Raw genomic sequence first — 57,671 nt, 5'->3', positions numbered from 1 at the left:
TTCCCAACGAAGCATGCTATTGGTTTAAAAGCGAACAATGGATTAGAAATACTTATTCATGTTGGTATAGATACAGTAAAGTTAAATGGGGAAGGATTTAAAGCGCTTGTTCAGGAAGGGCAGCATATAACGAAAGAAACACCGCTGTTAGAAATTGATTTAGAGTATGTAAAAAAGCATGCCCCTTCTATTACAACGCCAATTATCTTCACAAACTTATCAGAAGGTAAAGAAATAAAACTTAATAAGTCTGGTTATCAGAAGCAAGGTACTCCTGAAGTTATTAAGTTCTAAACTATTAACTTAATATTAAAGAAAAGAGGCATAAACCTTTACAAGAAAATAAGGGTTTATGTCTTTTTTTCATTTTTATAAGGATAATCAGACTAGATAGAGTATATGCTGGTATTATAATAATTGACTTTTCTTCCCAAAATGTTTTACAATTATCTCGAATTAAAGATAATTTACTTTGAGCTATAAGTTTATATTAAAGGAAATAGATCACTTTAACTAAAGAGGAGTGAAAGAAGATGAACTTAACAGGGTTACATCATGTTTCAATTTTAACAGGAAAAGCAGAAAAAAATTATCTTTTTTATACGAAGATTCTTGGAATGCGTCTTATTAAAAAGACGGTCAATCAAGATAATACAGAGTCTTATCATTTATTCTATGGAGATGCTAAGGGAAACCCTGGAACTGAATTAACGTTCTTTGATATTCCTCATCTTGGTAGAACACATAAAGGAGCGAGTAGTATTTCTTCAACGTCTCTAAGAGTGCCGAGTACTGACTCACTCCATTATTGGGCTAAGCGTTTTGAAAAATTAGGTGTTCATTATGAGGGAATTAAAAAAAGAGCTGGGCGTGATACATTAGCTTTTGAAGATTTTGAAGGAACAAAGCTTATTCTTGTTGCAGATAACAATGAAAAAGGGGTAGCTCCAGGAGAAGCATGGGATGGAAGTGATGTTCCGAAAGAGCATGGTATTCTTGGTCTTGGAGCTGTTACGCTCACTGTTGCAGATGCAAAACCAACAGTGCGAGTATTAAAAGAGTTATTAGGTTTTTATTATGTAGGTTCTTACCCATCCCTTGATGGGGATTATCCAGATGTTGAAGTATATGCAACAGGAGAAGGGGGAGTAGGAGCTGAAGTACATGTTGCCACAAGATCTGATTTACCAAGGGAGCGTTTAGGAAGAGGTGGCGTTCATCATGTAGCATTTCGGGTTCCAAATGAAGAGGAATATAACGAGTGGGCAAAACGCATTAATCAAGCTGGTTTTGTGAACTCTGGAAAAGTAGATCGATTTTACTTTAGAGCTCTTTATTTTAGAGAACCAAATAATATATTATTTGAACTATCTACAGATACGCCAGGATTTGCTCAAGATGAATCAGTAGAAACGTTAGGTGAACGACTTTCATTACCACCGTTTTTAGAACCGAAAAGAGAGGAGATTGAATTACGTCTTCGTCCATTAGAATTTGAGGAAAGTAAATAAAGACCTGCTCTTTTCACGTAGGAAAGGTTTCAATGGAATAAATAGAAAAAAGAGGCGATAATTCGCCTCTTTTTTAGTTTGCCTTTGCAAGTCCAAGGAATACGGCGCCAATAATAATTAACGCACTCCCAATCACAATTCCAATCATTTGACGCTTAGTTTTCTTTTCTCCCAGAATTAAGATTCCACCGAATGTAGAAATGATAATTCCCATTTGTGAAAGAGAAAAACTCGTCGCAACGCCAACTTTTGGTTGTGAGAGGAATAAAAATAAGTTCCCAACAGCCCAAACAACACCAGGAATGATGTTCTTTAAGGCATATTTATTAAATGGTTTATGTTTATATGTAAGCAGCACGCCACCAATTACCATCCCTATAGCTTGAGGGAATAGTGCAGACCAACCGTCAACTCCAGTTAACTGAGCAATTACAACATATACTAAATAACCAATCGTTGAAACTATTAAAATTCCAATTCCTTTTTTTAGTTCTCCAGGCTTCTCTTCTACTGTATTGTCTTTTAATGAAGTTAATACAATTCCGACAATAATACATACAAGAGCAAGACAACCGAATAAGATGCTTACAGCAGTTGACCATTCTCCAAAAACAATCATACCAAATAGTGCAGTTGAAACTAACTGCATTCCTGTTGAAATTGGCATTGTTTTCGATACGCCCATATGTTCAATACTTTTAAGTTGGTTTCTTTGACCAAGTGTCCAGAAAAGACCTGAAATGACTCCGATTACAAAAATCTTTGTATCGATTTCTGGTTGGACAAACAGAAAAATAACCGCAGAAAAAATTAACGCTCCTAGTGTAGTACCAAGTGTTTGGCTATAAGGACCACCACCTAGTTTGACGTTAAATAGAACTAAGCTCCCCCAACACAAAGCAGGGATAAGAGCTAACAGGATGTCCATCTTGATGAAAGCTCCTCTCTTTATTTAGTTTTGCTTAGGCTTTCATAGTTGTATAAAGTAACCTAAAAAATTCACATAACAATGATAATAACACGAGTAAATAAGCTTGTCCATCTTTCTGAAACGTGCATTTTTCCCTTGGCACGCCTAGATTTATGGCAGATATGAGATGTTAACGCTACCATCATTTTTCAAATAAAAGTTTAAGAAGAAAAGTATTCTTAAGTTTTGTCATTTCTCTCATGCCAAACTTTTAAGATGTCTTTGTATAAAGTAATAGGAAAGATTGCTAATTAATCCTCTTATTTTATAATGTATTATCTTTAATAAATTGAGAAAAAGTTACGCTTACAATTAATATTGTATTAAGTGCATAGGGGAGGAAGTGGGGAGACTTCTGTAAAGTTTAACACGTATTCTAATGCCAGAAACTAAGGAGAGTGCTTGATAAAGGAAAGGAGCTTTCTATCAATAAAAGACGAGTACAGGAAATTACTCTTTGATAATTTCCTGTACTCGTCCAACTTGTCCGTCTTCTAGTCTTACCTTAATTCCATGAGGATGAAAGCTAGAATTAGTTAAAATATCTTTTACAATACCTTCTGTTAACTTTCCAGTGCGCTGATCTTTTTTTAGTACAATTTTAACTGAAAGGCCTGGATAGATATTTGCTCGAGATTGCCTATTCATATGTGAAAAACCTCCACTTTTTACTTTTAAACAAACGTTTAATTAATAAATAACCATTTCAACAGTATAGCTTTCAAAGGAAAGGAAAAGCAAGCTTATATAAAAAGGAAAGCTCTAAAGAGAGAGTTTTCCTTTTTGTAAAAGATGTTCAAGATGGTCAATCCATTGATCTTGATTCATCCTTTTTAAAACAAGCGATGGTGGTTCATTTATATCTTCATTTTCGTTGTATACAACCCAAAGCCGCTTATGAATAGGCAGAATAAGATGAGCTTCTTGAATTTGTGAATATTCTTTTAGAGAAATTAACGATTCTGAAATGTTGGCAAAACGACGACCATAATCGTTAAAATCTGAGAGGAATATTTTTAACATTTCTTGATGGTGATGGATATGGAAAGATTCACAAAGAAAGGCTAGCTCATCCTCTGTCTTAGTCTCCTCAACAAGTCTATTAAAAAGTTCTTCTGTTAGGGGAATGTGAGCAGTTTCTATCTCACCCCACGCAAGTACTTTTAAAAAGGAAGTAATTGCAGGCTGAATTTCACTTTCTTTCAAAATAGAAAATTCGTGAACGACATCATGTTTTACTTCATGCTTCAAACTTTCGTCACCAGGCAGGCGGTGGAGCATCAAAACTTCCTCAGCTCCATTTGCTTCTTTATTACAACGAATCATTTTGGTTGATTGAACAAAAAGATCCATCATTTGTTTGAAGATAGGGTGAAGAGATTCCGCTAAGTTTTCTTCATTAATACTGAGCAGAAGTTCTTTTGAAAGCAAGCTATGTGATGCAGTTTCGAACACAACTTGTAAGTCGTTTTCAGATTTTTCCCCAAGTCCAGATTTTAGAACACCTGCTGCAACTTCATCATATCCGCATAAGACAAGGGAAAGGGCAAGTTCTTCTGTGCTTAGACTAATCTTTGGTTGTTGACTCATATTTAATACCTCACTTTATATCCGTTAATGGAGCAATCCTGAGACCCATTTAGAGCCTTGGCTGAAGAATTCTTTACCTTTGTCGACAGCCTTGGAGACTTGTTCTTTACCTTTATCAATTGCTGAACTTACACCTTCTTTAATGTTGCTGTATGTTTTATTAATGGTGTCTGAGTGCTTACGAATAAAGTTTTCTGCTTTGCCGGCAACAAAGTCTCCAACATATGTACCAACAACCCCACCGATGAAGGCCCCAGCAACAGCTCCAGGGGGACCCAAGAGTCCACCGACTGCTCCGCCAAGAACAGATCCACCATAAGCTGCAGCAGATTTAATAGCGACATTGGAAGCAGAGACCACTCCATCTGTTGCAGTAAATTTCCCTTGTTTAATTTTATCAATAGTTTTAACGCCTTCTTCAGCTACGTTTGACATAACACTAATAGGAAAGATTTTCTTAGCAATAGAGCCTGTTACTTTTTTCAATCCAACTCTTGTATGATTATCACCAATACCCATAAAGTGGTACTTCGTCCAACCGTTAAAAGTACGATATTTATCCATGCCTACTTTGTTTTTTAAGAACTTGATAGCAGAGTTTGTATGGTTCTTCTGCATAAATGCTGTAGTACGACGGGCGAAGTTCCGAAAAACAGAGGCTTTTCCTTTTCCTTGCATCCATTTTGCGGTACTTATACTAACAACATTTGTGCGAGCGTTCCGCATTGTAATATTAATAGATTTTGTTGCAAGAAGGGAGAGAGCAACAGCTCCATGAGTTGTAATAAGGATTTTATCTAAGTTACCTTTAATATCAAAATATTGACTTCCGAGAGAAGGAAGATTAAGGAGAGCGGCAAGAACACTATCTTGCGCTGCCATAGCGCTTGCTGTTTCACTTGCGATATTGTGTAAAGAATTAATGCCCGTATTAATGGAATTAAAAGAAACAGACAAAGAAACTCCTTTAATTCCTTGTAAACAGTTATTTACTCTTTGATCAACAGAAGAAATCTCATTTCCGATAGAAGAGACTTTTGAAGCGAGCTGTTTCACAATATCAGGGTTAATTTCAATTGTAGACATATTGCTTAGTCCTTTCTTTATAAGATCAGGCTTTTTCTTGCTTAAGTTTTTCTTTTGCTTGGGCGAGACGTACTTGCTCAGCAAGATTTTCTAGATAAGTGCTCTTATCATTTATTTCGTCAGTTTTATTGTCAATTGTCTTAAGGAGGGTTTGTGAGGTCTCATTAAATTCTTTTCTTGATGACGTTTTCCAGCTATGATCTTGATCCAAAAGAGTTTTGAGATCCTGTCGTAAATTTTGTAGTGAAGAAGCTTCTTTTTTTAATATGCTAGCAGCACTTTCTAATTCACTAGGATTCAAAGAAAGTAAATTCATGATTCATATCACCCCAAAAATCGTTCTTTTTATCTATAACAAAAAAATAGCATTAATTATAAAATTTAAATAGATATAATTTGTAAAAGAGAAGAAAAATAGTAAAAAATATCTATAAGAAAGTGATTAATTTATAAAATAATTAAGGGGAGGATAAGGAAATGGTATCAATATGCTACAGAAGAAAGATTGCTCTTTTAAAGTTGTTAGCAGCACTTTTGTTCGTTATTGCCGGCATATGGCTTATTTATATGATTCCTACTGCAGGGTTTATACGACAAATACTAACGGTTATTGCGATTATTTTAGCTTTTGGATTTTTTGGTCAATATTTATTTCTTTTTATCTATTTCTTATTTAAGCCGTCCACAGAAATACTTAAATATGATCGTGATAATATTTATTATAAAGATCAAGTAATTTCGTTCAAAGAAATTGAAAAAACAGTAAATGGATACATACCTCGAAAAACCTTACCAGGCGGTGTGCCGGGTTTCCGTTTTAAATTAAAAAATGGGGAATTATTTGAAGTCCCAACATATCATCTTTTTATGGTGGAAGAGTTTGCTGAGTATGATGAAAAGTTAGAGAAGCTGGTTTTAAAAAATAACTAGTCTTATATATTCAAAAGTAGGTAGTTGAAAAATCCTAAAAGATACGCTATATTATTAAATCGAATAGAATAATTAATCTGTGTGTATAACCTCAATAATATGGTTTGAGGGTCTCTACCAGGAACCGATAAATCCTGATTACAACAAATGTCACTTTCATTTTTGTAATCAGGATTTTTTTGTCTTGGCATCGAAATGAAAGAGGGCCCATAAAGGTGCGGGTAAAATTCTTGTTTTTATACAAGAGTGGAAGTGACGACAGAATAAGGAGGAATTCAAATGAATTTAAAAGTTTGGGTCCTTGCTGCTTCTACTATTTCAGTTGGATTAGTAGAACTTATCGTCGGTGGGATCTTACCAGTTATGGCAGATGATTTGAACATATCAGTTGGTACAGCAGGTCAGCTTATTACCATTTTTGCGCTTGTGTATGCTGTAGCGGGTCCGTTACTGTTATCAATCACAGCGCATATAGAACGAAAACGTTTGTATCTTATGGCTCTTTTTGTCTTTTTTATCGGAAATTTAATGACGTTTTTTAGTTCAGCCTTTTCATTTATTATCATCGCAAGGATTATTACAGCAGGGAGTACAGCGTTAATTGTTGTGCTATCTTTAACAATTGCGCCTAAAATTGTTGCCCCTACTCATAGAGCAAAAGCTGTAGGGGTTATTTATATGGGAATTAGTTCTTCTCTTGTTTTAGGTGTACCAATTGGCATTCTTGTGACAAATGCTTTTGGCTGGCGGACTGTTTTTCTAGGTATTGCGTTTCTTTCGATTTTGTCTCTTGTTTTAATTTCGGTTTTCTTAGAACGCATTCCAGTTGATAAAATAGTTCCGATTAGCAAACAAATCAAATCTCTTAAAAGCGGGAAGATTATTGGCGCCCATCTTGCTACACTGTTTATGTTAGCTGGTCACTATACAATTTATGCCTACTTTACTCCTTTTTTAGAAGAAGTTTTAAACTTAAATCAGCAGTGGATCAGTCTTTGTTATTTCCTATTTGGCATTGCTGCTGTGTTTGGTGGAGGGCTAGGAGGGACGCTCTCGGATAAAATTGGCGCTCCTAAAAGTATTTTAATTGTCATTGGTGCTTTTGCCCTTATGCTGTTTGTGCTTCCGTATACAACGTTTTCCTTTCCACTCTTTTTAATTGTGATGATGATATGGGGAGCATTAAGTTGGAGTCTTTCACCACCTCAGCAAAGTTACCTTATTCAAATTGATCCTGTTACATCTGATATTCAGCAAAGCTTTAATAACTCAGCATTGCAAGTTGGCATTTCACTAGGCTCTGCTGTTGGGGGAGCTGTGATGGAGAAAACTGATTCAGTAGCTCATACAGCAACGATCGGTGGATGTATTGTAGTGATAGCCATGATATGTGCCATATTTTCTTTAATAAAACCTGCTCAAATAAATAGAACAGAAGTGCAAAAATAAGAAAAACCAGCCCTTACAATACGGGGCTGGTTTTTTCTATATATAAGCTTTCGGGTGGGTGATTTTTAGACAATTGGAGTTGCTCAACGGCAAATTCTCTGTATAAATCATGAGAAGCCAGTAATTCATTATGTGTGCCTTGTCCCGTAATTTTGCCATTTTCCATAAATAAAATTTTATCGGCGTCTATTACTGTAGAGAGTCGATGTGCAATGACGAGCGTAGTCCGACCATTCATTAAGTTTTTTAATGCTTTTTGTACATAAATTTCTGATTTACTATCAAGGCTTGATGTTGCTTCATCAAGCATAAGAATTTGAGGATTTCTAAGTAAAGCCCTTGCAATTCCAATTCGCTGTCTTTGCCCACCAGATAGTTTAATACCGCGCTCTCCAACTTCTGTTTCATATCCGTTTGGAAACTGGAGAATAAATTGATGAGCATATGCTAACTTAGCAGCATGATGCAACTCTTCTTCTGAAATTTTACCTTGAAGACCATAGCAAATATTTTCTCGTATCGTTCCAGAAACTAGAGGGCTTTCTTGAGAAACATAGCCGATCTGACTTCTCCATGAAGACAAGGAGAATGAACAAATGGAAAGGTCACCAAGCCTTATTTCTCCGTGTGATGGTCTGTAATAACGTTCCAATAGAGAAAATAGCGTCGTTTTTCCGCCGCCGCTTGGGCCTACAATTGCTGTTATTTTCCCTCCATCTGCTGTGAAATTTAGTTGCTGTAAGACTAGTTTATTTTCTTCATAAGAGAATGTTAAGTCTTTAATAATAAGAGGCTTAGTAGCTTTATTTAGAATAGTACCTGATTGATGGTTTTCCTCTTTAGAATGTAGAGCATTAATGATTCTTTCTGTTGCTCCTTTTGCTTTTTGGAGCTGAGTGAAAAAGGTAGAGAATTGAGCCATTGGCATAATAATTTGGATAAGATACAGAATAAAGGCAACTAATTCTCCAGCTGATAGAGCTCCAGAAGAAACGCGCATTCCCCCGTATCCAATAATAACAACTAGGAGAGCCATCATAATTAATGAAATTAAAGGGGAGGTCAAGGCTTGTATTTTTCCTTCCTTGACACCAAGTTGAAAAAGGTTTTGAATCCCTTTTGTTCCATTTTGGTATTCAAGAGGCTCAGCATTTGATGATTTAACAAGACGAATTTCCGATAGAACTTGCGTAACTTTTGCAGAAAATTGAGCTGTTTCATCTTGTGTACCTCTAGAAACTTGAACCATTTTTTTTCCCAGTGGAAGAAGGATGCAAAGTGAAAGAGGAACGGTACAAAGCATTATCATTGTCATCTTCCAGTCTATGATAAGTAAAATAACAATTGATCCTGTAATAGAGATAACCCCTGTAGCAAAACTTGTCAAATGATTAGAAATCAAGTTTTTAACAATTGCTGTATCATTGATAATACGACTTGTCATTTCTCCTGTTTGGTGGTTGTCAAAGTAAGCGATAGGAAAGTGAAGAAACTTAGCCAATAATCGCTCTCTCATGTTTGCTACTACTTCTTGTCCTACATAATTAAGCAAGTAAATAGAGAAACCACCTGCTATAGCTTGAGCGAGAAAAGCAATAACCAAAATCATGACTGTATTTTGATTAAATGAATGTATAGAGAAATGATCCACAAGATTTTTTGTAAACAAAGGAATGAACAACCCTACAATTGTCATTATTGTACTCATAAAAATAGCACAGCTTAGCTTTGATTTAGAGGGATTCGTTTCTTTAATAAGATAAATAAATGAAGATAAGTCTCCATCAGTTTGTTTTTTCAACATTCTTTTATCTCCTATATATGTAATCGTTATATAAATGAAAGAGTAACTAGTGAAAAAGCGTTTCTCAGAAAGAGAAACGCCCTTTATGGAGCACGATATGTAGTGTTCCATTGCTCAAAAGATTAAACATTACCATTGCCGTTATTAACGCTACCATTACCGATGTTGATAAGTTGGCTTAAAAGATTGTTTAAAATATCAAGGTTCATATCATCACACCTCCTTATGTATAAATTTTGAATATAAACCAATATAAGGTTATATCCATTGCATCTATTACTATACACTCACTATACGCCTTTTTCTATAATAATTTGTATATTATGGAAAAACGAGTCTGTAGCCCTTGTTTTGCTTAAAAAAAATTATGGTAATTTAATCCAAAAGACTTAGGTTTAAAATTAAATTGAATGATAGACATTTAGGAAAGTAGTATATGATAGAGAGAAAGAATAGAAATCTATATTTAATCAATGGAGGAAAGTATGGATTATATTATTTCGTTTGATATTGGGACAACAGAAATTAAAGGAATTATGGTGAACAAATATGGAGAAATTCTGCTAGAAGGTTCAACACCTCTAAAAATGATATATGGGCAAAACGGAGAGAAAAAACAAAATCCTGAAAGCTGGTGGGAAGGCATTATAGAAATTGTTGCATGTTGGAAGAGAAAGGAAATCATCAATTTATATGATGTGAAAGCTATAACTTTAAGTGGACAAATGGAAAATGTTATTCCCATTTCATATAACAATAAGTGTGAACGTGCTATCTTATATTCAGATACGCGAGCAAAAGAAGAAGCGGAATATATTAATCATTCTTATAAGGATATAGGAGAAGTAATAGGGAATTATGTAAGATCCTCTACTCCTTTTGCAAAACTATTATGGCTTAAAAACAAGGATAGGGATGCATATCACAGTGCAAAATCATTTGTTTTTAGTGCAAAAGATTATATTATCTATAAACTCACAAGTAGTTTTGTAACAGATCCTATTACAGGAGCAACAACTGGAATGATGAATCTGAACAAAAGAATATGGGAAGAGGATATAATTGTCCCCATGGGAATTGATATTGAGAAATTGCCGGAGATTCTACAGCCAGAGGAAAAGGCAGGGCGGCTTTCAGCTAATGCTGCTGAAATAACAGGATTACAAGAGGGAATTCCTGTACTATGCGGCTCTGGTGATGCTGGAGCAAGTACAATTGGGGCAGGAGCTGTAGCAGAAGGACAAGGCTATTTGCATTTAGGAACAACAGGTTGGGTCGCAATTCCTGCTAAAAAATTTGTTTCTCATTCTTCAGCGTTTACATTAGCACATTTACCAAAACACCTTTTAATTGCTGTTATTCCACTTTTAAATGGTGGGAATATTTATGAATGGGGAGTTCAAACTTTTACAGATAGTGAGGACTATGAAGGATTTGAGAGAATGGTGAAGGAATCGCTAAGTAAAAAAAATGATGTATTGTTTCTTCCTTACCTTTATGGGGAACGAGATCGAAAAGAAGGGGGAGCATTTATTTCTATTACAGCGAAAACAACAAAGGAAGACTTTACTCGTGCTATTGTTGAGGGACTTTGTTATTCTATTAAACAAATTTGTGATGAACTTCTGTCTCCTAAGGAAGGAGATATTACGATTATTGGAGGAACTTCTAGAAGCACTGTGCTTTGTCAATGCTTAGCAGATGTACTTGGAAGACAAATTAATGTCCCGAAGAACAGCCACGTTTTGACATCTTATGGCGCTTTGGCTCCGGCTTTCATTGCCTTAGGATGGTCACAATCTTACAATCATTTTGTAAGAGACTATATTAATAAGAAGAAACACGTACATTTTAAACCTGATATGTCCAAAAGGGAGTATCATATAGAACAATATAAGCGATATATCAAATATGCAAAAAGAAAATAGAGGCTATTTTTGTCGATGAAAAATTGTCATTTAGAGCATTAAATTATTTGAATATTCTTTACGAGATGATAGAATGATAGAGGAAGTTATTTTTCCTTTTACAACCTCAAGAAATTTTTTTACAGCCAGCATTTAATAGAAATTCTTCTCACCATTTCAACATTTTCATTCACCAAGATTAAAACAAACTCACCTAAAATTCAAAATCTGAAAATTTGTTTTATTAAGAGTCTCAGCATGTTGCAAGTAGTGGCAACAGAATTGGAACAATGCTGTTGACATAAATAAAGATTAGAACAGGGGAGTGGGGAATAATGATGATCAACGGTACAGGAGTAAAACTAAGCGAGAAAGTAGAAAAATTTTTAGAAGGTACAAAAAAACTATATATTAATGGTAGTTTTATAGAATCAGCAAATGGAAAAACATTTGAGACCGTAAACCCCGCTACAGGTGAAATGCTTGCACGGGTTGCGGAAGCTGAAGAAGAAGATATTAATCGAGCAGTCGAAGCTGCACGGGATGCATTTGATAATGGTCCGTGGTCAAGGATGGGGACTGCTGAGAGAAGTCGTCTTATTTATAAGTTGGCAGATCTCATTGAAGAAAATAAACAAGAACTAGCAGAGCTAGAATCTCTTGATAACGGAAAGCCAATGCGTGAATTGATTGCAGCCGACCTGCCGCTTACCATTGAGCATTTCCGATATTATGCAGGTTGGTCGACCAAAATAATGGGGCAAACCATACCAAGTCAAGGAAACTTCTTTACTTATACAAGGCACGAACCACTAGGGGTAGTCGGTCAGATTATTCCATGGAATTTCCCGCTGTTAATGGCGGCTTGGAAACTTGGAGCAGCACTTGCTACAGGTTGTACAGTTGTGCTGAAACCTGCTGAGCAAACGCCGCTATCAGCTCTCTATTTAGCAGAATTAATTGAAGAAGCAGGTTTTCCAAAAGGAGTCGTCAATATTGTACCTGGGTACGGGGAAACAGCAGGGGCTCCGCTTGTGAACCATAAGAAAATAGATAAAATCGCCTTTACAGGGTCCACTTCTGTTGGTAAGGCAATTATGAGACAAGCTTCTGAAACTCTTAAGAAAGTTACACTAGAGCTTGGAGGAAAGTCACCAAATATAATCCTCCCTGATGCAGATCTTACAAAAGCGCTGCCTGGTGCTCTCAATGGCATCATGTTTAACCAAGGACAAGTCTGCTCAGCAGGTTCAAGGTTATATATTCAAAAGAAGCAGTATGACAATGTTGTTGCTGACTTAGCCTCAACTGCTAAAAATATTAAAGTTGGAATAGGCCTTGATCAAGAAACCGAGATGGGACCACTTGTTTCATCTGAGCAGCATAACACGGTAAAAAGGTATATTGAATCAGGGAAAAGCCAGGGGGCAGAGCTTGTAGCAGGAGGGAAAGTGCCGTTTGAAAAAGGGTACTTTATGGAACCAACAATATTTGCAAATGTTGACGATAGTATGACGATTGCTAAAGAAGAAATATTTGGACCTGTAGTGGCTGCCATGCCGTACGATACACTTGATGATTTAATTGATAAGGCAAATGATACTGAATACGGCCTTGCAGCAGGCGTATGGACACAGAATTTAAAAAGTGCCCATTACATTGCAAATCGCTTAAAAGCGGGAACAGTGTGGGTGAACTGCTATAATGCTTTTGATGCAGCAGTGCCGTTTGGAGGCTACAAGCAGTCTGGTATAGGTCGAGAAATGGGCTCATATGCTCTTGAAAACTATACAGAAGTTAAAGCTGTTTGGATTAATATGGATTAATGTGAATTAACAATTAATAGAGAAGGCTAATTGAGCGGATCCCTCAATTAGTCTTTTTTTTGTGCATATAAGACATTTAAATAAACGTTTGTTTGAAAAATATAGCAGAAAAACTTAGTGCTTTTCCCTCTTATTTTCCTCTAAATACAAAAGGGGAATTTCTCTCTATTATGACCCGATAACAGGATCATTTATTTACGAGTAAATATATTTTGACACTATTAATAAGTTCCAAAAACTGCTTTTTGTTTCTCTTTTTTTACATGAAATAAAAGATTTTTTAATAAAAAAAAGTAAAATAAATGGTTTAAAATGGATTTAATATTACGTTTTGTTACAAAAATTCTTCTTTTGATGGAATATGGCTTACCCCTCTCATAGCAATGGATGAAGAAAATGAACCTTTCTTTTTTCCTACTCAAATCCTCCTATTTCTTCGATTATTGACATTTTCTTTTAATTTTTTTGTAACATGATTGGGACAACTTTTGTGTTATAACTATATTTGCAAAAGAAAGGGGAGAAACGTATGCCATTTATAAAGCGTACGATGCTTATCGTCTTTACTGGAATGATGTGCTTTTCAGGCACAGCCATTACTCATGCGCAAACAAACGAAGATTCATTACAAGATGCAAAAAGTAAGCTAGAAGAGAGTAAAAAGCAAGTAGCTGAAAAAGAGCAAGAAAAGCAATCTGTAAATGGAGACATCGAGAGTATAAAGACTGAATTGGAATCTTTACATAATTCAATTTCCGAAAATGAAAAAGAATTGAAAGAGATTACAAGTGAGATTAAGAGCACAGAAGCCTTAATCGAGAAAAAGAAAGAAGAAATTATTAAACTTGAAGATAAAGTGCTAGCTAGAAAAGATATTATGGAGAAACGCCTTGTTGCTCTTCAGCAGAGTGATCAAGGGAACGTTGTTGTTAAGAGTGTGCTAGACTCTGAGAACATCGGAGATTTCTTCGGTCGCTACAATGCAGCAACTACGTTAGCAGAAGCAGATCAAGATATTTTACAAGCGCAAAAAGATGATCTTAAACAAATTGAAGAAGATAAAAAGACAATTGATAAACAAGAAAAAGTATTAAAAGAGAAACAAGAAAGTTTATCAGAGAGTCAAGCATCACTTCAAGAAGACTCAGCAAAGCGTGAGGAAATTTTAACAGATTTACAAGCTAAGTACGGTGACATTGTGAAAGATCTTGATTTATCACAAAAAGAGCAATCAAGTCTTGAAGCACAAATGCAGAAGATTGAAGATAGCATAAAGAAAGAGCAAGAAGCAGCAGCAGCTGCTGCGAAAGAGGCAGAAGCTAAGAAAGCAGCTGAACAAAAAGCTGCTGAAGAGGAAGAGGCAAAAGTAGTAACACAGCCAGAAGTTGCAAAAGAGCAAGAGCCTCAACAACAACCAGTTGCTAAAGCAGAAAAAGCACCTGAAGCTAAAAAGCCAGCTCAAACAGAGGATAAAGGAAGCGAGCCTGAATCAGGGAAAGTCCTTTATGTACAAGCAACAGCTTATAGCTATGAGGAAACAAATGCAAATGGTGGACTTACTGCAACAGGACTCAATATTAAAACAAATCCAAATATGAAGCTCATCGCAGTTGATCCAAACGTTATTCCATTAGGTTCTACAGTATGGGTAGAAGGATACGGCGTAGCGGTTGCAGGAGATACAGGTGGCGCGATTAAAGGTCATATTATTGACGTTTTACAGCCATCGAAATCGGCAGCTCTAGCTTGGGGTCGTAAAAATATTAAAGTGAAAATCCTAAATTAATAAATTATAATATCAAGCAGTCTCATATAAGTGAGGCTGCTTTTATTTTTGTGTTTTCGGTCGTTATAACTAGTAAATATAAGGAATATACATAAATAAGATAGAATATTTAAATATATAATAGGAAAAAAGGAGGAGCTTTGACTTTCAATGGGGAACTAAAGTGTAAGCTTTCATTACAATTCAGGTGAAATGTATATTTATGTAACATAGGATAAGAGATGTACTACATAATTCTTTTTTGTAATCAAAAAAGGGGGAATGGGAATGGAAGGTTTTATAACGAATTTAAGTGGCTGGTTATGGAGCATGCCAATGCTTTATCTTTGTTTAGGGATTGGTTTATTCTTTACACTAGCTACAAGAGTCCTTCAATTAAGGCTTATTAAAGAAATGATTGTTCTTATGTTCAAAGGAAAAAGTTCAGAAGCAGGAGTATCATCTTTCCAAGCCCTTTCTCTAGCTCTATCAGGACGTGTAGGCACAGGGAATATAGCGGGAATTGCTACGGCTATTGCTCTTGGTGGACCTGGATCTGTCTTTTGGATATGGCTCATTGCCTTTATAGGAGCTGCAACAGCTTTTGTAGAATCAACATTAGGGCAAGTGTATAAAGTTAAACAAGGGGGGCAGTACCGAGGAGGCCCTGCTTATTATATTGAAAAGGGAATTGGATGGCGTTGGTATGGAGTTATTTTTGCCATTGCCTCAATATTAGCAATGAGTTTATTAATGCCTGGCATTCAATCTAATTCAATATCTGCTGGATTAGAAAATGCTTTTGGAATTAAACCTGTTATCTCAGGGGTTGGAATTGTTGTTGTGCTTGCTATTATCATCCTTGGTGGTGTTAAACGAATTGTTAATGTGGCACAGTATGTAGTACCTTTTATGGCTTTAGGCTATATTTTTGTTTCTCTTATCATTATGGCACTGAATATTCAAGAGTTACCAAATGTAATAGCTTTAATTTTTAAAAGCGCATTTGGACTTGATTCAGCATTTGGAGCCATTGTCGGAATGGCAATTACATGGGGAATTAAGCGAGGGATTTATTCAAATGAAGCTGGACAAGGAACTGGACCGCATGCGGCAGCGGCAGCCGAGGTGTCTCATCCAGCGAAACAGGGACTTGTTCAAGCTTTCTCTATTTATGTTGACACGCTTCTAGTCTGTTCAGCAACAGCTTTTGCAATTCTTTTTACTGGAACATATAGCACTCAAGCTCCATCAGGAGAGTATATTGTCAATAACATGCCTGGAGTTGAAGTTGGTCCTGCTTATACGCAAGCGGCAATTGAGACGAGTTTCCCAGGTTTTGGCGCAGGGTTCGTAGCTATATCACTTCTATTTTTTGCTTTTACAACGATTATGGCTTATTACTATATAGCTGAAACAAACCTTGTTTACCTTCTGAAAGGAAGGGAAAATAAATGGCTCTCTTTCCTTTTGAAGTTAGTTCTTCTTGCTGCTACATTTTACGGATCCATCAAGACGGCGAGTCTTGCATGGGCATTAGGTGATATTGGTTTAGGAGTTATGGTTTGGTTAAATATGATTGCACTCTTAATCTTAGCAAAGCCGGCCTTAAAAGTTTTCAAAGATTATGAAAGACAGCGGAAGCAAGGGGTTGATCCAGTCTTTGATCCGCGTGCACTCGATATTAAAAATGCTGATTATTGGGTCGATGAATATGAATATATAGAAGAAAGTCCAAAGAAAGCAAAAGTAAATTAAGGATATATGTATACATTAAAATTATAATAAATCAAAGCTCAAAAGAGGGACATTATAATACAAGAATCCTCTTTTGAGTTTTTTTGTTGAAGGATTTAGGGAGCTTAAAGTAGAAGAAGGAGTTAAGAGATAAAAAGAGACATTGTCATTTGTGGAGCAGCATAGAGTTAGAATGAAGATTAATAAATTATAGTATGAAAAAGGTTTAATGAAAATGTCCGCGCTTACATTTTGGTTTTACTAAATCGTTTTAGAAAAAGTATAACTTTTCTATCTAGCCAAGTGTAGAGAGCGTCGTATCTTTCATACTATAATCTTTATTCACACGAAGAGAGATGTGAAACTTTAGCTTTATTACAGGAATAAACTTAAATCTTTGAGGTGAGATATGAAAGCTATTCAGGTAAAGGGTGCCCATAATCTCGTTGAGGTAGAAGTCGAGAAAGCTGAACTGAAATTTCCAACAGATGTACTTGTAAAAGTGAAGCGTGTAGGAATTTGTGGAACAGATATGCATATTTATCATGGTACAAACCCACTCGCAACATTGCCAAGAGTTGTAGGTCATGAAGTGGCAGGTGAAGTTGTAGACGTTGGTAGAGAGGTAGATAAACTTAAAAAAGGTGATCATGTTGTTATTGAACCTATAAGCTATTGTGGAAATTGTTATGCTTGTCGAAAAGGCAGACCAAATGTGTGTAGCAATTTATCTGTTTTCGGTGTTCATGAAGATGGGGGATTAAGGGAATATATTGTTCTTTCCGAGAAGCAGCTTCATCTTGTTAACAAAAGTTTAAGTTGGGATGATATTGTACTAGCGGAACCCTATACAATTGGAGCTCAGGCGACATGGCGAGGGAACGTTGAAAAGGGAGATTCTGTTCTTATTCAAGGAGCTGGACCTATTGGGATTTGTATATTAAAGTTAGCTAAAATGAAAGGTGCAACTGTCATGATGACAGATCTTAATGAAGAACGACTTCAATTTGCAAAAGAAAGTGGAGCAGATGCTGTTGTGCATGTGGGTAGAGAGGATGTTAGAACAAGAGTTAAGGAATGGACAAATAGGGAAGGAGTCAATATCGTAATTGATGCTGTTTGTTTGCCGTCAACATTTGAACTTTCCGTTGATGTTGTCTCTCAAGCAGGAAATATTGTTGTATTAGGATTTGACGAACGACCAGCTTCAATTCCTCAGTTGCCCATCACAAAAAAGGAAGTTACTATTACGGGATCAAGACTTCAAACACATCAGTTTTCAACTATTGTTCAGTATTTAAATAAAGGAAAGCTTTCACATAATGGATTGATTACTCATAAATTTCCACTTTCTCGTGTACAAGAAGCTTTTGATTTTATCGAAAATTATCCAGAACAAGTACGCAAAGCTGTTATCACATTAAATGACTAATCCCCATAATCATTTTCCGAAGAAATGAAAGCGTTTTAAATATTGTATTTGCTTTCTATAAATAGCTCTTAACTATTATATAGGCGGAAGGAGCAGAGAGTATTGAATATAAAGTTTCGGTGGTATGGAGAAGATAATGCTACAGTGAAGCTTTAGAAGATAAGAAATGCGGAAAGATATGAAAATGGTGAATTTATAGTGTGCTCAATAGTGTGAATTTTTTGATTTTTTTACCCTGCACTCACCTATCTTACAAGATGGGAAGGATGATTATGAAGAATATTACAATTACTGACGTTGCGAAACATGCAAAAGTATCAAAAAGTACCATTTCACAATTTTTAAACAAACGCTATGAATATATGAGTGAGAAAACACGTAAACGAATTGAAGAATCTATCCGTATTCTAGATTACAAGCCTAATATTGTTGCACGCAGTCTAAAACAAAAAGCAACTTTTACGATTGGAGTTGTCATCGCAAATATTCTTCACAATTTCTCAACCCAAGTGATACGAGCGATTGAAAATTATTACTATGAGCAGGGATTTCATATTATAGTGTGCAATGCAGACGACAATCCTGAAAAAGAAAAGAATTACATTGAGATGCTCAGAGCCAAGCAAGTAGATGGAATTATCATATTTCCAACTGGAGATAACCTTACTTTATATAAAAAAATGAAAGAAGATGAATTTCCAATTGTTTTTATGGATCGAACAATTGAAGAACTTGATATTGCCACAGTCATTCTTGATAACAAATTAGCTGCAAAACTAGCTGTTGATCACTTTGTTGAAAAAGGATATACCAACATTTCCATTATTACAACTTCTATTATCCGCAATATTACTCCACGTATAGAAAGAATACAAGGATACAAAGAAGCGCTCATAGCTCATGGAATACCGCTAAATTCATCCTATATTAGAAACTCAGAACAAGCGGAAATTCAAGCTTCTTTATCACAAATGTATCAACTAAAAATACCGCCTCAGGCTATATTAGCTGCAAATGATATTGTTCTTCATGAAGTATTGCGTTTTGTGAAGAAACAAAATTTGCGTATTCCAGAAGACATAGCTCTTATTAGTATAGATGATGTTCCATTTGCAAGCTTTTATACACCAACTATTACAGCAATCAAACAACCTTCTGTTGAGATGGGGAGATTTTCGTCTGAACTTCTTCTTTGTCAAATAAAAAAAGAAAGAGTAAAAAACGATATCTACCGGATGATGCCTGAACTTGTAATTAGAAGTTCTTGTTAAGGAAAGTCTCTAAATGAGTATGATTCAAAAATAGTAAAACGATTTAGTTGAGTTTTTCAGTTTTTAAATGAAACCGCTTCCGATCTTGAAAGTCAAACTTTAAGGGGGGCATTTATGTTTTCACAAGGTAGAGGAATTGTAATCGTTTTTTTGTTTTTGGCAGGTGTTATTAATTACTTGGATCGTTCAGCACTTTCTATAGCGGCACCATTTATTCAAGAGGATTTATCCCTTTCGGCAACTGAAATGGGAATCATTTTTAGTAGCTTTTCTGTTGGATATGCTATTTTTAACTTCCTTGGGGGAGTTGCTTCAGATAAATATGGAGCTAAACTTACGCTGTTTGTGGCAATGATTGTTTGGTCATTGTTTAGCGGAGCCCTAGTATTAGCTGTTGGTTTTGTAAGTATGATTGTTATTCGAATTCTTTTTGGAATGGGAGAGGGACCTTTATCTGCAACAATTAGTAAGATGGTCAACAATTGGTTTCCCCCCAGTAATAGAGCAACAGTTATTGGACTTACAAACAGCGGTACACCTTTAGGAGGAGCCATTTCTGGACCAATCGTTGGTTTTATAGCTTTATCGTACGGTTGGAGAGTATCATTCATTGTTATTATGATTATCGGGCTTATTTGGTCATTCTTTTGGTGGAAGTTTGTAAAGGAAGGGCCTCAAGCAGCAGAAGGAAGTGCTTCTCTTTCTTCAAAACAAGTTGCCGTCTCTGCTGAAAATGAAGAAGATAAAAAAGAGAAGGCGGGAAAAGGGAAGCTAAAGCTTACATTTTATTTAAAGCAAAAAACGATCTTATTTACTGCTTTTGCATTTTTTTCCTATAATTATATTTTGTTTTTCTTTCTAACTTGGTTTCCAACTTATCTAGTAGATGCGCGTGGTTTAAGTGTAGGAAATATGAGTATTATTACTGTTATTCCTTGGGTTCTGGGATTTATCGGATTAGCATTAGGTGGGTTTGTTTCAGATTTCTTCTTTAAGAAGTTTATTAAAAAAGGTGTTTTATTTTCGCGTAAGGCTGTTCTTGTTACATGTTTGTTTTTATCAGCTGTTTGCATTGGATTAGCAGGCCTAGTCACAACAACAATTGGAGCTGTAACGCTTGTTGCTTTATCAGTCTTTTTCTTATATTTAACAGGAGCTATTTATTGGGCAATTGTTAATGATGTTGTTGATAAAGATAATGTTGGCTCTGTTGGAGGGTTTATGCATTTTCTTGCTAATACGGCAGGAATTATTGGACCAACTTTAACGGGATATCTTGTTGATACGTCTGGAACATATACATCAGCCTTTCTTCTTGCTGGAGGGTTAGCTGTTTTTGCTTCCCTAGCTGTTATTCGCTTTGTACGTCCAATTGTCAAACCATTGTAGGATAAATGTTCAAATAGAGCACGATCGATAAGACAAATCTATAAGGAGGAAATCAGTAATGAAAAGAATTGTATGTACAGAGCCACATCAGTTTAAAGTTGTTGAAACAGAAATACCTGTCCGAACAGAGAAGGAAGCGTTAGTGAAAGTGAAGAGAATTGGTATATGTGGAACAGATCTTCATGCATATCAAGGAAATCAACCTTTTTTCACATATCCTCGTGTTCTCGGGCATGAGCTTTCTGGCTATATTGACGAAGCACCAGAAAGCCATTCTAGTTTGCAAAAAGGAAATCAAGTGTCAATTATCCCTTATATGGAGTGTGGACAATGTATTGCATGTAGAAAAGGAAAAACAAATTGTTGCACAGATATGCGAGTAATGGGAGTTCATATTGATGGAGGGATGAGCGAGGTTATCGCTGTTCCCTCAGATCATCTCCTAGATACAAGCGGTTTGTCTCTAGATGAAGCAGCAATGGTAGAGCCTTTGAGTATTGGTGCACACGCTGTGAATCGAGCTCATGTTCAAAAAGAGGATGTGGTGCTTGTCATTGGGGCAGGACCAATTGGATTAGGAGTAATGGCTTTTGCAAAAGAGTCAGGTGCAACAGTTATTGGAATGGATATTAGTAATGAACGATTAGACTTTGCAAAAAAATGGGCAAATATTGATTATACGATTAACGGTGCCAACAGCCCGTTGGAAACATTACAAACATTAACCAATGAAGATTTGCCAACCATTGTATTTGATGCAACAGGTAACGTAAAGTCGATGGAAGAAGCCTTTCATTATCCAGCACATGGAGGCAAGTTAGTTTATGTAGGACTAGTGAAATCACATCTAACTTTCTTTAATCCAGAATTTCATAAAAAAGAGCTAACATTACTAGGCAGTCGTAATGCTACAAAAGAAGATTTTTATAAAGTAATAGAAATGCTTAAAAATAAGAAGATAGACTTAGAGCTTTATATTACACATCGTACGAGCTTTGAAGAGATGCCGAAAGCATTTCAACAGTGGTTAAATCCAAAGGAAAAAGTAATTAAAGCAGTTATTGAAATATAATCTAAATAAGGAAATTGTGATAAAGTAAACAACCTTAGCGAAACATCACTAAGGTTGTTTGTTTTTTAAGAAAGGCTTCTTTCTTTCTTCTTCTTCTCTTTTGGTTTTTGCCATTTGAAGATCTTATTTAAGAAGTTGAAAATATGTTTGGATTCTTTTGTTAATAAAGGCCCTAAAATAGCTAGGATCAGCACGTATAATGCAGCAAATGGTTTTAGTGTAGCAGATAAGCCGCCTGCGATCCCTAGGTTTGCAACAATAATTGAAAATTCGCCACGAGAAACAATGGTTAATCCAATATTAGATGAGGCTTTATGAGAAAGTCCTGCTCGTCTTCCTGCAATCATTCCAGCAATAAAGTTACCTAAGATTGTAAGAAGAACAGCTCCAAGTGACAACCAAAGGGCGTCGCCTAATGAAAGTGGATCAATACTCAAGCCGAAGCTGAAGAAAAAGAGGGCACCGAAGAAATCACGAAATGGAACAACAAGTTTCTCAATACGTTCAGAATGCTCCGTCTCAGAGAATACAAGACCAAGTAAAAGGGCGCCGATTGCTTCTGCAACATGAATTGTTTCAGAAAATCCCGCTACAAAAAAGAGAACGGCAAAAATGACGATAATGAATACTTCATTGGAACGGATATTAAATAGTTTGTTTAATAGGGGTGGTGCTTTTCGTGCAATGATGAAAAACAATAGCATATAGCCAAGAGCAATAAGAATAGAGGTTAAGGCACCTGTAATAGAAGTAGAATCTCCTAAAACAAGACCAGAAATAACGGATAAATATACGGCAAGGAAAATGTCTTCAAACATGATAATGCCTAGAATAAGTTCCGTTTCGGAGTTTGCGGTACGTCTCAAATCAACAAGTACTTTAGCAACAATAGCACTTGAAGAAATAGTGATAACTCCTGCAATGATTAGAACTTCAAGAAGTGGAAAGTCTGCGATGAAACCATATGCAAGACCTAAACTGAAGTTAATCGCAATATAGATGGAGCCGCCAATCGCGATAGAACGGCCTGATTTAATCAGTTTTCCAACTGAGAATTCTAGTCCAAGGTAGAAGAGGAGGAATAGAACTCCCATCCGTCCGAAGAAAGCAATAATTTCTGAGCTTTCGATAAATCTCAAATCAATAATTCCGATTTGTGGAGCATGAGGTCCAACAAGCATCCCTAAGATGATGAGGAAAGGGATGATTGAAAATTTAATTTTGTTAGCAATAAGCGCCGCTATTGCAACAAGCAGTAAAGCGGTGCCGACTTCAAATACCAAATGATCCATTAATTATCCATCCCCCTTTGAGAGTAGGCTTGTTTCTAGTGTTTTTAGTTCCTTTCGTTCCCCAGATAAAACAAGGCGATCATGACTTTCAACAACAGCGTCCGCACCAGGGTTTGTGAGCTTTTGTTTATCTTTTTTTATGATGGCAATAACCGTAACGCCATAATTTTGTCTTACGTCTAATTCCCCAAGTGTTCTGCCAACAGCCTTTGAACCAGGCTCAACTTTAAACCATTCAATAATTAAATCATCAAATGCGACTTCAATAGATTCAAGAGCTTGTGGTTTGTATACCATTCCACCTAAGATAGCGGCTATTTGTCGTGCTTCATTATCCTCTAACGTAATGCTTGAGAGAATTTCATCATGATCGTCTTCATCAAAATGATACACTTCACGTCGTCCATCATCATGAACAATAATTGTTAACTTCTCATTTTCTTTTGTAAGAATTTCAAACTTTCGACCAATACCAGGTAAATCTGATTCTTTAATACCCATTTTAATCCCTCCAACTGTATAGATAACTTCAGTATTGACTGTCCTTATGCTTTATATGTTTATAAGTTTAAGTCAATTGAAGAATGATCCCTTTGCTTTGGTACAACTCCAATATAGTGGAGCGTAGCGTTTGGTGAACTGTGATGAAACATTTTTTGAATTTGTTCAACAGGAACACCTGATTGATAAGCATGATATCCAAAAGTTTTCCTTAGCGTATGGGTTCCAATTCGCTCGGTTAACCCAGCTAGACGAGCAGCATCATTAATAATTTTGTATGCCTGCTGTCTTAGAAGGGGCTGTTTTCCTTTGTTTTGTTTCTTAGAAACAAAAAGCGGTTCATCTAGACTGTCATATGATCTATTTTGTAGATAATCAGAAATGGCTGATTTACATATTCTACTAATATGGAAACGTTGTATATCCTCTCCATGAAACGGGACATCAATATACTCTTTTACAAATCCTTCCTCTGTTAAAACATCTTTTATTCGTAAATTTAATAAATCATGAATTTTCAAACCAGAATTAATGCCAAGAGAGAATAAAACGTAATCTCTGAAATTCTTCTTTTTTAGAATAGCTTTTATTTCTAAGATTTTTTCTTTGCTGCGAATTGGTTCCACAAACTGCAATTTTATCACCTCGTTATATCATACATAATTTATTTTAACATGAATTATGTATGATATGAAATAATAAGGCTTATAAAGGGGTTTTAACAATGTAAGCGTGTCCGATTTTTGATTTAGTTAGAATTTTACATAGATTAATTGGTCAGAAACATGTATAATGCATAACGTATGATTATAATGTTGTGACTATTTAGCGAATTGTCACTATAAGGGAGGACACCTATGAAAAAGAAGTTTAAGTTCGGACTAGCCTCGCAAATCTTCCTTGGTTTAATTTTAGGGATTGCAGTCGGTGCGATTTGGTTCGGGAACCCTAATGTTGAAACATATCTTCAACCAATTGGAGATATCTTTTTAAGATTAATTAAAATGATTGTAATTCCAATCGTAGTTGCAAGTCTTATTGTTGGAATTGCAGGAACTGGCGATAGTAAGAAAGTTGGATCTTTGGGCGTAAAAACGATTGCTTACTTTGAAATTGTAACAACATTTGCAATTATCATTGGTCTATTTTTAGCAAATATCTTTCAGCCAGGACAAGGTGTTGATATAGAGTCTGCTCAGAAAACAGACATTGGTCAATATGTAGAAACATCAGAAGAAGAAAGTCAAAAGTCTGTGGCAGAAACATTTTTGCATATTGTGCCAACCAACTTGTTCAAATCACTAGCTGAAGGAGATATGCTTGCGATTATTTTCTTCACGGTTTTCTTTGCACTAGGAATTTCTAAGCTTGGTGAAAGAGGAAAGCCTGTTATTGCATTTTTTGATGCAACAGCACAAGCGATGTTTAATGTCGTAAATATGATTATGAAGTTTGCTCCATTTGGGGTATTTGCGCTTATTGGAGTTACAGTTTCTAAGTTCGGTTTTGATTCGTTGATGTCGCTTGGTAAACTTATCATTCTTGTTTACGCAGCGCTTATCTTCTTCCTAATCGTTGTACTAGGAATTATCGCTAAAATTGCAAATGTTAATATTTTCAGAATGCTTGCTTATTTAAAGGACGAGCTCTTGCTTGCTTACAGTACATCAAGTTCAGAAACAGTACTTCCAAGAATTATGAAGAAGATGGAGGAAATTGGTTGCCCAAAATCTATCGTTTCTTTCGTAATTCCAATTGGATATACGTTTAACTTGGACGGCTCTGTTCTCTATCAATCGATTGCAGCTCTTTTCTTAGCTCAAGTGTACGGTATTGATTTAACAATTTGGCATCAAATTACACTTGTTCTTGTATTGATGGTAACATCAAAAGGAATGGCTGCTGTACCTGGAACATCATTCGTTGTACTTCTAGCAACGCTTGGTTCAATTGGTGTGCCTGCTGAAGGTTTAGCATTTATCGCAGGGGTTGACCGTATTATGGATATGGCAAGAACAGTTGTTAACTTAGTGGGAAATGCTCTTGCAGCTGTTGTTATGTCACATTGGCAAGGTCAATTTGACGGTAAGAAAGCAAATGAAATTATGAAGAGAAAACCAGCACCATTAGATGCTAACTAACATTTTCTTGAAATTAAAAGGCCCGTACTCTGTTAAAAGAGTACGGGCCTTTTTTATTATAGAAATACGATATAAATGATAATCGCAATGATGATTCGATAAATCGCAAAAGGAAGTAATTTGATTCGGTTAATTAATTTTAAGAAAAAGCGGATGGATACTAGGGCGAAAACAAATGCACTAATAAATCCAATAATAAAGAATGGAAGAACATCCATTGAGAAGTACTGCCAGTTCTTTAGGAGAGATAAAAAGCTTGCTCCAGCCATTACAGGAACAGCCATAATAAATGTAAAGTCAGCAGCAGCACGGTGAGACATACCTAGTAAAACCCCGCCTGAGATTGTTGCCCCTGATCTAGAGAACCCTGGCCAAAGAGCAATACATTGGAAAAGACCAACGCCAAGTGCCTGCTTGTACGTTATTTTGTCAATCGTATTGATTTGCGGTTTGTTACGGCTCACAATATCCGCAATAATCATTAAAATAGCTCCTGCTACAAGACTATATATTACGGTGTTAATAGAAAATAGATGCTCATCGATAAAGTCTTCAAATAAGAGACCGAGTACAGCAGCTGGGAGTAGACCTACAATAACTTGCCCTAGCTTTAGACGATTTTCAGTTGCGTAGTGCTTTTTACGGTTCAAACCAAGCAAATCAATAAATCGATCCTTAAATACAATAACAACGGCTAAAATAGAGCCGAGCTGAATGACTACTTTGAACGTATTTGCAACAGGTTCTGTTAAAATCTCTTTTGATTTTAACAATAAATCATCAACGATAATCATATGGCCTGTCGAAGAAACAGGAGCAAATTCTGTCAGACCTTCCACAATTCCAAGAATCAGAGCTTTCAGTAAATCAAACATATCAATCATTTTAAAATCTCCTCTTAACACAAAGTAAAATCTTAACTTAACGTTCTTATTATATACTGCAAAAAGGTGAAAAAGAATACTCATTTTCTTCTACTGGAAAAGATTAAGAGTTAAATAAACGTTTGTTTAGCTAAAAGAACTACTATTAAATTGGTAAACTATGTAATGTGCTTTTTGTTAAAAAGATAAGCTCATGTGTTTCCTAGCAGTATCTTGGGTATCATAACACAGAAAAGAAATGAAGGGCAAACAAAAATAGAAAGGAAGGCACTCTATGGATTTTCAACCGGAATTTTTTACACAGCCAACAATCGAACTTGCTCAATCTTTGCTAGGATGTTTACTTATAAAGGAAACAGAGGACGGCATTGCTTCCGGCTATATTGTGGAAACTGAAGCATATAAAGGACCAGAAGATCGAGCTGCCCACAGTTTTAATAATAGACGAACAAAGCGAACGGAAGTAATGTTTGGAAAACAGGGGTATGTTTATACATACACAATGCATAGACATTGTTTGGTGAATATTGTAAGCGCTGAAGAAGGCAAACCTGAGGCTGTTCTCATAAGGGCTGTAGAGCCTGCTACAGGTATTCCGCTGATGTATGAACGGAGAGGGCAGGCTGTGAAAAAAGAAGTGCAGCTTACAAATGGACCTGGAAAGCTTACAAAAGCATTAGGGATCACAATGGAGGATTATGGACACGATATTCGCCAACCACCTCTCTATATTAAAAAAGGTATCTTACCAAATCAAATTAGCAGTGGGCCAAGAATAGGAATTGAGAATAGCGGAGAAGCAAGAGATTACCCTTGGCGTTTTTGGATTGAGGGAAATCCATTTGTATCAAGATAGTCATCAATAATATGAACAAAGGAGAGGGCTCTATGAAGCCTTCTCTTTTTTCTAGTTAATGTCCCATTTTTATAGAAATAGGCTGGAAAATAGGCTTCTCTACCTCACGAATTTTATCCAAATGTATATATTATTAAAGCAGCATGGATAAGCCTGTTGCATAGAATACGGATAGAACTGATTGGAGGTTATGTTGTGTTGTTTATTTGCTTCAAATCCGTTGTAAAACGAATAAGAGATATCCTATTTTCAAATGCTTTTGGTGAATTTATTGAAAAGCATACAAAAGAAGCTGTAGAAGAAGTGCTATTTTCTGACGAGTTCAGAGAATACCTTTTGAGTATTTTAGAAGAAAGTGAAGAATCTCCTTTTAAAGAGATTGCAGAACAATACTTGAATCAAGAAGTGGTCATTTCAACAACAGTAAATATGTTAAATGGAACGATTGTTTTAGTTGGAGAAGACTATCTAGTTCTCGAAGAAAGCTCAGAGACTACGATTTTATTACCTTTTGATAGCATTATTGCAATCTATCAAGCTTAATAGAGAGGAGGCTATTTATATGTTTAATGAGGCATTAAGAGAAGCAGTGGGATCGCTTGTGCAAATTATCACACCTGTAGACATTTTAACAGGCACATTAATGTCTGTAGGTGAAAGCGTTGCTGTTATTCGTACTTCAAGTAACTATTCACCTTATATTCCATCAGAAGACGTCACAGTCCGTCTGGATATTATCACATATGTAAGATTATTTGAAAGCCAGAGTGAGACGGCATGAAGCTGTCTATCATTATTCCCGCATGTGATGAAGGAGATACAATAGCAAACGTTATCAAGGAAGCAAAAGGATTAAATCCATTTGAAATCATTATTGTTGCAAATGGATCAACAGATAATACAGAGGAAATTGCACGAAGTTTAAACTGTAGAGTGATTTCTTTTGAGGAAAAGTTAGGTATTGACGTTGGAAGAGCAGTAGGCGCAAAAGAAGCAAAAGGTGATATTTTGCTTTTTCTTGATGGAGACATTCCTATACACCATACAAAGTTGCGTCCTTTTGTTAAAGCAATTCAAAGTGGCCAGGACATTGCATTAAACAACTTGTCCTGGACGCTTTACCGTAAAGTTCGGGCACATTTTGTAGCAGTATGGAAGCTTACGCTAAATTTCATGCTGAAGAGAGAAGATCTTCACGTGAATTCCCTTGTAGCTATTCCCCATGCTATGAGCAAGAAAGCAGCAGAGCGAATTGGCTATAAGAACTTAGCTGTTCCACCTCTTGCCCAAACAATTGCTGTTTTAGCAGGAATGAAAATTAGTGCACCCGCTGCCGTTGACGTTGTCACAACAAATAAAATTAAGGCAACGCACCGAACGCTTATAGATGGGCTGCCGTCTTCTACAAATCTAATTATTGGCGATCATATTGAGGCGATTTCTTATCTTCTCAATGAGAAAGGAAAGCGGGGCGGCTTAACAGATGGGCCAAGAAAGCGTAGCGTTTTAGATCATTACGGAAAGTTTGCTCGTAGATGGAGAAAAAAGATAAAATATAGTGCCGTGATTCCAGTTGGAGAAGAAAAAGAAACAATTATGGGCGTCATTGAAGAAGTGAGAAAAGCTGGAGTAGAAGAGATTATTGTTATTGGGAATGGAGCTGATCGCGAGACAATTAAAAAGGCGAGAAGCATGGGAGCGATTGTCCTTGATTTCCCTTATTCTCTAGGTCATAATGTTCCAAGAGCTATCGGAGCTATTCATAGTAATGGGGAAGTTTGCTTGTTTGTAGACGGAGATATTGTTATTAAAGCAGAGGAATTGCGCCCATTTTTGGAAGCAGGTGCAAAAGGTATTCATGTAGCGGTAAATGATTTGGACAGCTTTTTAGATCGCTTTCATCCTATTCACTGTATAAGTGCAGCAAAGCAAGCTCTTATGCTTGCAGCCAAAAGACAGGATCTTTCTATTAACACAATGACAGCTATTCCTCATGCGATTCGGCGCGAAGTTTTTGAGAAAATTGGTTATGAAACATTAATTGTTCCACCACTTGCTCAAGTTCTAGCAATTGAACATGGATTTAGCGTTGAGGCGGTTCACGAAGTAGATGTTATTACAACAAATAGAATTCGAAAAGATCATAAGAAATTGAACAATAATCTTCCATCTTCAACAGAACGAATTTTAGGAGACCATGCTGAAGCTCTTCATCATTTAATTCAAAAAACGGATAAACGTGGAGGTTTCACAGATGGAGGAAGAAATCAAGAGGTTCTAGAAAGATTAGATAACACATAAAGCAAGAGTTGAATAGAGTAATAACAGCATAGAAAATATAGGAGGATAAACATGAGATCACTTTCTGTTATTATCCCTGTTTTTAATGAAGAAAAGACACTTAAAGCTGTTATTACAGGAATTAAACTTTTTCAACCATTAGAAATTATTGTTGTTGCAAACGGTTGTACAGATCATTCTAGTACAATTGCGAAAGAGAACGGATGTATTGTAATTGAACATACTGAGAAGCTTGGTCAGCATTCAGCTCGAGTCGAAGGAGCCAAAAAAGCAAACGGAGATGTATTGCTTTTTCTCGATGCTGACTTTGCACTCCCTTTTTCGGAACTTCAGCAGTTTCTCACTTCTATTCTTTTTGGAAACTGTGATGTGACAGTTAACAAGAATCCTAAAGAACATTCCTCAACAGAGGTTTGGAAGAAACTGGTTGCTGAATGGAAAGGACATAAAGAGTGTGGGAAAGGTTCGTTTTGTAAAGCACCTTTTGCTTTAACAAAAGAAGTTCTTGTGAAAAGTGATTTTATTAAAAGTACTTATAGTGTTGAAGCTTTTATAGAAACGTTGAAAGTTGCGGGCAGAATTGAACATAGACATTAAATAGATACAAAGACGCTAAATAGATTTCGGCCTTCTCATCATAATGGATTTTTTCATAAAATATCGTGTTCAGAAAAGAGGGTAATAAAGGAACATGTAGAAAGTATTAGTAAAGAGCTCTTACGAGACAAAAGAGGGGGATATAAGGACGTTGGAAGAAATCGAGAGATTTTAGCAATACAAAACTATAATGTTCAAAAGGGGTGGGGGGTTCGCTCTACTCTTTATGACGGCCAACAGTTATCTGTTATTGTTCCAGCGCAAAATGAAGCAAAGTATATTAAAAGTGTTATCTCTCAGGCAAGGCAGCTCGAACCCCTTGAAATTATTGTTGTAATCAACGGATCAACAGATGAGACAGAGGAATATGCCAAAAGTCTCGGAGCAACAGTTGTTCTTTTTGAAAACCGACTAGGCCACGATGTTGGAAGAGGAGTGGGAGCTTCACTCGCACAAGGAGATATTTTATTGTTTGTAGATAGTGATTTTACAATTCCGGCTCAAGATTTATTTCCTTTTGCTAAGGCTATTCAGTCTGGTATTGATGTAGCACTGAATAAGCAGATCGATCCTCTAACACACCCTGTCCCTCTTTGGAAATATGCGCTAAATGTAGCTTGTGATCATAAAAAGCTAGAAACAAGCTCTCTTGTTGCTGTTCCACATGCGATGAGTAAAAAGGTAGTAGAAAGCATTGGCTATAATGCTTTAGCTGTTCCACCACTTGCTCAATGCAAAGCAATGAAAGAAGGATTTTTAGTAGAAGCTGTTCACGCTGTTGATGTTCATACACTAAATGCAATAAGACTAAGAGGACATTTTGCTCAGCAAGGTTATCCACCTACAACAGAGCTTATTGTGGGTGATTTTTTTGAAGCCATTCATTATCTTGCAAAGCTATAATTTTTTTAGTAGAAAAGGTGAAAGAAGCTTTTGGATAGCGTACAATAAATGATGTATCGGATAGTTATAATCTGGTGAGGGGGAAGAAAAATGAAAACGACAGGTATGGTGCGTAAAGTTGATGAATTAGGAAGGATCGTCCTTCCAAAAGAGTTAAGAAGAGTACTAAATTTAGAAGCAAAAGAGCCAGTAGAGATGTACCTGGATCACGAACAGATTATTCTAAAAAAATACCGAGCACATCAAGAATGCATGATTACAGGAGAAGTTAGCAGTGAGAATTTGAGCCTATTAAACGGTAAAATTGTATTAAGCAAAGAAGGCGCAGATATTCTTATGAACGAAATTGAAAAGAAGTTTGGAACAAAGCAAATTTAAAAATCAAATAGACAGTAAAAGCCTTCATTTCTATCAGTAGAAATGAAGGCTTTTATCTAGGTAATTAAGAAGGTTAAAAAAATAGAAGTACTACGGAAGTACTTCCATTTAACAAAGGGGGAATACACTATTATCATGCCCTTTTTCCGTTCTTTTATACAACTTAGGACCATTTTTTGAACCAGGCTTTAAGTCTATCTTTATTCCGTTTTAAAATCTCTTGGGATGTTGTTTGATCCTTTTGTTTGCGCCATTCGAAGAAACTAGCAACAGCGATTAAAAAGCCTCCACCTAGAATAAGATAAAGCCACCAAGGTAGATTTCCCCACAAACTATCGGTTTGCAAATAAATATTTAACAGGATAGTTCCAACTCCGCCTAAGAAATAAGATTTAAATTTTAGAATAAATCCTATTAGAGCTGAGAGGACTGCTAACGCCCCGAGCAAAATAGCATCGTTTACTGTGTTGCTGTTCAGTGCGTCTATAATAAGAACAATGAAGAAGATGCAAACAGAACCAATTTCAATTAATCCCATCGAGTGACTAGTAGGGAAAAGTATTCTGAATATAAATGTCCAAATAACAATAATTGGGACAGCATATACTTCAAGCTCAATAAGCGTTGGTATATCGATGTGATGTAAAACAACGCTGTATGGATAGAAAGCTGTAGCAATAATGAGCGCTCTGTACCCTTTTTCAATCTTTGTTAACTTATATTGTATCGATAAAGCAAAAATGTATAAAGGAACAAAGATACTTGCTAGAAACTGAACCCAAAAATTTTCAGGATTTGAAAATACCCTTACATTTAAGACAATAATATAAAGAAATCCAAACATCTGATAAGGAAGAACTCGCATCGATATCTTCTCTTCTTCTTTCCAACGATAATTGAAAAATAGCATAAGCAAGATAAGCAAAAGGCTTACAGTCACACTTACTATTGCTATTGATGAGAAGATAAATCTCATATAAAATATGGTCCCACAAAATAGAGGAAAAATGATTTGTATATATAAATGTCTTTTGTTCAACAGATAAATCATAAAGCAAATAAGCGAAACAACAACAAGAAAGTTTTTAAAATCAACAATTCCAGCTGTTTCTCCTAAATAAACTAGAATAGACAATGTTAAAATACCAAGACAATAATGCTCAAAAATCGTTTTCCAAACCCCTTTTGTTTTTAACCATAGCAAAGCTGCTAGAAGGGCTGTTAATGAAAATCCATGCGCATAGTAGAGATTTAGATTATTAATTTTTTCAACAACAGATAGCAAGCTTATGCAAACAGTTGAAAGGCTAAAAAATGTGAATAAATATTTTTGCCACAGTTTTTCACTGTAGAAAGCACTAACGGCGTAACATAGGACTGGTAGTGTATATAGATAGCTGTCTATTGTCGTGAGCGCATCAAAAAGTATTGTGAAAAATAGACTAAAAGATGTTACACAATGACTCATCCAAAAAAGAATAAAGTGACCGTACGTGCTATATTTTTTTACCGTATAGGAAAGAGCTAAAAATAGTACGCCACCTGTTAGAAGAAAACTTGCATATGGCTGAGCTGTTTGCCACTGAAAGATATTTAGCAGAGATAGATAAGTGAACAAACTTGAAATTGCTAATGGAAGCCATAAATAGCGAGATTTGAATGTTCGCAGTGTAAGCGTATAAAGAAGAGTACCACCTAGGAAAATTAAAATTGGTGTACTATCCTGTAATATAAACCATTCATATAAAAGAGTAAAAAGAGCTATAGCATATGAGCTATGAGCAACAATGAAGAATGGTCTAAAAAAAGAACTAAGATTTACTTGCTTTATTATAAAAGCCATGCCCACCATCACAAGTGCACAAAGTGCAAAATGTCCACTTGTTCCTACACTTTCCATATATGTCTCTGTGTTCACAATACCTAGAAAGCAAAGGAGAGAAAGCAAAAGGCTAATTGGAACTCCATATAGACTGAGAGATGGATTCTTTTCTTTCTTGAAAGTTAAGAAAAAGATCAGAGTTAACAACATAAATGCAACAACAAGACTCTCCCACTCTAGTCTTGCAAGCATATCAGATAATACAAAAAGTCCTGTTAATATTGGAACGATTACCCCGCCAAGCTGAAATACTTCCCACTGCTTTTTACTATATAAAAAGCAGAAGATGTAAAGAGCAGCAGCAATGCAAAAAGTTATCCAATCTTTCATTAAAGGTGATAAATCTAAGCCTTCTGTACTTCTAAAGATAAAGAAAACAAAGAGTGTTAAAGTTGAAATAGAAAACAGATTGTTTTTCATATAAAGTGTGACAAAAAACTGCTGTAAAGTAAGCAAAGCAAGTGAACATAAATATTCAACACTTGGCTGTAAAGAAAATTCACTAATATGAATGTAAAACAAAGCGGAAAGCGTTAATCCAATGAATGAGTATTGAAAGTTACGAGCTAAAACGGCGTTTCTCTTTAAAAACATGTAAAGAACAATAAAAAATAACGGTAGCATAGAAATAGCGATAGAATTAATTTCAGTAAGGATTGTTGTGTCTACGAATAAAACATATCCCCAAACAAAAGATAAGCTAAATCCAATTTGATATAGAAAATGCCAACCTTTTAAAAACATCATCAGAAAGAGAATAGAAAGAAGTAAAAGAGCAGTTGCATATAAAGCAGAATGATGATAGAGACAAAGAATAACAAATGCTTCTGCTGTAATTTTTATTTTAAGAAAAGAGTTCGCATTTTCTTTAAAAACAGCAAATGATTTTCTTTCTTTAATTTTTTCACTCATAACAGTTAGTAGAATGTTGACTAGAACGAGAGCAACAAAGAAACTTTCAGCATTTGGTGTGACATAAACTAGCCCTGTAATAATAGACATTGTAAACATAATAAGAGATAAGACAGTAAATAATTTAGACTGAAAGCGTTCTGCGATTCTCTTGTATAAAAAGAAAAGTACTAGTCCTGATAGTACTCCTAAAAACCAACGTCCTTCTCCATATAGCGAAAAGTAAGAACCAAATAGTTCATAATAAGAGGCTGAGAGAATGGTTATTGGAATAAACAAGCTAGCAAGAGTTAGAAAAGCGAAAGCAGTTTGCGAGATTTTTAGTTTATAAGATAAAACACTCATGGCAAAAAATACAACAGCAATCAAGCTTATAAAGAAGACCTTTGCGCCATCCCCCAAACTTCCCCAACTGCTCGTAGCAAGAATAAGTCCACCAAACAGTAAGAGAATAACACCTGTTACAAGAACTGCTGTAATATTACGCTCACGAATTTGCTCAGGTGTTTTCGGTTCTTTGGTCTTTACAATAGGTTCTTCTTTTTCTGGTTCTTTTTCTTCTATGTGTGAAGTGGTTTTTATTTTCATAACCTGTTTAGTTTTTTCATCATCTTGATAGCGCCTGTAAGAAGCAAGAACTGCATCATGTTGTGCAGATGTAATATAGCTTTTAGTTTCTAAGGTATATAGTTCTTCCTCAAAGATTTTCTCTCTTTGTTGAGCTGACAACTTCTCCATACGGTTCCCTCCTTTAACATAAAATAAATTTTCTACGTATATAGACGAAGCAGTTATTTAATTAGTTTCCTTTTTATCCGATAAATGAAAATAAAAGTAAGTTAAAGGAATTTTATCAGAACATGTGAGAATATTTAACATCATTTATCCAATTTTTAAGCACATATGAAATAATAAAAAATAAATCGTTTAGGCTGGAGGGTAAAAGATGCAAAGGGAAAAGTTGGTGTTGATTGGGAACGGAATGGCTGGAATTAGATGTATTGAAGAAATTCTGAAGCGAAGTAATTCATTTGATATTACTGTTTTTGGGGCTGAACCGTATACAAACTACAATCGTATTTTGCTTTCGACAGTTCTTCAAGGGGATACATCAATTCAAGACATTATGCTTCATCAGCGCTCTTGGTATGAAGAGAATAGGATTACGCTTTTTACTGGAGAGACTGTTACACAGATTAATAGAAATGAAAAAACAATTTTTACAGACCAAGGCCGGACTGTTGCCTACAATAAATTAATTATTGCTACAGGTTCATCACCTTTTATTCTTCCTATTCCGGGGGCTGATATGGAAGGAGTAAAAACTTTCCGTACAATTAAAGATTGCGAAGAAATGATAAAAGCCTCTGAGCAGTATAAGAAAGCTGTTGTTATTGGAGGTGGGCTACTTGGATTGGAAGCTGCAAGGGGGTTAATGAATTTAGGAATGAAAGTTGATGTTGTTCATCTTGCAGATGCTCTGATGAACCGACAGCTTGATATGGTTGCTGCTAAGATGTTGAAAAAGGAGCTTGAGCGGCAAGGAATGAATTTTCTTTTAGGGAAAAACACAGCTGAAATTGTTGGTAATCAACGAGCTGAAGAGATACATTTCACAGATGGAAGCAAAGTTGAAGCAGACTTGGTGGTTATGGCTGCAGGAGTAAAACCAAATGTTGAGGTAGCAAGAGAGAGCGGACTTACAGTGAATCGAGGAATTGTTGTAAATGATTATCTACAAACAGAAGACTGTGATATTTATGCTCTAGGAGAGTGCTGTGAACACAATGGGGTTGTTTATGGACTTGTAAAACCTCTTTATGAACAAGGACGAGTGCTCGCAGATCATATTTGTCAGCAAGGGGAAAATGGATATCAAGGAACCATTTTATCTACCCAATTAAAAATATCCGGAGTAGATTTATTTTCTGTCGGGGATTTTGAGGACGCTAACGGAACGCAAGCTGTATGTGTGCTAGATGAAACTAAATCTATCTATAAGAAATTAGTATTTAAAAACGATATTTTAGTGGGAGCTGTGTTATTTGGGAGTACAAAAGAAGGACCAGGATTATTAGAAATGATGATTAAAAAGCAAGATGTTTCAGAAATTGATAAACTAAGTTTGCTTCAAAGCGACGGGGAAAATTCAGCAGTTTGTTCAATGACTCAAGAAGAAACGATTTGTCATTGCAATAACGTGACAAAAGGAGCCATTATTGAAGCTGTAACAGAAAAAGATCTTCAAACGATAGATGAAGTGAAAAGTTGTACAAAAGCTTCAAGCTCGTGCGGGGGCTGTAAACCGCTTCTGACAGAACTGTTCTCTTATATTAAAAGTGATGATTTTGAAGAATTTGTTGTAAAGCAATCAATGTGTCAATGCACGATGCTAACGGAAGATGAAGTGATTCAACAAATACAAGAGCATAGACTGACTTCATTTGAAAGCATAGTTCAAGAATTGAAATGGAGTAATAAAAAAGGATGTTTAAAATGTCAAAAAGCATTGCAGTACTATTTAAAAATTATGTATCCAGAGTTGCAACAACAAAAGAGCGAATCGGGGTATCCACAGTTGCAAAAAGATGGCACATATTCACTTACTCCTCAATTTTATGGAGGATTAGCAAACATTGACGATCTTCAACATGTCTTAGATGTAGCTAAAAAGTATAATGTCTCAGACATTTCTTTCTCTCATGAACAGCGTATTGAATTGCATGGCATAAAAAGAGAGAATATTCGAGAAATTTCAACTTCTCTCCATCTACCAATCTTAGCGCAAGACCAAACGATGGTTACAATTAAAAGAGCTTCATATAGGAATGAGTGTGAGTGCGAACAAAAATCTATTTTTCCTCTTTCATATAAGTTAGATCAAGCATTTGAACGATTAACAATGCCAAATCGTCTTGCTATTGGACTTTCTTCATGTGTTCATGAAGAACATCAGCTAAGTGGCCAAGACATTCTTATTATTGGGGAAGAAAGAGGCTTTGAAACGTATATTAAAATACCAAATGAATCTTTATCACACTTACTTTTTATTGCAAAAGATTATAAGGAAAGTGTTGAAATGATGAAAGCACTTATTCAATACTACCGGGAAACGGCAAGCTATCTAGAGGAATTCGGAGTATGGGTGCAGAGATTAACCGATGTCCATATACGAGAAGTATTGTTCGAACAGAACTTTAAAGATTTATTATGTGAGAGACTTCACCAAGACCAAAGCAGAAAAGCTAGTAGTTTACAGCAATAAACAAAGGAAAAAGTGAGGTTAGAATATGACGGAAATGTTGCTGAAGTACTTTCGGGAAAAGCAAGAAAAAGTACAGTCAGAAAGAGTATATGATGCACAGTGTCCATATTGTAGCATGCAGTGCAAGATGCAGCTTGTTGAGCAATCTATCGTAACAAGAACAAAGCATATGACAATTGCTCAAGATAACCCAACTTCACATGGAAGAATATGTATTAAAGGTATGAATGCCCATCAGCATGCTCTTCATAGCGAGCGTGTAACATCACCCCTTTTAAAAGTTGGAGGAGAGTTTGTTAAGATTTCATGGAACCAAGCATTTACGTATATTGGTGAAAAATTTCGTAACTTAAAAGAAAAGTATGGAAAAGACTCACTTTCTGCGTACGGAGGAGGCTCTCTAACAAACGAGACTTCTTATTTGCTAGGCAAGTTTGCTCGTATTGCTCTTCAAACAAAATATATTGATTATAATGGTCGCTTTTGTATGGCAGCTGCTGCTTCTGCTGCTAAGGAAGCTTTAGGTATTGACCGTGGGTTTACGAATGAAATATCTGAAATTAAAGAAGCAGAATGTATTATATTAGTTGGCACAAATATTGCAGAATGTCAGCCAACAATTATGCCATATTTCGAGGAAGCAAAAGAAAATGGAGCGTACATTATTGCAATTGATCCCCGCAGTACAGCTACAACAGAGACAGCTCAGCTTCATTTGAAGATAAAACCAGGAAAAGATGCTCTATTAGCAAACGGGCTCTTAAAAGTTCTCATTGAAGAGGATTTCATTGATGAAGCGTTCATTAATGATCGTGTAAAAGGGTGGCAAGAAGTCAAAGAGTATGTGGAAAGTTTAAGTTTAGATCACATTGCAGAAGAAACAGGAATTGATCTTTCCCTCATTAGAAAAGCTGGAAGAAAATTTGGAGAAGCAAATGCAAGCATGCTTTTCACAGCGCGTGGTGTTGAGCAGCAAATTGATGGCCATGATGCTGTAAGAGGATTTTTGAATCTATTATTAGCAACAGGGAATTTCGGAAAGAAGGGAGCAGGGTACGGAGCAATTACAGGGCAAGGAAATGGTCAAGGCGGGAGGGAGCATGGTCAAAAGGCAGATCAGCTTCCTGGGTATCGGTCAATTGAAAATAAGGAACATCGAAAATACATTGCTAACATTTGGGGAGTAGAGGAAAGCGAGATTCCTAATAAAGGGGTCTCTGCTTACGAGATGATGGGGAAAATTCATGAGGGTGAAATAAAAGGAATGCTTCTTATGGGGTCAAATCCTATTGTTTCTAATCCAAATGCCAACTATGTGAAAAAAGCCATCGAAAGTTTAGAATTTTTAGTTGCTGTTGATATGTTTGTATCTGAAACCGCTCAGCTTGCAGATGTGATTTTACCCTGTACCTCATATCTTGAAAACAAAGGAACGCTCACAAATCTCGAAGGGCGTGTTATGCTTCGTGAAGGTGCTCGTCCAGCTCCAGGAGAAGCTAAGAATGACTGGGCTATCCTACGTGGAATAGCGAGGGAGCTTGGAAAAGAACAGTACTTTGCATTTTCTGATGTTGAGGAGATTTTTGATGAACTTCGTCTTGCAAGCAAGGGGGGGAGTGCTGATTACTATGGTATCACATATAATCGAATAAAGAGTAAAAAAGGGATTCTTTGGCCCTGTCCATCAGAGGAGCACGAAGGGACAGCTCGATTATTTGAAAAGAAATTCATGAATAGTGACGAGAAAGCTGTTATGAAAGTTATCGGGCGTAATGAAAGTAGAAAAGAAGTAGTAACAGAACAGTTTCCTCTTTATTTAACAACAGGAAGAATTATGTCCCACTATCTTACAGGTGTGCAAACAAGAAAAACCTCAGCTTTAGAAGCGCGGAATTTCGAGTCTTTTATTGAAATTCACCCTTCCACAGCAGCCCAATATGGAGTTGAAGATCAAACGCTTGTTAAAGTGAGGTCTGAACGTGGAGAAATTGTTGTAAGAAGTAAATTTTCAACAGCTATCCGCCAAGATACGGTGTTTGTACCTTTTCATTGGGGGGAAGACCAAAATGTGAATATGCTCATCCCCGAAGAGCTTGATCCTATATGCCGGATTCCAGGTTTTAAATTAGGAACCGTAACGATTACACCAATTCATTCTCCTCTATTAAATTAAAAAGCAAAGAGCAGGAAAAGGTTCCTGCTCTTTGCTCATTTTCTACAATAGAAGACAATATTTTCGGGGAAATATCTTTTTGTTGTTTTTTTGGAGATGATGCTGATGTACAGTAATGAGCTTCGTATAGAAAAAAAGAAAACAGCAAATACTACATCATTATGACGAATATAGGGGTGTATCGTATGAGAACATTACTGATGTATATAGTCTGCATTTTCCTTTTATCAATATTACAACCAACCGAAAGCAATGCAGCAAAGGGAAGGAAAGAGTTTGAACAAACAGGTAACGTAATTTGGGACATCCCAACGCGTAAAAAAATTGTAGCTATTACGTTTGATGATGGTCCTCATGCTGTGTACACCCCTGAAATCCTTTCTATTCTTGAAGAATATAATGCAAAAGCAACCTTTTTTGTAGTCGGTTCAAGAGCGGAAAATTATAAAAGTATTGTCCGAAGAGAAGTTGGAGCAGGCCATGAGGTTGAGAATCATACTTTTACACATCATAGCTTAAGCGGAATGAGCAGCAAAGAAGTGCAGGAAGAAATACAAAAGGCTCATCAAACAATTACAAGTATCACAAACCAGCGTCCTACTTTTTTTAGACCTGTTGGTGGATTATATAATGACGCTGTAGTTGATGCAGCAGTTGACGAAGGATATCGAGTCGTTTTGTGGTCGTGGCATCAAGATTCTAAAGATTGGCAGCAGCCTGGCGTCGATAAAATTGTTAAAAATGTACTTTCAGGTGTAAGGCCAGGTGATGTAGTCCTTTTCCATGATGCAGGAGGAAATCGAACTCAAACAATAAAGGCGTTGCCTATTATTCTTTCTCATCTTCAAAAGCAGGGATATAAGTTTGTAACCGTTTCTCAGCTTTTACAACAAACAGGTCATGATAAAATTCCATCCTTTTAACATTAAAAAAGCTTCTCTTTTTTTAGGAGAAGCTTTCTTGTTTAGTTTCCGTACCAAATTTTATTTTTTTCTATCGTTTCGTTATGTTCAGAATCCCAATAGTCTACAGAATAAGCATAGTCATAGTTCATAATACATCTGATCCCGCTTCCTTGTGGATCATGACCAAGTCCAAAGTTATGCGAAATTTCATGTTGAGCAGCTTTTGCTGTATTAGCTGTTCCTTGGTCTAAATTCACGCTTATCGCACTTCCAAAGGGTTCAGAGTTATAAACATAACCAATTCCACCTGCATCAAAATTAGCATCACGAGTAAATCCAACAACAAAATCGTATCCTTGACCATCCCAGTCTTTTGAAAGGTCTGCAAGAATTTGTTCACTGTTTTGTCCTGAAGACCCCCATTCTCCTAATCCTTTTACTTCAAAATCAATATTATGATCTCGGTTAAATGCATCATCCGCTTTTTCCACAATAGATTGAAGACGGCTCTGCCAGTCAGGATATGCAGCTCTATATTCTTCATCAGCAACAGCAAAAACTGTTACTTTTTGTGTACCTTGATCAGTTGTTGAAGATGAATTTGTCGAATCAGCTGTTTTCTCAAATACTTTTTGATCAATTATTTGTCCATTTTTATCTAAAACATTTGCATTAACTGTTTTTTCAGTTTTCGAGTGTTCTGTTAAGTTTGTGAATTCGTGATGCTGTGGAAGCTTGTCTCCTATGTACTGAGGTGCTGTTTTCGTTTCCTCGTGAGCATTAACAGCTCCAAAAGGAATAAAGCTTGCACTAAGAATAAGGGAAAGAATAAAAGGTGATTTTTTCACGTGTTGTCCTCCTAATATAGTAAACTTCTATATTACTATTCGACAAAAGGAGACATTTTCCTTTGAAAAAACACAAATAATTAAATAATATTAAAATTGTTTTTGCAAAAAAAGATGATATGCCTTCTTGGCATACCATCTTAAAAGACTTTTGTTGTCCAGCTTTCACAATTCCAGCTATCTGTTACAATGTCTTCATAAAATTCAGGTTCGTGGCAAATAAGCAGAACGCTTCCTTTGTAGTCTTTAATAGCACGTTTAAGTTCAGCTTTTGCTTCAACATCTAAATGGTTTGTTGGCTCATCTAGAACAAGTACATTTGTCTCTTGATTAATGAGTTTACATAGCCGTACTTTTGCTTTTTCTCCACCACTTAGTACTTCAACTTTACTTTCAATATGTTTAGTTGTTAACCCGCATTTTGCAAGCGTTGCACGTACTTCATATTGAGTAAATGAAGGGAACTCCTGCCAGATTTCTTCAATACAAGTACGGTTTGTTGGGTTTTTAACTTCTTGTTCAAAATAACCAATTTCAAGGTAATCTCCGCGCTCAACTTCACCTGAGACAGGCTTGTTTTCTCCTAGGATGCTTTTTAAAAGCGTTGTTTTTCCAATTCCATTAGCACCAAATAAAGCAATTTTTTGTCCTCGTTCCATCCGAAGGTTCAGTGGTTTTGAGAGGGGTTCATCATATCCAATGACAAGATCTTTTGTTTCAAAAATAACCTTGTTTGCTGTACATCCTTCTTTAAAGCGAAACTCTGGTTTTGGTTTTTCAGTAGCCAGTTCAATAACATCCATCTTATCAAGTTTTTTCTGACGAGACATAGCCATATTACGCGTTGAAACACGTGCTTTATTACGAGCGACAAAGTCTTTTAAATCAGAGATTTCTTGTTGTTGTTTCTTATAAGCTGCTTGAAGTTGCTGTTTCTTTACTTCATATACTTCTAGAAAATGATTATAATCGCCAACATAGCGATTAAGTTCTTGATTTTCCATATGATAAATTAAGTTAACAACGCTGTTTAGGAAAGGAATGTCGTGTGAGATGAGAACAAATGCATTTTCATAATCCAGTAAATAGCGTTTTAGCCATTCGATATGCTGTTCATCAAGATAGTTTGTTGGTTCATCAAGTAGTAGAATATCGGGTTTTTCAAGTAGAAGTTTAGCTAACAAAACTTTTGTACGTTGTCCACCGCTCAAATCTTGAACATCGCGGTCGAGCCCAATATCTTCTAACCCTAATCCACGTGCAATTTCTTCTACCTTTGCATCAATTACATAAAAATCATTGTTTGTTAACGTATCTTGAATGACACCTACTTCTTCAAGCATTTTCTCTAGCTCTTCAGGTGTCACATCACCCATCTTTTCGTACATTCCGTTCATCTCAGATTCTAGGTCGAACAGATATTGAAAAGCGCTTTTTAATACATCACGGATTGTTAATCCACGCTTTAAAACCGTATGTTGATCTAAATAGCCGACGCGAACTTTTTTAGCCCACTCAACTTTTCCTGCATCAGGTTCAAGCTGACCTGTAATAATATTCATGAAAGTTGATTTACCTTCTCCGTTTGCACCGACCAAACCAATGTGCTCACCTTTTAAAAGACGAAATGAAACATTATCAAAAATTGCTCTGTCACCAAACCCGTGACTTAGGTCTTTTACTGTTAAAATACTCATGTTTTACACCTTTTCTTCTTGTTATTCTTAATAAATTCAACCCTTTAAAACTTTAACAATGTTTTTCTCTCTAGTCCATCTTATTGGAGGAGAAGAGAAATTAAAAGGGATATTTAAAGGAAAAATTTCTTTTTTCTTCTTGCAAAAAGAAAAACCTTCTTTTACGAAGATTTTTCAGTTGCGAAATCTCTGATTGCTTCAGTGAAACGATGAGGCTGCTCTCCAACTAGAAAGTGTGTACATCCTTCAAAAGGAAGGAGAGTGGAATGTGTAATGTGCTGCCTCATATATTGGGCAGTTTCTTCTGAGTAAAGTGTGCTTTTTGTTCCATATATAATAAGAGATGGAATCGTAATCGAAGGAAGAACATCACGATAGTCGTTTGCACTCATTGAAAGCCACATTGCTGCCATAACATGGGGAAGATTATCTTCTTTTAAATGGAAAAGTTGCTCAATTTGTTCTTCTGTTAAATAAGGAATTGTAGCTTTTATAAATGTTTTAGCATATGAAGGCCAATCTTCAAAAATAGTTGTGAGGGCATTGAGGTTGTCTTTTTCTGTAAATGAGCCATGATAAAGACCAAGTTTCCACGTTTTATCATTTAATAATTTAGGTGTCATATCAACAAAACAAACCTTTGAGATATGCTCTTGATTAAAGTGACGAAGATACTCAAAGATAACAGAAGTCCCCATGGACCATCCAACAAGAAGAGCATCTTCTAATTGTAAATGTTCCAGTAATTCTTTTAAATCTTTGGCAAAAGTACGAAGAGATAGGCCTTGCTGAGGTTTGTCTGACTTTCCATGTCCTCGCAAATCATATGTAACGACATGATAATGATCACAGAGCTGTTGTTCTTGAAGTAAGAAAGCTTCGTGACTATTTGACCATCCATGAATGAATACAATTGGTTTGCCAGTTCCTTTTGTACGATAATAAAGGCGAGTACCATCTTTTGTATGAAAAAAAGCCACTGTTATTCCTCCTTAAAGAGAATCCAAAAATAGGATTTTCTTTTATTATAAGGCAGAAGGGAAAACAATGGCTAACAATAGGCTTTAAAAATGATTATTCACTTGGCTTTGAAGATGGGGTAATTAAAATTTCTACACGACGATTTTTTTCTCGACCTTCAGGTGTATCATTTGATGCAATTGGATGATATTGTCCATAACCCCTTACACTAAACCACTGGGGATTTAATTCTTTGTTCTCAAGAAGCACTTTCATAAAGTTAAGAGCGCGCATTGAGCTTAACTCCCAGTTAGAAGAAAAGTTAGCATTTGAAATAGGAACATTATCAGTATAGCCTGCGATTACAATCTGCTTTGGTGGATTGATGACAAGTAACTTTGAAATATCTTGAGCGACTTTATAGTTTACTTGTTGCACTTCGGCACTTCCAGAAGTGAAAAATACATCATTTAAAATTGTGATTTTTAATCCGTCGTCTGAAAGAGTTGTTTGAAGCTTATCATGAAGTCCAGAATTGCTTATATATTCATCTACTTTCTGCTGTAATCCCGACAATTCTTCATTTGGACTGTTTTCTTCTTTAGTATTTGCACCTTGTGGTAGCGAATCATTAGAAACAGTAGGGGGGACAGAGGATTTTTCGTCTAATACGCCTGTTCCGCCATCAAATGCTTCATTAAAGGAGCTTGCGAACCGCTTCATTTTCTCTGCATCTATGCTGCTACTTGCAAATAAAACAACAAAAAGAGCTAAAAGAAGAGTCAGTAAATCTGCATAAGGAATGAGCCACGATTCATCAACATGGTCATCATGGTTTTTGGATTTTCTTTTCCTAGCCATCTGCTTCACCTTGCTGACTATCTCTTCTTGCTAATACTTTCTCACGTTCACTAATCGACAACAATGAAGCAAGTTTACGTTCAATTACAGCTGGAGCTTGTCCTTCTACGATAGACATAACTCCTTCAATCATCAGGTAACGAATATTTACTTCATATTTAGATTTCCGTTTTAATTTGTTTGCAAAAGGGTGCCATAGGACGTAGCCTGTAAAGATACCAAATAGTGTAGCAACGAAAGCAGCACTAATGGCATGACCAAGTTTATCAATATCGCTCATATCAGCAAGCGCTGCAATAAGTCCAACAACAGCTCCTAAAACACCAAGTGTAGGTGCATATGTGCCAGCTTGTGTAAATATGGATGCACCTGTATGATGGCGATCTTCCATTGCTTCAATTTCTTCTGTCATTACGACGCGGATAAAGTCATGTGGCTGGCCATCAATAGCTAGATTTAAACCGTTCTTTAAAAATGGATCATCAATTTCTTCCACTTTACTTTCAAGAGCTAATAGTCCTTCTCTTCGTGCAAGGGAAGAAAGTTCTACAAAAAGAGGAATAAGTGTTTCTACATTTAAGCTATTATTTTCTTTAAATAAAATTCCAAAGAGCTTTGGCACTTTTTTAATATCCTGTGTTGGAAAAGCAATTGTTACTGCTCCAACGGTTCCAAGCACAATGATTAGCAAGGCAGGGATGTTGAATAATACTGTTACATTCACACCTTTTAAAATCATCCCAACAAAAACAGCGATGATTCCAACAATTAAACCAATGAGAGAAGTTTTATCCATAGTATGCTAGCCACCTAATTACATTTATTAAAGATTACAGTTGATGTGCTCTTCTATTCTTTTCATCGACAATTTTTAGAAGATGTTAATACTTTAAAGAGGAAAAAATAAAAACCCAGAAAGAGGATATCTCTTTCCGGGTTTTTGAGTTTAATTTTACATAAATATGCCAAGTAAAAGTGTTGCAAGAATAACAGTCACTGCTCCACCGATACGAGTAGAAACCTGTGCGAAAGGCATTAAGCCCATACGGTTTGAAGCAGAAAGGATAGCAACGTCTCCGGTTCCACCAAGACCGCTGTGACAGCCTGTTACAATAGCAGATTCAACAGGGTACATTTTCATAAGTTTACCAACAAAGAATCCAGCTGTTACCATTGCTAATACAACAGAAGCACAGATCACTACGTATCCAACTGTTAATACAGCAGCAACGTCTTCTAAGGGGATATAAAGTAATCCCAATCCAACCATAAGTGGCCATGTAAGGTTTGTCGAAATAAATTTGTATAAGTTGTATGTTCCATCTTCCATCTTTTTCGGAAGGAGTTGAAAAATCTTAACAAGTGCTGCTGCGAAAATCATAACGATTGGACCAGGGATATTAAGGCCAAAAGCTTTATCTAATAGACCGTGTACAAGGCTCCCTGTAATAAAGAACGTACAGGCAATTAGAAGTCCAGCACCCATAAGAGAAAAGTCAATTTTACGTTTTTCATTCATTGCTTTTAATAATTCTTCATCATTACCTGTTTTAACAAGCATTCCTTGTCCATTTAAATGTGGTTTTTTCTCACCTAAGTTTTTCATATAACCAGCACAGATGATCGCACATACGTTACCAATAATCGCAGCTGGAATAAGCTGTGATACAAGTTCAGTAGAAGGTTGATCAAGAATCTGTGAGTAACCTAATGAAAGAGGTAAAATTCCTTCACCAATTCCTCCCGATATAATCGGTACAACAATGAAGAAAAGTGTATGTTTTGGATCATATCCAAAAAGCATACCAACTAAAACACCAACAACAACAGCACTAATCGTTCCAACGATAAGTGGGACAGCCATTCGCATGAATCCTTGTACAAGAACAAGGCGGTGCATTCCTAAAATACTACCAGCAACAAGGCAGGAAATATAGAAATATAAAAAGTTAGATGTCTTCATTAATGTCGTAACCGCTTCCATAGAAGAATCATTCATCCAACCTAGGAAAACAAATAGTGATGGAATAAACAATGACATAATAGCGGGGCCACCAATATTTTTCAAAATCGGTACTTTCATACCAATATCCCCTAAAAGAAATCCAGCAACCATAATAATTGCAAATCCACCAATCATATCAGGCGGAAGTTGATTGTAAATTGCAGCAGCAATAACAATAGCTGAAAAAAGAACATAAAGTGGTAAAGGAAGTGGACCTACCTTAATATCCATAAGCTTTTGAAAGAAATTTTTATTATTATTCTCCGGAAAAGAAACCGTTTCCATTTCTCTAGCGTTTTGCATCGTAATACCCCCTTGCTTAATGTTAATTTCATTCTAATATTGTGACGATAGTTTGAACATTTTATTAAATTATTTATAAAAGTTTTGAAACTAAAAAAATAGTTTTTTATCATTGGAAAAGCTAGAGATTCAGAAAAATTGTAGAGGCATACTTTATTGATTCTAATGAAATAAAATCCTTGATAATATAAGTTTTTCACTTCTTGAAAATAGAATAAAAGTGAATGAACATAAAAAGAGGTAAAGTTTAGTTTAAATTATCAAAAAAATGAAACGGTTTACATTTTGGAAATGAATTTACATTTTTTAATTAAAGAAAATAAAGTAACAATCAATATGATAAATATAGTATTGGTGTAAAAAGTAGGATAAACAGATTTTTGAAAATAGGAGCATATACATATAGAGAGAAAGCATTGTGAGGAGGCGGTGGTTCGTGAAAGGAAAACAACGTATGAACACAAAGCTTGTGCACGATGTTGAACAATTGCAAGAAGAGACGAAAAGTTTATCTTTTCCCATTTTTCAAACCTCTACATTTTCTTTTGAAACAGCCCAACAAGGTGAAAAAAGATTTCTTGGAGAAGAAGCAGGATATATGTATTCCCGACTAGGGAACCCAACCGTTTCAGCTCTTGAAAGAAAGATAGCTGAGCTTGAATGTGGTTTTTCTTGTCTTTCTTTTGGTTCCGGCATGGCAGCGGTTTCTGCTGTATTATCTTCTCTTACGAAGGCAGGTGATCATGTTATATGTTCAAGTGGCATATACGGGTGTACGTATACGCTTCTGGAATTTATGAAAAAGAAATACAATATCACTTATGACTTCTGCCAAATGGACACGAAGCGAAGCATAGAAGGACTTATTCGTCCTGAAACAGCCTGTATTTTTATTGAAACGCCTATAAATCCTACAATGGAAATTGTTGACTTGGAGCTTGTATCTTGTATTGCAAAAGCACACCACATTCCTGTTGTTGTCGACAATACATTTAGTTCTCCATATATTCAAAGGCCTTTAGAATGGGGGTGTAATATTGTTATTCATAGCGCTACTAAATATTTAGGAGGACATGGAGATGTAATTGCAGGACTTGTTGTAGGTGGAGAAGAGTGCATGAAAGAAATGAAAAAGTCTGTTCATAAAGATATGGGTGGAATTCTTTCTCCTTTTGATGCTTGGCTTTTGTTACGAGGAATTAAAACGCTTGGTGTACGTCTTGATAGGCAATGTTTAAATGCTGAAAAACTTATGAACCGGTTAAGTAAACATAGAGCAATTGAAAATGTTTACTATCCTTTTGATCCTAATCATACTCATTATAAAATTGCTAAGAAGCAAATGAGTCTTGGCGGAGGGATTATTTCGTTTGAAATTAAAGGAGGGAAAGAAGAAGCACAAACGTTTCTTAACGCATTATCATGGATTAAAATCGCAGTAAGCTTGGGAGATGTTGAAACACTAATTCAGCATCCAGCTACAATGACCCATGCAGGTATTCCACTAAAAGAGCGCGAACGAATGGGAATTACAAATGGACTTATTCGATTATCAGTTGGAATTGAAGAATGGCAAGATATATGGAAGGATTTAAAAAGCGCACTGGATCGTATTCAATAGAAGAAACTAATCATGCTCTAATGTTTTTTTGAAAAAAGAAGTGACCAGGCGACATCCTTGTGATAGTTTGGTCACTTTTATGATTAGAGAACAAATTTCTATAAAAAACGAAACCTTCTTTTATGTTGTTCGTATTACATATTAAGACTTATTTATCTAAGAAATTTGGAGTACAGCAATTTGATAAAACTAGTAAACTATAATACGATAAATAGGTGAGGAAATCACGTTAACGTGATTTTTGAAATGACAAGGAGGGAATCCAATGGCGATTACGCTTCAAAAGGGTCAGCGTATTGATTTGACAAAGGGAAATCCAGCACTTTCCAATATCTTAATTGGATTAGGATGGGATCCTGTTCAATCAAGCGGTGGCGGAGGGCTTTTAAGCTCTTTGTTTGGAGGCGGAAATAAAGCTCCAAACGTTGATTGTGATGCTTCAGTTCTTATGTTGCAAGATGACAAAATTACGAAAAAAGAGCAGCTTATCTATTTTGGTAACTTAAAAAGCTCATGCGGAAGTGTAACACACAGTGGAGACAACTTAACAGGTGAGGGAGCTGGGGATGACGAGCAAATTTTAGTGAATTTGCAGGATATTCCATCTTACATAAACAAACTTGTTTTTGTTGTTAATATTTATGATTGTGTTCGTCGTAAGCAAGATTTTGGAATGCTCAAAAATGCTTATATTCGCGTTCAAAACCAAGATAACGGCGAACAACTTCTTCGCTTTAATCTAAGTGATGATTACAGCGGAAAGACAAGTCTTGTTGTAGCAGAAATCTATCGACATGGTAGTGACTGGAAGTTTGGTGCTATTGGTGATGGAACAAAAGATACAAACCTTCAAGAGCTTGTTCGTAATTATTCTTAAAATGTATTGAAGAAAGGCTATTTGTTTACTTTCATATAAAAAGGAGAGAGAAATTATGGCTATTTCATTATCAAAAGGACAAAAAATTGATTTAACAAAAACAAATCCTGGATTAACAAAAGTTACAGTTGGTTTAGGTTGGGATACAAATAAATATGATGGTGGGAAGGACTTCGATTTAGATAGCTCTTGTTTCCTATTAGATGCAGCTGGAAAATGTCCATCTGAAGGAGAGTTTATCTTCTATAATCAGCCAAAGCATTCAAGCGGTGCTGTTGAACATACAGGAGATAACCGTACAGGAGAAGGAGCTGGAGACGACGAACAAGTCGCTGTTGATTTACAGGCTGTTCCTTCAAATGTTGAAAAGATTGCTTTTGTAATTACGATTCATGATGGTGAAGCGCGTAACCAAAACTTTGGACAAGTTTCAAACAGTTTTGTTCGTATTCTAGATCAGCAGTCTAATAAAGAACTTATTCGCTATGATTTAGGAGAAGACTTCTCGATTGAGACAGCTGTTGTAGTTGGTGAACTTTACCGTCATGGCGGAGAGTGGAAATTTGCTGCTGTTGGTTCTGGTTACCAAGGCGGACTTGCTGCACTTGTTAAAGACTACGGTTTAGATGTGTAAATAAAACAATTAGTCGGTGCTAAAAAGCACCGGCTTTTCTCAGAATAAAAAAGGAGGAATAACAATGTCAATTTCATTATCAAAAGGTCAGCGCATTGATTTAACAAAAACAAATCCTGGGTTAGTAAAAGGAATCATTGGACTTGGTTGGGATTTGAATCAATACGATGGCGGTGCTGGATTTGACCTTGATGCATCTGCTTTTTTAGCTGATGAAAAAGGAAACTGTCAAAATGATCATGATTTTATTTTTTATAACAATTTAAAACATCCAAGTGGGGGTGTTGAGCATACTGGAGACAATAGGACAGGAGAAGGATCAGGAGATGATGAGCAACTTGTCGTTGACTTTTCAAAAATTCCCGAAAACATTCACAGAGTGGGTATTACTGTTACGATTCACGATGCGGAAAGCCGCAATCAAAACTTTGGACAAGTCTCAAATGCTTTTGTTAGATTCGTTGATGAAGTAACAGGGAAAGAACTAATTCGTTATGATTTAGGGGAAGATTTTTCCATCGAAACAGCCGTTGTAGTATGTGAGCTTTATCGTCATAATGGAGATTGGAAATTCAACGCAATTGGCAGTGGATTTTCTGGTGGTTTAGCTGCTCTTTGCCGTAACTATGGCTTAGAAGTATAACAGCTGCTTTTCATCTAGTAGGAGGAACTGATATGGAAATTTTACACAAAATGCTTCATACCTATGCACAAGCTTTTGACTTGCATGCATGGGCTGAAGTATTAACAGACCCCGTTTCTTGGGGATTAATTGGTACCCTTGTTATTTTAGAAGGTTTGTTATCTGCGGATAATGCCCTTGTATTAGCAACAATGGTCAAGCCTTTGCCAGCAGACAAGCAAAAAAAGGCGTTAACTTACGGACTTTTTGGAGCCGTATTTTTTAGATTCTTATTCATTGGACTAGGCATGTTCCTTATTAAGTTCTGGTGGATTAAAGTGTTAGGTGCCGCATATCTTGCTTGGCTTGTCATCTCACATTTCTTCCTCAATGGAAATGATGAAGGTGGAGCAAAGAAACCGGGATTTTTAGTACGTGTATTTGGAATTTTTTGGGGAACGGTTATTGCTGTTGAATTGATGGACCTTGCCTTTTCAGTAGATAGTATTTTAGCTGCCCTTGCAATTTCTGAGAAAGTTTGGGTTCTTTTATTAGGCGGAGTGCTTGGAATTATTATGATGCGTACTGTTGCCGGATTCTTCTTACGTCTAATGGATCGTATTCCAGAATTAGAACATACTGCTTTTATATTAATTGCAATTATTGCTTTAAAAATGTTCGCAAGTGTATTTCATTATGAATTGCCGCATACTGCATTCTTTATTATTGTTATCTTAGCATTTGTTATTACATTTATTATTCATAAACGAAATCAGAAAAAGCATCAGATGGACGAAGTTGCTGCTTCAAAAGAGGACGAGTAATTAATAAAAAAGAAGGAGTCTTTATGTCTCCTTCTTTTTGTAACTCATGATTGAAGAAAGCGGTGTCTTTCACTGCATCTATTTAATTGAGCTACACTATACAAGAGGTTTCTTATGATTTGGGAGGTACATCCATATGAATAAAAGCCAATTTTATTTTAGTAATAGAAAGAATGTTGTGATAGATGATAACACTAAATAAAATCAATTTAAGCAGCGATCATATTTTAAGTTCAGCACAAGCTTGTGAAGAATGGGGAATTAACTCATCAACCTTAAGGAAAAGGGTTCAAGATTTTCCGGTAGGAAGTATTCGGAAATTTGGTAACTGCTATGCAGTAACTCGCTCTGGCATGGTTGCAGTTTTTGGCCATCCTAAAAGTCCTAAAAACAAATGATAGCAGAAAGGAGGAGAAAAAATGGTTGGACAAAGAATTACTGTTTCCCACTATCCTCTCCAAACCGATAGCTGGGGGGAGCAAATAGAGAAGCCGTTAAAAGAGAGACCGGGTTATAGTGAAGAAGAAGGTCTTGCTTTTTCCACGATTGGCGCTCGCATTATTGGCATCACTCATGATGAAACAGAGTATTATATTAAGCTTTATGAATTGGCTCAAAAACAGGATGTTCATATATTAAGTGAGGAGCTAGATAAAACTATTTCACAAGAAAGGTTCCAAGCAATCCAGAAAATCCATATGGTTAACCAGAGAGAGAACGGATTATCCATTAACCGCTTTGTTGCTTTTTTAGAAGGTGAACAACTTATCCCCAAACATGAAAATCCGCTCTTTCATCGTCATATTCGTTTATCCTTTATGGAAGTATTAAAACATTTTGATCAATACTATGGTTTTGCACATGAGGACTTCAGGCGCGTCTTTTTAGATTTAATGAAGTGGTCTTGGAATCATCTTGACTCATGGTTAAAAACATATTCTATTTTTGAGAAACTACCTTGTATTGTATGGTATGGAGATATGAATAAAAGTCAGGTGTATTTTTTCTATTATTTAGCTTTACTTGGCTTTGATATTATCGTTTTCCACCCAGGCGGGGAAGATGATTTCTCGTTAATAGATGAGAAAGAGACATTTACAGATGTTGTGAAACATCCGCTTAACGGGGAAATCAAACCTTTTCCAACGGAAGAACCTGAGCGAAAAGGTACAGTTGCTTACAAAGCTTCACAAGAAATGCATCATACAATTCATCATGAAGGATCTTCCCTTTATAAACCTTGGCAATTTCGTGATTACGTGCCAACGGCTGTCACACTTAAAACAACGTATGATGAGACATTTATTCTAGCAAGAGAGAGAGCATTTATTCGGCCGAACTTTTCCGTTCAGAACGAACAAGTTCGTATTCCAAATTTATTTGCTAAAATTATGGGAGTATCACATAGTGAACGTGAATATTGGGATCGTGTTCAAACCCTAACAGAATATGAAGAAGCATCGCTTGTCCAATCGTTTCCGTTCACGACAGAAATTCAAGCAAATTATCAATATCACTATCAACATTGCCTAAACCGAAAAGGTGAGCTTGACGAGGAGAAGATGAGAAGAAGCAACTGGTGGAAATATGAGCATTTGCCAGAGGGATTACAAAAAGGGATAGCAACGGCTATTGCTAATACATGCAAAACAACAAATTGGCTGACGAAACAAGGGGAAACAGAAGAAGAGGCTAAGCTTTATCTTTTTACTCAAATTACATCTATTCCAACGTTTGTACTAGAATTGATGCAGAAGTTTGATTATGCGCAAGAAGTACCAAAACTTGTCTTATATTGCAATGAAAAAAATGGCATTCTTTCTCGTTCAGATGCAGCCCTTCTGCTACTTTTAAATGAATTTGGCTTTGATCTTTTCCTTTATAATCCACAAGGTCATAATGATTTAGAGCTTTATCTTAACAGCGAATGCTTTGATACACACTGGCTAGATGAAATGGTGTTTGGGCAAGATTTTAAGCAACCTTCCATCTTTCGTAAAGTATTAAAATCTATGAAAAAATAGAAAGGAAGATTATCATGACAAATTCAAATACAGGATTAGTAACAACAGAGCCTGATGATCAGCTAACAGAAGTTACAGCAGATGAAACGAGGCTTGAGCTTCGTAAAGAACCAGAAGTGCAGCAGCTTGCACAAAGTATTGATTACAGAAATCAAACTGCTTTATTAGAGTTCGGGAAAGAGCCTGCTGTGCAGCTTTCTCAGTTTTCAGATCAAATCTTATCGATGATGAGAGCGTCTGAGATGAATGACTCCAGTACAATGCTAAAACAGCTTGGTAAATTAATGGATAAATTTGATAAGAATGATTTTGAAGAAAAGAAAGGGTTTTTAGGCAAAATTTTTAAACGTGGCGAAAAGATGATTGATAAGATTTTCGCTAAATATCAAACACTTGGAAAAGAAATTGATAAAATTCATGGAGAGATTTCAGGCTACAAAGATAAAATGGTGCAAACAACAAATACGTTAGAAGATATGTACCAACATAATATTGCATACTATTTAGATTTAGAAAAGTATATTGTTGCTGGTGGACTTAAAGTGGATGAGCTTAAGTCAGAGGTCCCGGAGTTAGAGAAAAAAGCAGCAGGCGGAAACCAAATGGCCTCAATGCAGCTTGATACTTTAAATAACAGCATCCAAGCACTTGAAGAACGAATCTATGATTTAGAAATGGCACGTATTGTTGCTGTTCAAACAGCGCCACAAATTCGGATGCTTCAGCGTGGGAATACAAAGCTGATTGGTAAAGTGAACTCGGCCTTTATTACAACTATTCCAATCTTTAAAAATGGTATTATTCAAGCTGTTGCGGCAAAACGCCAAAAACTTGTGGCAGATTCATTAAGCGAGCTTGACCGTCGTACAAATGAAATGATCTTAAAAAATGCTCAAAATATTTCAACACAAAGTACGGAAATTGCTCGTATGTCTGGTCAGCCTAGCGTGAAAATTGAGACGCTTGAAGAATCTTGGAATATTATTATGAAAGGGATGGAAGAGACTCAGGCAATTGAAGAGGAAAACAAACGCCTTCGTGAAGATGGTACAAAACGCGTTATGCAGCTTCAGGATAAGATGAAAACTTATGGAAAGTAAATCAAAAGCCAGACCTTCCTTCTCGGAAGATCTGGCTTTTTTATATGCTGTCTTCTTTGTTGTGTGAGGATGGCAAAGAATCTACTTTTTTAGATTGACTAAAGTCAACTAAAGAGCGGAATAGAACGATAAAAATAGCTGTCACAGCAAAGAACAGAACAAGAATCCCAAGTGTAGCAAGCAGCATATTTAGCATAAGCATTCCTCCTTTTTATAGATGTATGCACGTAGTAGGTTTTCTTTTCCTTAAAAAGTAAGCTGCAAAATGTTTATCTTTTAAGAACAATTGATCGTCAATAAGAAGAGTGGATATTGTTTCTTTATTTACGTTCATGATTCTTTCAATTTTAGAGAATAATTCAATAAGAAAGAGATGTTAGAGTGTAAAGAGGAGAAAAGAGGAGGGGTTACATGGCATCAGAAGAACTTATCCAACAGGCAAAAGAGTTTATTGAAATCTGTTATACAGAGCTTCATAAAACAGAGGAAGAAAAAGAAGAGAGAATAACGGCAGTTGTTGAACAAATAGAGAGAAACGGCAGTTATCAACATACATTTGAAGAGCTTGAACATGGTGCACGGATGGCTTGGCGAAATAGCAATCGCTGTATTGGGCGTTTGTTTTGGACCTCGCTTACAGTTCGTGACAAGCGTCATGTAAGAAAAGAAGAAGAAATATTAGATGCCCTTATTGAGCATATTGAATATGCAACAAACGGAGGAAAAGTTCGGCCTACAATTAGTATATTTAGAGAAGAGCAAGGGGAAGAAAAGGTTCAGATCTGGAACCATCAGCTTATTCGCTATGCAGGCTATCAAACAGAATTTGGGCTGATTGGTGACTCCGCTTCTCTTTCGTTTACAAAAGTTTGTGAGAGACTAGGTTGGCAAGGAGAAAGAACAAATTTTGATCTTCTTCCTCTTGTTGTAAGCATTGGGAAACGAAAACCAATTTGGAGAGACATTCCAAAAACAGCTATTGTGGAAGTGATGATTGAACATCCTCGAATTCAACAGTTTAAGGATCTCAAAGTAAAATGGTATGGGGTGCCAATTGTATCTGATATGCGATTAGAAATTGGGGGGCTTTCCTACACAGCAGCACCTTTTAATGGATGGTATATGGGAACAGAAATTGGAGCAAGAAATTTAGCTGATACTGATAGATATAATCTTTTGCCAAAAGTGGCTTCTATACTAGGGCTAGATACAAGTCGGAATGCAACACTTTGGAAAGATAGAGCTTTAATCGAACTTAACGAGGCTGTATTGTTTTCTTTTAAAAAGCAGGGAGTCAGCATTGTTGATCATCACACGGCAGCAGAGCAGTTCCGCCTTTTTGAAGAAAGAGAGCGAAAAGCAGGACGAGGTGTAACAGGGAACTGGACATGGCTTATTCCCCCTTTATCACCTGCTACAACGCATATTTTTCATAAACCTTATCAAAATAAAGTGCTAACGCCCAACTACTTTTATCAAACAAGACCATATGAAGGATAGAAAACGTTAATAATGAATTTTAAAAGAAGAAAAGTTTGCAAGGTGGTTTTGCTCTGAGTAAGAAAGTTTGTCCACTTGTGAGAAAGGAGAACCACCTTTTACTTTCTCTATAAAGTGTTTTATCCGCTCTTCAGGACCTTCTACTTCAATCTCAACACTTCCATCAGCTGAATTTCTAACAAAACCAACTAAATCAAATTCCCCTGCTTGAAGAGCTGTGAAGTAGCGGAATCCAACCCCTTGTACTTTTCCTTGGACAATAATGTGATAATGTTTCATTTTATTAACCTCCTTTTATTTGATATTAACAAATCTGAAATTATTAAACATTTGAAAAGGCAAGAGGCGTTTTTTAGAGAATGACCTATGCTATACTTCAAATTATAGAAACAGTCACAAAAGTTAAAATAGGTATAGAAGTTTTAGGGAAATAAGGAGGAACAAATGACTCAAAATATTTTAATCATTGAAGATGAAGAAAAAATAGCTCGTGTAATTTCCTTAGAATTAGAATACGAAGGATATCAATCAGATATTGCTACGAGCGGTAAAGAGGGGCTAGAGCTCTTTCAAAAAGGCAACTGGGACCTTATTTTGCTTGATGTTATGCTACCAGAGCTAAATGGAATGGAAGTGCTGAGGAGGATTCGTTCTACGGATACGTATACTCCTGTTATATTAATTACAGCTCGTGACTCTGTTGTAGATAAAGTTAACGGACTTGATCAAGGAGCCAATGACTATATTACAAAGCCTTTCCAAATTGAAGAACTGTTAGCGAGAATTCGCGCATGTCTCAGAACAAATGCAATATATCAAAAAGAAGAAGAAGAGGAACAGCTTCAAGCAGGGGATCTAACGGTTAATGAGAAGACAAGAGATGTGATTAGACGCGGAGAAGCGATTGAATTAACACCAAGAGAATTTGATTTGCTTGTGTATCTGCTTCGAAACAAGCAGCAAGTTTTAAACAGAGAGCAAATTCTCACAAATGTGTGGGGGTTTGACTACTATGGTGATACAAATGTTGTCGATGTATATGTGCGTTATTTAAGAAGAAAAGTAG

At 36.1% G+C, this 57,671-nt stretch carries 52 protein-coding genes and 1 riboswitch (2 of these 53 running past the window's edge); of the genes, 33 read left to right on the top strand and 19 right to left on the bottom strand.

Annotation, left to right across the window (positions count from 1 at the left end; translation table 11 throughout):
• Positions 1-294: the 3' end of an N-acetylglucosamine-specific PTS transporter subunit IIBC gene (nagE, locus tag B9N79_RS19840; RefSeq protein WP_040060733.1), read on the top strand. The gene continues 1,602 nt to the left of window position 1, outside the view; the window shows 294 of its 1,896 coding nt (coding positions 1,603-1,896); its start codon lies off the left edge, out of view; it ends in the stop codon at positions 292-294.
• A 239-nt stretch (positions 295-533) separates the two neighbouring features.
• Positions 534-1,511 (top strand): ring-cleaving dioxygenase, encoded by a 978-nt coding sequence (locus B9N79_RS19835; RefSeq protein ID WP_046218113.1) that lies wholly within the window; start codon positions 534-536, stop codon positions 1,509-1,511.
• A 73-nt stretch (positions 1,512-1,584) separates the two neighbouring features.
• Here B9N79_RS19835 and B9N79_RS19830 read toward each other — a convergent pair whose 3' ends face one another.
• The 5 genes from B9N79_RS19830 to B9N79_RS19810 all read right to left on the bottom strand — a co-directional run bounded on the left by B9N79_RS19830 (position 1,585) and on the right by B9N79_RS19810 (position 5,473).
• Positions 1,585-2,439 carry a GRP family sugar transporter gene (locus tag B9N79_RS19830; protein ID WP_019390520.1) on the bottom strand — a complete coding sequence of 285 codons (855 nt, stop codon included), beginning with the start codon at positions 2,437-2,439 and terminating at the stop codon, positions 1,585-1,587.
• Between the two features lie 492 nt (positions 2,440-2,931).
• The gene (locus B9N79_RS19825; RefSeq protein WP_046218114.1) at positions 2,932-3,129 is read right to left on the bottom strand and encodes a YwbE family protein; all 198 of its coding nucleotides are present in this window, start codon (positions 3,127-3,129) and stop codon (positions 2,932-2,934) included.
• 114 nt (positions 3,130-3,243) lie between these two features.
• On the bottom strand, positions 3,244-4,071 hold the full coding sequence (locus B9N79_RS19820; protein WP_085118831.1) for a hypothetical protein: 828 nt from the start codon (positions 4,069-4,071) through the stop codon (positions 3,244-3,246).
• Between the two features lie 24 nt (positions 4,072-4,095).
• On the bottom strand, positions 4,096-5,157 hold the full coding sequence (locus B9N79_RS19815) for a YtxH domain-containing protein (RefSeq protein WP_048896688.1): 1,062 nt from the start codon (positions 5,155-5,157) through the stop codon (positions 4,096-4,098).
• A 25-nt stretch (positions 5,158-5,182) separates the two neighbouring features.
• Complete coding sequence (locus B9N79_RS19810) at positions 5,183-5,473, bottom strand: WXG100 family type VII secretion target (protein WP_046218116.1); 291 nt, start codon at positions 5,471-5,473, stop codon at positions 5,183-5,185.
• A gap of 161 nt (positions 5,474-5,634) precedes the next feature.
• On the opposite strand from B9N79_RS19810, the gene B9N79_RS19805 reads away from it, so the two are divergent.
• Both B9N79_RS19805 and B9N79_RS19800 read left to right on the top strand, forming a co-directional pair.
• Positions 5,635-6,087 carry a hypothetical protein gene (locus B9N79_RS19805; protein WP_040060727.1) on the top strand — a complete coding sequence of 151 codons (453 nt, stop codon included), beginning with the start codon at positions 5,635-5,637 and terminating at the stop codon, positions 6,085-6,087.
• A 61-nt stretch (positions 6,088-6,148) separates the two neighbouring features.
• Positions 6,149-6,247: riboswitch (purine riboswitch) on the top strand.
• A gap of 119 nt (positions 6,248-6,366) precedes the next feature.
• Positions 6,367-7,536, top strand: a complete 1,170-nt coding sequence (locus tag B9N79_RS19800) for an MFS transporter (protein ID WP_040060724.1) — start codon at positions 6,367-6,369, stop codon at positions 7,534-7,536.
• Between the two features lie 13 nt (positions 7,537-7,549).
• Here the strand turns inward: B9N79_RS19800 and B9N79_RS19795 are convergent, their stop codons facing one another.
• Positions 7,550-9,340 carry an ABC transporter ATP-binding protein gene (locus B9N79_RS19795; RefSeq protein WP_046218117.1) on the bottom strand — a complete coding sequence of 597 codons (1,791 nt, stop codon included), beginning with the start codon at positions 9,338-9,340 and terminating at the stop codon, positions 7,550-7,552.
• Positions 9,341-9,825: 485 nt separating this feature from the next.
• On the opposite strand from B9N79_RS19795, the gene B9N79_RS19790 reads away from it, so the two are divergent.
• The 8 genes from B9N79_RS19790 (at position 9,826) to B9N79_RS19750 (ending at position 21,739) form a co-directional block, all read left to right on the top strand.
• Positions 9,826-11,268: a xylulokinase gene (locus B9N79_RS19790; RefSeq protein WP_167555137.1), complete on the top strand. Its 1,443-nt coding sequence runs from the start codon at positions 9,826-9,828 to the stop codon at positions 11,266-11,268.
• A gap of 314 nt (positions 11,269-11,582) precedes the next feature.
• Positions 11,583-13,073: an aldehyde dehydrogenase family protein gene (locus tag B9N79_RS19785; RefSeq protein ID WP_019390529.1), complete on the top strand. Its 1,491-nt coding sequence runs from the start codon at positions 11,583-11,585 to the stop codon at positions 13,071-13,073.
• A gap of 529 nt (positions 13,074-13,602) precedes the next feature.
• Positions 13,603-14,859: a 3D domain-containing protein gene (locus B9N79_RS19775; RefSeq protein WP_046218119.1), complete on the top strand. Its 1,257-nt coding sequence runs from the start codon at positions 13,603-13,605 to the stop codon at positions 14,857-14,859.
• A 267-nt stretch (positions 14,860-15,126) separates the two neighbouring features.
• The gene (locus tag B9N79_RS19770; protein ID WP_048896689.1) at positions 15,127-16,596 is read left to right on the top strand and encodes an alanine/glycine:cation symporter family protein; all 1,470 of its coding nucleotides are present in this window, start codon (positions 15,127-15,129) and stop codon (positions 16,594-16,596) included.
• A 388-nt stretch (positions 16,597-16,984) separates the two neighbouring features.
• Positions 16,985-18,007 (top strand): zinc-binding alcohol dehydrogenase family protein, encoded by a 1,023-nt coding sequence (locus B9N79_RS19765; RefSeq protein ID WP_040060715.1) that lies wholly within the window; start codon positions 16,985-16,987, stop codon positions 18,005-18,007.
• 272 nt (positions 18,008-18,279) lie between these two features.
• Positions 18,280-19,278 (top strand): LacI family DNA-binding transcriptional regulator, encoded by a 999-nt coding sequence (locus B9N79_RS19760; protein ID WP_040060713.1) that lies wholly within the window; start codon positions 18,280-18,282, stop codon positions 19,276-19,278.
• Between the two features lie 114 nt (positions 19,279-19,392).
• Positions 19,393-20,667, top strand: a complete 1,275-nt coding sequence (locus tag B9N79_RS19755; RefSeq protein ID WP_040060711.1) for an MFS transporter — start codon at positions 19,393-19,395, stop codon at positions 20,665-20,667.
• Between the two features lie 58 nt (positions 20,668-20,725).
• Complete coding sequence (locus tag B9N79_RS19750; RefSeq protein WP_040060709.1) at positions 20,726-21,739, top strand: zinc-binding alcohol dehydrogenase family protein; 1,014 nt, start codon at positions 20,726-20,728, stop codon at positions 21,737-21,739.
• Between the two features lie 65 nt (positions 21,740-21,804).
• Here the strand turns inward: B9N79_RS19750 and B9N79_RS19745 are convergent, their stop codons facing one another.
• Genes B9N79_RS19745 through B9N79_RS19735 form a run of 3 tightly spaced genes read right to left on the bottom strand, consistent with a single transcriptional unit; the run spans position 21,805 to position 24,158 of the window.
• A complete protein-coding gene (locus B9N79_RS19745; RefSeq protein ID WP_040060707.1) occupies positions 21,805-23,031 on the bottom strand; it encodes a cation:proton antiporter in 1,227 nt (408 codons plus the stop codon).
• A gap of 3 nt (positions 23,032-23,034) precedes the next feature.
• Positions 23,035-23,532 carry a cation:proton antiporter regulatory subunit gene (locus B9N79_RS19740; protein ID WP_040060705.1) on the bottom strand — a complete coding sequence of 166 codons (498 nt, stop codon included), beginning with the start codon at positions 23,530-23,532 and terminating at the stop codon, positions 23,035-23,037.
• Between the two features lie 59 nt (positions 23,533-23,591).
• Positions 23,592-24,158 (bottom strand): tyrosine-type recombinase/integrase, encoded by a 567-nt coding sequence (locus tag B9N79_RS19735; protein ID WP_239695499.1) that lies wholly within the window; start codon positions 24,156-24,158, stop codon positions 23,592-23,594.
• A 231-nt stretch (positions 24,159-24,389) separates the two neighbouring features.
• Between B9N79_RS19735 and B9N79_RS19730 the strand changes: the two genes are divergently transcribed.
• A complete protein-coding gene (locus B9N79_RS19730; protein ID WP_019390540.1) occupies positions 24,390-25,673 on the top strand; it encodes a glutamate/proton symporter GltT in 1,284 nt (427 codons plus the stop codon).
• A gap of 56 nt (positions 25,674-25,729) precedes the next feature.
• On the opposite strand, the gene B9N79_RS19725 is transcribed toward B9N79_RS19730, so the two are convergent.
• On the bottom strand, positions 25,730-26,557 hold the full coding sequence (locus B9N79_RS19725) for an undecaprenyl-diphosphate phosphatase (protein ID WP_019390541.1): 828 nt from the start codon (positions 26,555-26,557) through the stop codon (positions 25,730-25,732).
• A 274-nt stretch (positions 26,558-26,831) separates the two neighbouring features.
• Here B9N79_RS19725 and B9N79_RS19720 point away from each other — a divergent pair, with 274 nt between their 5' ends.
• The 7 genes from B9N79_RS19720 (at position 26,832) to B9N79_RS19690 (ending at position 31,592) form a co-directional block, all read left to right on the top strand.
• Positions 26,832-27,413, top strand: coding sequence for a DNA-3-methyladenine glycosylase (locus B9N79_RS19720; protein ID WP_040060701.1), 582 nt, complete (start codon positions 26,832-26,834; stop codon positions 27,411-27,413).
• Positions 27,414-27,608: 195 nt separating this feature from the next.
• Positions 27,609-27,956 carry a DUF2642 domain-containing protein gene (locus B9N79_RS19715; RefSeq protein ID WP_019390543.1) on the top strand — a complete coding sequence of 116 codons (348 nt, stop codon included), beginning with the start codon at positions 27,609-27,611 and terminating at the stop codon, positions 27,954-27,956.
• A gap of 19 nt (positions 27,957-27,975) precedes the next feature.
• The gene (locus tag B9N79_RS19710; protein WP_040060699.1) at positions 27,976-28,194 is read left to right on the top strand and encodes a hypothetical protein; all 219 of its coding nucleotides are present in this window, start codon (positions 27,976-27,978) and stop codon (positions 28,192-28,194) included.
• Complete coding sequence (locus B9N79_RS19705) at positions 28,191-29,714, top strand: glycosyltransferase family 2 protein (RefSeq protein WP_046218120.1); 1,524 nt, start codon at positions 28,191-28,193, stop codon at positions 29,712-29,714. The genes B9N79_RS19710 and B9N79_RS19705 overlap by 4 nt, the downstream gene beginning before the upstream one ends.
• Positions 29,715-29,765: 51 nt before the next feature.
• Positions 29,766-30,311: a glycosyltransferase family 2 protein gene (locus tag B9N79_RS19700; protein ID WP_085118826.1), complete on the top strand. Its 546-nt coding sequence runs from the start codon at positions 29,766-29,768 to the stop codon at positions 30,309-30,311.
• Positions 30,312-31,214: a glycosyltransferase family 2 protein gene (locus B9N79_RS19695; RefSeq protein WP_085118824.1), complete on the top strand. Its 903-nt coding sequence runs from the start codon at positions 30,312-30,314 to the stop codon at positions 31,212-31,214. It begins immediately after the preceding gene.
• 90 nt (positions 31,215-31,304) lie between these two features.
• The gene (locus B9N79_RS19690; RefSeq protein ID WP_019390547.1) at positions 31,305-31,592 is read left to right on the top strand and encodes an AbrB/MazE/SpoVT family DNA-binding domain-containing protein; all 288 of its coding nucleotides are present in this window, start codon (positions 31,305-31,307) and stop codon (positions 31,590-31,592) included.
• Between the two features lie 163 nt (positions 31,593-31,755).
• Here the strand turns inward: B9N79_RS19690 and B9N79_RS19685 are convergent, their stop codons facing one another.
• Positions 31,756-35,124 (bottom strand): hypothetical protein, encoded by a 3,369-nt coding sequence (locus tag B9N79_RS19685; RefSeq protein WP_046218122.1) that lies wholly within the window; start codon positions 35,122-35,124, stop codon positions 31,756-31,758.
• 208 nt (positions 35,125-35,332) lie between these two features.
• Between B9N79_RS19685 and nirB the strand changes: the two genes are divergently transcribed.
• The 3 genes from nirB to B9N79_RS19670 all read left to right on the top strand — a co-directional run bounded on the left by nirB (position 35,333) and on the right by B9N79_RS19670 (position 40,747).
• Entirely contained in the window at positions 35,333-37,651 is a 2,319-nt protein-coding gene (nirB, locus tag B9N79_RS19680) for a nitrite reductase large subunit NirB (RefSeq protein ID WP_048896690.1), read from the top strand.
• A 25-nt stretch (positions 37,652-37,676) separates the two neighbouring features.
• Entirely contained in the window at positions 37,677-39,824 is a 2,148-nt protein-coding gene (gene nasC, locus B9N79_RS19675; protein WP_046218125.1) for an assimilatory nitrate reductase catalytic subunit NasC, read from the top strand.
• A 185-nt stretch (positions 39,825-40,009) separates the two neighbouring features.
• Positions 40,010-40,747: a polysaccharide deacetylase family protein gene (locus B9N79_RS19670; protein ID WP_046218126.1), complete on the top strand. Its 738-nt coding sequence runs from the start codon at positions 40,010-40,012 to the stop codon at positions 40,745-40,747.
• Positions 40,748-40,788: 41 nt separating this feature from the next.
• Here the strand turns inward: B9N79_RS19670 and B9N79_RS19665 are convergent, their stop codons facing one another.
• From B9N79_RS19665 to B9N79_RS19640, 6 genes are all read right to left on the bottom strand, one after another.
• Positions 40,789-41,577 carry a zinc-dependent metalloprotease gene (locus tag B9N79_RS19665; RefSeq protein WP_046218127.1) on the bottom strand — a complete coding sequence of 263 codons (789 nt, stop codon included), beginning with the start codon at positions 41,575-41,577 and terminating at the stop codon, positions 40,789-40,791.
• Between the two features lie 140 nt (positions 41,578-41,717).
• Positions 41,718-43,274, bottom strand: a complete 1,557-nt coding sequence (locus tag B9N79_RS19660) for an ABC-F family ATP-binding cassette domain-containing protein (RefSeq protein ID WP_046218128.1) — start codon at positions 43,272-43,274, stop codon at positions 41,718-41,720.
• A gap of 161 nt (positions 43,275-43,435) precedes the next feature.
• Positions 43,436-44,254: an alpha/beta fold hydrolase gene (locus B9N79_RS19655; protein ID WP_019390554.1), complete on the bottom strand. Its 819-nt coding sequence runs from the start codon at positions 44,252-44,254 to the stop codon at positions 43,436-43,438.
• A gap of 94 nt (positions 44,255-44,348) precedes the next feature.
• Positions 44,349-45,095: a flagellar motor protein MotB gene (gene motB, locus B9N79_RS19650; RefSeq protein WP_019390555.1), complete on the bottom strand. Its 747-nt coding sequence runs from the start codon at positions 45,093-45,095 to the stop codon at positions 44,349-44,351.
• Positions 45,088-45,891, bottom strand: a complete 804-nt coding sequence (gene motA, locus B9N79_RS19645; RefSeq protein WP_019390556.1) for a flagellar motor stator protein MotA — start codon at positions 45,889-45,891, stop codon at positions 45,088-45,090. The genes motB and motA overlap by 8 nt, the downstream gene beginning before the upstream one ends.
• A gap of 156 nt (positions 45,892-46,047) precedes the next feature.
• The gene (locus B9N79_RS19640) at positions 46,048-47,430 is read right to left on the bottom strand and encodes a 2-hydroxycarboxylate transporter family protein (RefSeq protein ID WP_026009435.1); all 1,383 of its coding nucleotides are present in this window, start codon (positions 47,428-47,430) and stop codon (positions 46,048-46,050) included.
• Between the two features lie 409 nt (positions 47,431-47,839).
• On the opposite strand from B9N79_RS19640, the gene B9N79_RS19635 reads away from it, so the two are divergent.
• The 8 genes from B9N79_RS19635 (at position 47,840) to B9N79_RS19600 (ending at position 55,105) form a co-directional block, all read left to right on the top strand.
• Positions 47,840-49,024 carry an aminotransferase class I/II-fold pyridoxal phosphate-dependent enzyme gene (locus B9N79_RS19635; RefSeq protein ID WP_082864679.1) on the top strand — a complete coding sequence of 395 codons (1,185 nt, stop codon included), beginning with the start codon at positions 47,840-47,842 and terminating at the stop codon, positions 49,022-49,024.
• A gap of 265 nt (positions 49,025-49,289) precedes the next feature.
• Complete coding sequence (locus tag B9N79_RS19630; protein ID WP_019390559.1) at positions 49,290-49,901, top strand: TerD family protein; 612 nt, start codon at positions 49,290-49,292, stop codon at positions 49,899-49,901.
• 55 nt (positions 49,902-49,956) lie between these two features.
• Positions 49,957-50,535: a TerD family protein gene (locus B9N79_RS19625; protein WP_019390560.1), complete on the top strand. Its 579-nt coding sequence runs from the start codon at positions 49,957-49,959 to the stop codon at positions 50,533-50,535.
• 64 nt (positions 50,536-50,599) lie between these two features.
• Positions 50,600-51,178 carry a TerD family protein gene (locus tag B9N79_RS19620; protein WP_019390561.1) on the top strand — a complete coding sequence of 193 codons (579 nt, stop codon included), beginning with the start codon at positions 50,600-50,602 and terminating at the stop codon, positions 51,176-51,178.
• A 32-nt stretch (positions 51,179-51,210) separates the two neighbouring features.
• Positions 51,211-51,981 carry a TerC family protein gene (locus B9N79_RS19615; protein WP_019390562.1) on the top strand — a complete coding sequence of 257 codons (771 nt, stop codon included), beginning with the start codon at positions 51,211-51,213 and terminating at the stop codon, positions 51,979-51,981.
• 185 nt (positions 51,982-52,166) lie between these two features.
• Positions 52,167-52,379 (top strand): helix-turn-helix domain-containing protein, encoded by a 213-nt coding sequence (locus B9N79_RS19610; RefSeq protein ID WP_019390563.1) that lies wholly within the window; start codon positions 52,167-52,169, stop codon positions 52,377-52,379.
• Between the two features lie 21 nt (positions 52,380-52,400).
• Positions 52,401-54,005: a YceG family protein gene (locus tag B9N79_RS19605; RefSeq protein ID WP_040060685.1), complete on the top strand. Its 1,605-nt coding sequence runs from the start codon at positions 52,401-52,403 to the stop codon at positions 54,003-54,005.
• A gap of 14 nt (positions 54,006-54,019) precedes the next feature.
• Positions 54,020-55,105: a toxic anion resistance protein gene (locus tag B9N79_RS19600; protein WP_040060683.1), complete on the top strand. Its 1,086-nt coding sequence runs from the start codon at positions 54,020-54,022 to the stop codon at positions 55,103-55,105.
• A gap of 40 nt (positions 55,106-55,145) precedes the next feature.
• On the opposite strand, the gene B9N79_RS26240 is transcribed toward B9N79_RS19600, so the two are convergent.
• Positions 55,146-55,301 carry a hypothetical protein gene (locus B9N79_RS26240; protein ID WP_019390566.1) on the bottom strand — a complete coding sequence of 52 codons (156 nt, stop codon included), beginning with the start codon at positions 55,299-55,301 and terminating at the stop codon, positions 55,146-55,148.
• A 215-nt stretch (positions 55,302-55,516) separates the two neighbouring features.
• Between B9N79_RS26240 and B9N79_RS19595 the strand changes: the two genes are divergently transcribed.
• A complete protein-coding gene (locus B9N79_RS19595) occupies positions 55,517-56,605 on the top strand; it encodes a nitric oxide synthase oxygenase (protein ID WP_019390567.1) in 1,089 nt (362 codons plus the stop codon).
• Positions 56,606-56,611: 6 nt separating this feature from the next.
• On the opposite strand, the gene B9N79_RS19590 is transcribed toward B9N79_RS19595, so the two are convergent.
• A complete protein-coding gene (locus B9N79_RS19590) occupies positions 56,612-56,884 on the bottom strand; it encodes an acylphosphatase (RefSeq protein WP_040060681.1) in 273 nt (90 codons plus the stop codon).
• 165 nt (positions 56,885-57,049) lie between these two features.
• Between B9N79_RS19590 and B9N79_RS19585 the strand changes: the two genes are divergently transcribed.
• Positions 57,050-57,671, top strand: partial view of a response regulator transcription factor gene (locus B9N79_RS19585; protein ID WP_040060679.1) — the 5' portion only. It continues 71 nt past the right edge of the window; 622 of the gene's 693 nt are visible here — the first part of the coding sequence; the start codon lies at positions 57,050-57,052; the stop codon falls past the right edge of the window.

This window comes from Priestia filamentosa (assembly GCF_900177535.1).
In the GTDB taxonomy this organism is placed as follows: Bacteria; Bacillota; Bacilli; order Bacillales; family Bacillaceae_H; genus Bacillus_I; species Bacillus_I filamentosa.
The sequence above is the reverse complement of the archived record's forward strand: the minus strand, read 5'-3'. Positions and strand labels throughout refer to the sequence as shown.

Excerpts from the sequence above, each read along its gene's own strand:
- B9N79_RS19835 (WP_046218113.1), top strand. The coding sequence starts at position 534 with ATGAACTTAACAGGGTTACATCATGTTTCAATTTTAACAGGAAAAGCA.
- B9N79_RS19830 (WP_019390520.1), bottom strand. The coding sequence starts at position 2,439 with ATGGACATCCTGTTAGCTCTTATCCCTGCTTTGTGTTGGGGGAGCTTA.
- B9N79_RS19825 (WP_046218114.1), bottom strand. The coding sequence starts at position 3,129 with ATGAATAGGCAATCTCGAGCAAATATCTATCCAGGCCTTTCAGTTAAA.
- B9N79_RS19820 (WP_085118831.1), bottom strand. The coding sequence starts at position 4,071 with ATGAGTCAACAACCAAAGATTAGTCTAAGCACAGAAGAACTTGCCCTT.
- B9N79_RS19815 (WP_048896688.1), bottom strand. The coding sequence starts at position 5,157 with ATGTCTACAATTGAAATTAACCCTGATATTGTGAAACAGCTCGCTTCA.
- B9N79_RS19810 (WP_046218116.1), bottom strand. The coding sequence starts at position 5,473 with ATGAATTTACTTTCTTTGAATCCTAGTGAATTAGAAAGTGCTGCTAGC.
- B9N79_RS19805 (WP_040060727.1), top strand. The coding sequence starts at position 5,635 with ATGGTATCAATATGCTACAGAAGAAAGATTGCTCTTTTAAAGTTGTTA.
- B9N79_RS19800 (WP_040060724.1), top strand. The coding sequence starts at position 6,367 with ATGAATTTAAAAGTTTGGGTCCTTGCTGCTTCTACTATTTCAGTTGGA.
- B9N79_RS19795 (WP_046218117.1), bottom strand. The coding sequence starts at position 9,340 with ATGTTGAAAAAACAAACTGATGGAGACTTATCTTCATTTATTTATCTT.
- B9N79_RS19790 (WP_167555137.1), top strand. The coding sequence starts at position 9,826 with ATGGATTATATTATTTCGTTTGATATTGGGACAACAGAAATTAAAGGA.
- B9N79_RS19785 (WP_019390529.1), top strand. The coding sequence starts at position 11,583 with ATGATGATCAACGGTACAGGAGTAAAACTAAGCGAGAAAGTAGAAAAA.
- B9N79_RS19775 (WP_046218119.1), top strand. The coding sequence starts at position 13,603 with ATGCCATTTATAAAGCGTACGATGCTTATCGTCTTTACTGGAATGATG.
- B9N79_RS19770 (WP_048896689.1), top strand. The coding sequence starts at position 15,127 with ATGGAAGGTTTTATAACGAATTTAAGTGGCTGGTTATGGAGCATGCCA.
- B9N79_RS19765 (WP_040060715.1), top strand. The coding sequence starts at position 16,985 with ATGAAAGCTATTCAGGTAAAGGGTGCCCATAATCTCGTTGAGGTAGAA.
- B9N79_RS19760 (WP_040060713.1), top strand. The coding sequence starts at position 18,280 with ATGAAGAATATTACAATTACTGACGTTGCGAAACATGCAAAAGTATCA.
- B9N79_RS19755 (WP_040060711.1), top strand. The coding sequence starts at position 19,393 with ATGTTTTCACAAGGTAGAGGAATTGTAATCGTTTTTTTGTTTTTGGCA.
- B9N79_RS19750 (WP_040060709.1), top strand. The coding sequence starts at position 20,726 with ATGAAAAGAATTGTATGTACAGAGCCACATCAGTTTAAAGTTGTTGAA.
- B9N79_RS19745 (WP_040060707.1), bottom strand. The coding sequence starts at position 23,031 with ATGGATCATTTGGTATTTGAAGTCGGCACCGCTTTACTGCTTGTTGCA.
- B9N79_RS19740 (WP_040060705.1), bottom strand. The coding sequence starts at position 23,532 with ATGGGTATTAAAGAATCAGATTTACCTGGTATTGGTCGAAAGTTTGAA.
- B9N79_RS19730 (WP_019390540.1), top strand. The coding sequence starts at position 24,390 with ATGAAAAAGAAGTTTAAGTTCGGACTAGCCTCGCAAATCTTCCTTGGT.
- B9N79_RS19725 (WP_019390541.1), bottom strand. The coding sequence starts at position 26,557 with ATGATTGATATGTTTGATTTACTGAAAGCTCTGATTCTTGGAATTGTG.
- B9N79_RS19720 (WP_040060701.1), top strand. The coding sequence starts at position 26,832 with ATGGATTTTCAACCGGAATTTTTTACACAGCCAACAATCGAACTTGCT.
- B9N79_RS19710 (WP_040060699.1), top strand. The coding sequence starts at position 27,976 with ATGTTTAATGAGGCATTAAGAGAAGCAGTGGGATCGCTTGTGCAAATT.
- B9N79_RS19705 (WP_046218120.1), top strand. The coding sequence starts at position 28,191 with ATGAAGCTGTCTATCATTATTCCCGCATGTGATGAAGGAGATACAATA.
- B9N79_RS19700 (WP_085118826.1), top strand. The coding sequence starts at position 29,766 with ATGAGATCACTTTCTGTTATTATCCCTGTTTTTAATGAAGAAAAGACA.
- B9N79_RS19690 (WP_019390547.1), top strand. The coding sequence starts at position 31,305 with ATGAAAACGACAGGTATGGTGCGTAAAGTTGATGAATTAGGAAGGATC.
- B9N79_RS19685 (WP_046218122.1), bottom strand. The coding sequence starts at position 35,124 with ATGGAGAAGTTGTCAGCTCAACAAAGAGAGAAAATCTTTGAGGAAGAA.
- nirB (WP_048896690.1), top strand. The coding sequence starts at position 35,333 with ATGCAAAGGGAAAAGTTGGTGTTGATTGGGAACGGAATGGCTGGAATT.
- nasC (WP_046218125.1), top strand. The coding sequence starts at position 37,677 with ATGACGGAAATGTTGCTGAAGTACTTTCGGGAAAAGCAAGAAAAAGTA.
- B9N79_RS19670 (WP_046218126.1), top strand. The coding sequence starts at position 40,010 with ATGAGAACATTACTGATGTATATAGTCTGCATTTTCCTTTTATCAATA.
- B9N79_RS19660 (WP_046218128.1), bottom strand. The coding sequence starts at position 43,274 with ATGAGTATTTTAACAGTAAAAGACCTAAGTCACGGGTTTGGTGACAGA.
- motB (WP_019390555.1), bottom strand. The coding sequence starts at position 45,095 with ATGGCTAGGAAAAGAAAATCCAAAAACCATGATGACCATGTTGATGAA.
- motA (WP_019390556.1), bottom strand. The coding sequence starts at position 45,891 with ATGGATAAAACTTCTCTCATTGGTTTAATTGTTGGAATCATCGCTGTT.
- B9N79_RS19630 (WP_019390559.1), top strand. The coding sequence starts at position 49,290 with ATGGCGATTACGCTTCAAAAGGGTCAGCGTATTGATTTGACAAAGGGA.
- B9N79_RS19625 (WP_019390560.1), top strand. The coding sequence starts at position 49,957 with ATGGCTATTTCATTATCAAAAGGACAAAAAATTGATTTAACAAAAACA.
- B9N79_RS19620 (WP_019390561.1), top strand. The coding sequence starts at position 50,600 with ATGTCAATTTCATTATCAAAAGGTCAGCGCATTGATTTAACAAAAACA.
- B9N79_RS19615 (WP_019390562.1), top strand. The coding sequence starts at position 51,211 with ATGGAAATTTTACACAAAATGCTTCATACCTATGCACAAGCTTTTGAC.
- B9N79_RS19610 (WP_019390563.1), top strand. The coding sequence starts at position 52,167 with ATGATAACACTAAATAAAATCAATTTAAGCAGCGATCATATTTTAAGT.
- B9N79_RS19605 (WP_040060685.1), top strand. The coding sequence starts at position 52,401 with ATGGTTGGACAAAGAATTACTGTTTCCCACTATCCTCTCCAAACCGAT.
- B9N79_RS19600 (WP_040060683.1), top strand. The coding sequence starts at position 54,020 with ATGACAAATTCAAATACAGGATTAGTAACAACAGAGCCTGATGATCAG.
- B9N79_RS26240 (WP_019390566.1), bottom strand. The coding sequence starts at position 55,301 with ATGCTAAATATGCTGCTTGCTACACTTGGGATTCTTGTTCTGTTCTTT.
- B9N79_RS19595 (WP_019390567.1), top strand. The coding sequence starts at position 55,517 with ATGGCATCAGAAGAACTTATCCAACAGGCAAAAGAGTTTATTGAAATC.
- B9N79_RS19590 (WP_040060681.1), bottom strand. The coding sequence starts at position 56,884 with ATGAAACATTATCACATTATTGTCCAAGGAAAAGTACAAGGGGTTGGA.